This is a genomic window from Haloarcula pellucida (assembly GCF_014647235.1).
In the GTDB taxonomy this organism is placed as follows: Archaea; Halobacteriota; Halobacteria; order Halobacteriales; family Haloarculaceae; genus Haloarcula; species Haloarcula pellucida.
The window spans coordinates 1-56,357 of record NZ_BMOU01000007.1; the positions used below are offsets into that span (position 1 = coordinate 1).

Annotated in this window: 52 protein-coding genes, 1 tRNA gene, 1 rRNA gene and 1 pseudogene (1 of these 55 running past the window's edge); 33 read left to right on the plus strand and 22 right to left on the minus strand. The window is 66.5% G+C overall.

The features are described 5' to 3' along the window. Nucleotides 1–161, minus strand: a 16S ribosomal RNA gene (locus tag IEY28_RS18420); the annotation flags it as partial. 637 nt (nt 162–798) lie between these two features. Beyond that, complete coding sequence (locus tag IEY28_RS18425; RefSeq protein WP_166966927.1) at nt 799–1,107, minus strand: non-histone chromosomal MC1 family protein; 309 nt, start codon at nt 1,105–1,107, stop codon at nt 799–801. A 249-nt stretch (nt 1,108–1,356) separates the two neighbouring features. Between IEY28_RS18425 and IEY28_RS18430 the strand changes: the two genes are divergently transcribed. The 3 genes from IEY28_RS18430 to IEY28_RS18440 are packed head-to-tail and all read left to right on the plus strand — an operon-like array spanning nt 1,357 to nt 3,173. After that, a complete protein-coding gene (locus tag IEY28_RS18430) occupies nt 1,357–1,554 on the plus strand; it encodes a hypothetical protein (RefSeq protein WP_004516407.1) in 198 nt (65 codons plus the stop codon). Between the two features lie 51 nt (nt 1,555–1,605). Continuing rightward, on the plus strand, nt 1,606–2,658 hold the full coding sequence (locus IEY28_RS18435; RefSeq protein WP_189001410.1) for a quinone-dependent dihydroorotate dehydrogenase: 1,053 nt from the start codon (nt 1,606–1,608) through the stop codon (nt 2,656–2,658). A 35-nt stretch (nt 2,659–2,693) separates the two neighbouring features. Continuing rightward, on the plus strand, nt 2,694–3,173 hold the full coding sequence (locus IEY28_RS18440; protein WP_189001412.1) for an RDD family protein: 480 nt from the start codon (nt 2,694–2,696) through the stop codon (nt 3,171–3,173). 24 nt (nt 3,174–3,197) lie between these two features. Here IEY28_RS18440 and pheT read toward each other — a convergent pair. The 7 genes and pseudogenes from pheT to IEY28_RS18475 form a co-directional block, all read right to left on the minus strand. Continuing rightward, a pseudogene (gene pheT / locus IEY28_RS18445) lies at nt 3,198–4,927 on the minus strand (phenylalanine--tRNA ligase subunit beta). Beyond that, nucleotides 4,927–6,438 (minus strand): phenylalanine--tRNA ligase subunit alpha, encoded by a 1,512-nt coding sequence (gene pheS, locus IEY28_RS18450; RefSeq protein ID WP_189001414.1) that lies wholly within the window; start codon nt 6,436–6,438, stop codon nt 4,927–4,929. Before pheS ends, pheT begins: the two are co-directional and overlap by 1 nt. A 253-nt stretch (nt 6,439–6,691) precedes the next feature. Continuing rightward, nucleotides 6,692–7,924: a hypothetical protein gene (locus IEY28_RS18455; protein ID WP_189001416.1), complete on the minus strand. Its 1,233-nt coding sequence runs from the start codon at nt 7,922–7,924 to the stop codon at nt 6,692–6,694. A gap of 159 nt (nt 7,925–8,083) precedes the next feature. Next, nucleotides 8,084–9,715: a tryptophan--tRNA ligase gene (locus IEY28_RS18460; protein WP_420842334.1), complete on the minus strand. Its 1,632-nt coding sequence runs from the start codon at nt 9,713–9,715 to the stop codon at nt 8,084–8,086. 221 nt (nt 9,716–9,936) lie between these two features. Further along, entirely contained in the window at nt 9,937–10,935 is a 999-nt protein-coding gene (gene endA / locus IEY28_RS18465) for a tRNA-intron lyase (protein ID WP_189001419.1), read from the minus strand. Nucleotides 10,936–11,005: 70 nt separating this feature from the next. Beyond that, nucleotides 11,006–11,740, minus strand: a complete 735-nt coding sequence (locus tag IEY28_RS18470) for a PDDEXK family nuclease (RefSeq protein ID WP_189001421.1) — start codon at nt 11,738–11,740, stop codon at nt 11,006–11,008. An 82-nt stretch (nt 11,741–11,822) separates the two neighbouring features. Continuing rightward, entirely contained in the window at nt 11,823–12,200 is a 378-nt protein-coding gene (locus IEY28_RS18475) for a hypothetical protein (protein ID WP_189001423.1), read from the minus strand. Nucleotides 12,201–12,654: 454 nt separating this feature from the next. Between IEY28_RS18475 and IEY28_RS18480 the strand changes: the two genes are divergently transcribed. Then, nucleotides 12,655–13,308: an HAD family hydrolase gene (locus IEY28_RS18480; protein ID WP_189001425.1), complete on the plus strand. Its 654-nt coding sequence runs from the start codon at nt 12,655–12,657 to the stop codon at nt 13,306–13,308. A gap of 136 nt (nt 13,309–13,444) precedes the next feature. Here the strand turns inward: IEY28_RS18480 and IEY28_RS18485 are convergent, their stop codons facing one another. Both IEY28_RS18485 and IEY28_RS18490 read right to left on the minus strand, forming a co-directional pair. After that, nucleotides 13,445–13,693, minus strand: a complete 249-nt coding sequence (locus tag IEY28_RS18485; RefSeq protein WP_189001426.1) for a DUF8028 family protein — start codon at nt 13,691–13,693, stop codon at nt 13,445–13,447. 198 nt (nt 13,694–13,891) lie between these two features. Continuing rightward, entirely contained in the window at nt 13,892–16,261 is a 2,370-nt protein-coding gene (locus IEY28_RS18490) for a DEAD/DEAH box helicase (RefSeq protein ID WP_189001974.1), read from the minus strand. A 153-nt stretch (nt 16,262–16,414) separates the two neighbouring features. Here IEY28_RS18490 and IEY28_RS18495 point away from each other — a divergent pair, with 153 nt between their 5' ends. Then, complete coding sequence (locus tag IEY28_RS18495) at nt 16,415–16,561, plus strand: hypothetical protein (RefSeq protein ID WP_189001428.1); 147 nt, start codon at nt 16,415–16,417, stop codon at nt 16,559–16,561. 53 nt (nt 16,562–16,614) lie between these two features. Next, nucleotides 16,615–17,565: a lipoyl synthase gene (gene lipA, locus IEY28_RS18500; protein ID WP_268239457.1), complete on the plus strand. Its 951-nt coding sequence runs from the start codon at nt 16,615–16,617 to the stop codon at nt 17,563–17,565. A 23-nt stretch (nt 17,566–17,588) separates the two neighbouring features. On the opposite strand, the gene IEY28_RS18505 is transcribed toward lipA, so the two are convergent. The 3 genes from IEY28_RS18505 to IEY28_RS18515 form a co-directional block, all read right to left on the minus strand. After that, nucleotides 17,589–19,490: an archaea-specific SMC-related protein gene (locus IEY28_RS18505; protein WP_189001433.1), complete on the minus strand. Its 1,902-nt coding sequence runs from the start codon at nt 19,488–19,490 to the stop codon at nt 17,589–17,591. Nucleotides 19,491–19,697: 207 nt separating this feature from the next. After that, on the minus strand, nt 19,698–20,330 hold the full coding sequence (gene rdfA, locus IEY28_RS18510; RefSeq protein WP_189001435.1) for a rod-determining factor RdfA: 633 nt from the start codon (nt 20,328–20,330) through the stop codon (nt 19,698–19,700). Between the two features lie 33 nt (nt 20,331–20,363). Continuing rightward, the gene (locus IEY28_RS18515; RefSeq protein ID WP_189001437.1) at nt 20,364–21,485 is read right to left on the minus strand and encodes a sensor histidine kinase; all 1,122 of its coding nucleotides are present in this window, start codon (nt 21,483–21,485) and stop codon (nt 20,364–20,366) included. A gap of 244 nt (nt 21,486–21,729) precedes the next feature. Here IEY28_RS18515 and IEY28_RS18520 point away from each other — a divergent pair, with 244 nt between their 5' ends. From IEY28_RS18520 to IEY28_RS18555, 8 genes are all read left to right on the plus strand, one after another. Further along, nucleotides 21,730–22,587 (plus strand): DUF8171 family membrane protein, encoded by an 858-nt coding sequence (locus IEY28_RS18520; RefSeq protein ID WP_189001439.1) that lies wholly within the window; start codon nt 21,730–21,732, stop codon nt 22,585–22,587. 6 nt (nt 22,588–22,593) lie between these two features. Further along, nucleotides 22,594–24,327, plus strand: coding sequence for an ABC transporter ATP-binding protein (locus tag IEY28_RS18525; RefSeq protein ID WP_189001441.1), 1,734 nt, complete (start codon nt 22,594–22,596; stop codon nt 24,325–24,327). After that, nucleotides 24,324–25,133 (plus strand): energy-coupling factor transporter transmembrane component T family protein, encoded by an 810-nt coding sequence (locus IEY28_RS18530; protein ID WP_189001443.1) that lies wholly within the window; start codon nt 24,324–24,326, stop codon nt 25,131–25,133. The genes IEY28_RS18525 and IEY28_RS18530 overlap by 4 nt, the downstream gene beginning before the upstream one ends. Nucleotides 25,134–25,269: 136 nt before the next feature. After that, on the plus strand, nt 25,270–26,019 hold the full coding sequence (locus tag IEY28_RS18535) for a 2-phosphosulfolactate phosphatase (protein ID WP_189001452.1): 750 nt from the start codon (nt 25,270–25,272) through the stop codon (nt 26,017–26,019). A 3-nt stretch (nt 26,020–26,022) separates the two neighbouring features. Further along, nucleotides 26,023–26,793, plus strand: a complete 771-nt coding sequence (locus IEY28_RS18540) for a PHP domain-containing protein (protein ID WP_189001454.1) — start codon at nt 26,023–26,025, stop codon at nt 26,791–26,793. Nucleotides 26,794–26,924: 131 nt separating this feature from the next. After that, entirely contained in the window at nt 26,925–28,031 is a 1,107-nt protein-coding gene (gene pdhA / locus IEY28_RS18545; protein WP_189001976.1) for a pyruvate dehydrogenase (acetyl-transferring) E1 component subunit alpha, read from the plus strand. Further along, nucleotides 28,028–29,011: an alpha-ketoacid dehydrogenase subunit beta gene (locus IEY28_RS18550; protein ID WP_189001456.1), complete on the plus strand. Its 984-nt coding sequence runs from the start codon at nt 28,028–28,030 to the stop codon at nt 29,009–29,011. The genes pdhA and IEY28_RS18550 overlap by 4 nt, the downstream gene beginning before the upstream one ends. 3 nt (nt 29,012–29,014) lie before the next feature. Beyond that, nucleotides 29,015–30,616, plus strand: coding sequence for a 2-oxo acid dehydrogenase subunit E2 (locus IEY28_RS18555; protein WP_189001457.1), 1,602 nt, complete (start codon nt 29,015–29,017; stop codon nt 30,614–30,616). Here the strand turns inward: IEY28_RS18555 and IEY28_RS18560 are convergent, their stop codons facing one another. Further along, on the minus strand, nt 30,617–30,946 hold the full coding sequence (locus IEY28_RS18560) for a carboxymuconolactone decarboxylase family protein (RefSeq protein ID WP_189001459.1): 330 nt from the start codon (nt 30,944–30,946) through the stop codon (nt 30,617–30,619). A gap of 146 nt (nt 30,947–31,092) precedes the next feature. Here IEY28_RS18560 and IEY28_RS18565 point away from each other — a divergent pair, with 146 nt between their 5' ends. The 8 genes from IEY28_RS18565 to IEY28_RS18600 all read left to right on the plus strand — a co-directional run bounded on the left by IEY28_RS18565 (nt 31,093) and on the right by IEY28_RS18600 (nt 36,875). After that, nucleotides 31,093–31,488, plus strand: a complete 396-nt coding sequence (locus tag IEY28_RS18565; RefSeq protein WP_189001460.1) for a hypothetical protein — start codon at nt 31,093–31,095, stop codon at nt 31,486–31,488. A gap of 59 nt (nt 31,489–31,547) precedes the next feature. Further along, nucleotides 31,548–32,966: a dihydrolipoyl dehydrogenase gene (gene lpdA, locus IEY28_RS18570; RefSeq protein ID WP_189001462.1), complete on the plus strand. Its 1,419-nt coding sequence runs from the start codon at nt 31,548–31,550 to the stop codon at nt 32,964–32,966. Nucleotides 32,967–33,054: 88 nt separating this feature from the next. After that, nucleotides 33,055–33,696, plus strand: coding sequence for a hypothetical protein (locus IEY28_RS18575; RefSeq protein WP_189001464.1), 642 nt, complete (start codon nt 33,055–33,057; stop codon nt 33,694–33,696). A 42-nt stretch (nt 33,697–33,738) separates the two neighbouring features. Then, nucleotides 33,739–34,578: an aldo/keto reductase gene (locus IEY28_RS18580; RefSeq protein ID WP_189001466.1), complete on the plus strand. Its 840-nt coding sequence runs from the start codon at nt 33,739–33,741 to the stop codon at nt 34,576–34,578. Nucleotides 34,579–34,633: 55 nt separating this feature from the next. Further along, the gene (locus tag IEY28_RS18585; protein WP_189001468.1) at nt 34,634–35,125 is read left to right on the plus strand and encodes a hypothetical protein; all 492 of its coding nucleotides are present in this window, start codon (nt 34,634–34,636) and stop codon (nt 35,123–35,125) included. A gap of 20 nt (nt 35,126–35,145) precedes the next feature. Next, nucleotides 35,146–35,961, plus strand: coding sequence for a prephenate dehydratase (gene pheA / locus IEY28_RS18590; RefSeq protein WP_189001978.1), 816 nt, complete (start codon nt 35,146–35,148; stop codon nt 35,959–35,961). A 49-nt stretch (nt 35,962–36,010) separates the two neighbouring features. Then, nucleotides 36,011–36,415, plus strand: a complete 405-nt coding sequence (locus tag IEY28_RS18595) for an Hsp20/alpha crystallin family protein (RefSeq protein ID WP_189001470.1) — start codon at nt 36,011–36,013, stop codon at nt 36,413–36,415. 1 nt (nt 36,416) lies between these two features. Then, nucleotides 36,417–36,875, plus strand: a complete 459-nt coding sequence (locus IEY28_RS18600) for a peroxiredoxin (protein ID WP_189001472.1) — start codon at nt 36,417–36,419, stop codon at nt 36,873–36,875. A 22-nt stretch (nt 36,876–36,897) separates the two neighbouring features. On the opposite strand, the gene leuS is transcribed toward IEY28_RS18600, so the two are convergent. Next, nucleotides 36,898–39,603: a leucine--tRNA ligase gene (gene leuS / locus IEY28_RS18605; RefSeq protein ID WP_189001473.1), complete on the minus strand. Its 2,706-nt coding sequence runs from the start codon at nt 39,601–39,603 to the stop codon at nt 36,898–36,900. A gap of 112 nt (nt 39,604–39,715) precedes the next feature. Between leuS and IEY28_RS18610 the strand changes: the two genes are divergently transcribed. Next, entirely contained in the window at nt 39,716–39,931 is a 216-nt protein-coding gene (locus tag IEY28_RS18610; RefSeq protein WP_189001475.1) for a DUF7535 family protein, read from the plus strand. On the opposite strand, the gene IEY28_RS18615 is transcribed toward IEY28_RS18610, so the two are convergent. Next, nucleotides 39,928–40,923: an ornithine cyclodeaminase family protein gene (locus IEY28_RS18615; RefSeq protein WP_189001477.1), complete on the minus strand. Its 996-nt coding sequence runs from the start codon at nt 40,921–40,923 to the stop codon at nt 39,928–39,930. The genes IEY28_RS18610 and IEY28_RS18615 overlap by 4 nt on opposite strands. Before the next feature lie 105 nt (nt 40,924–41,028). Here IEY28_RS18615 and IEY28_RS18620 point away from each other — a divergent pair, with 105 nt between their 5' ends. Further along, on the plus strand, nt 41,029–41,853 hold the full coding sequence (locus tag IEY28_RS18620; protein WP_189001479.1) for a hypothetical protein: 825 nt from the start codon (nt 41,029–41,031) through the stop codon (nt 41,851–41,853). Nucleotide 41,854: 1 nt separating this feature from the next. Here IEY28_RS18620 and IEY28_RS18625 read toward each other — a convergent pair whose 3' ends face one another. Next, nucleotides 41,855–42,172: a 2Fe-2S iron-sulfur cluster-binding protein gene (locus tag IEY28_RS18625; protein WP_166966997.1), complete on the minus strand. Its 318-nt coding sequence runs from the start codon at nt 42,170–42,172 to the stop codon at nt 41,855–41,857. Next, the gene (locus tag IEY28_RS18630; RefSeq protein ID WP_189001481.1) at nt 42,169–43,557 is read right to left on the minus strand and encodes a selenium-binding protein SBP56-related protein; all 1,389 of its coding nucleotides are present in this window, start codon (nt 43,555–43,557) and stop codon (nt 42,169–42,171) included. Before IEY28_RS18630 ends, IEY28_RS18625 begins: the two co-directional genes overlap by 4 nt. A 396-nt stretch (nt 43,558–43,953) precedes the next feature. On the opposite strand from IEY28_RS18630, the gene IEY28_RS18635 reads away from it, so the two are divergent. Both IEY28_RS18635 and chrA read left to right on the plus strand, forming a co-directional pair. Beyond that, on the plus strand, nt 43,954–44,526 hold the full coding sequence (locus IEY28_RS18635; protein WP_189001482.1) for a hypothetical protein: 573 nt from the start codon (nt 43,954–43,956) through the stop codon (nt 44,524–44,526). Nucleotides 44,527–44,601: 75 nt separating this feature from the next. Then, nucleotides 44,602–45,981: a chromate efflux transporter gene (gene chrA, locus IEY28_RS18640; RefSeq protein WP_189001484.1), complete on the plus strand. Its 1,380-nt coding sequence runs from the start codon at nt 44,602–44,604 to the stop codon at nt 45,979–45,981. Between the two features lie 329 nt (nt 45,982–46,310). Here chrA and thsB read toward each other — a convergent pair whose 3' ends face one another. From thsB to IEY28_RS18655, 3 genes are all read right to left on the minus strand, one after another. Beyond that, a complete protein-coding gene (thsB, locus tag IEY28_RS18645; protein ID WP_189001486.1) occupies nt 46,311–47,990 on the minus strand; it encodes a thermosome subunit beta in 1,680 nt (559 codons plus the stop codon). Between the two features lie 174 nt (nt 47,991–48,164). After that, a complete protein-coding gene (locus IEY28_RS18650; RefSeq protein WP_189001488.1) occupies nt 48,165–48,554 on the minus strand; it encodes a DUF7383 domain-containing protein in 390 nt (129 codons plus the stop codon). 73 nt (nt 48,555–48,627) lie between these two features. Continuing rightward, the gene (locus tag IEY28_RS18655) at nt 48,628–49,461 is read right to left on the minus strand and encodes an NAD+ synthase (protein WP_189001490.1); all 834 of its coding nucleotides are present in this window, start codon (nt 49,459–49,461) and stop codon (nt 48,628–48,630) included. A 274-nt stretch (nt 49,462–49,735) separates the two neighbouring features. Between IEY28_RS18655 and IEY28_RS18660 the strand changes: the two genes are divergently transcribed. The 7 genes from IEY28_RS18660 to IEY28_RS18690 all read left to right on the plus strand — a co-directional run. Beyond that, nucleotides 49,736–49,806: transfer RNA gene (locus tag IEY28_RS18660), tRNA-Gly, on the plus strand. A gap of 223 nt (nt 49,807–50,029) precedes the next feature. Continuing rightward, complete coding sequence (locus tag IEY28_RS18665) at nt 50,030–52,444, plus strand: bacterio-opsin activator domain-containing protein (RefSeq protein WP_189001491.1); 2,415 nt, start codon at nt 50,030–50,032, stop codon at nt 52,442–52,444. 425 nt (nt 52,445–52,869) lie between these two features. After that, the gene (locus IEY28_RS18670) at nt 52,870–53,874 is read left to right on the plus strand and encodes an AAA family ATPase (RefSeq protein WP_189001493.1); all 1,005 of its coding nucleotides are present in this window, start codon (nt 52,870–52,872) and stop codon (nt 53,872–53,874) included. A gap of 96 nt (nt 53,875–53,970) precedes the next feature. Further along, complete coding sequence (locus IEY28_RS18675; RefSeq protein WP_166967012.1) at nt 53,971–54,279, plus strand: 30S ribosomal protein S24e; 309 nt, start codon at nt 53,971–53,973, stop codon at nt 54,277–54,279. Then, complete coding sequence (locus IEY28_RS18680; protein WP_135303338.1) at nt 54,280–54,411, plus strand: 30S ribosomal protein S27ae; 132 nt, start codon at nt 54,280–54,282, stop codon at nt 54,409–54,411. Nucleotides 54,412–54,420: 9 nt separating this feature from the next. Then, nucleotides 54,421–56,055 (plus strand): bifunctional N(6)-L-threonylcarbamoyladenine synthase/serine/threonine protein kinase, encoded by a 1,635-nt coding sequence (locus IEY28_RS18685; protein WP_189001495.1) that lies wholly within the window; start codon nt 54,421–54,423, stop codon nt 56,053–56,055. 38 nt (nt 56,056–56,093) lie between these two features. Next, nucleotides 56,094–56,357, plus strand: partial view of an EamA family transporter gene (locus IEY28_RS18690; protein ID WP_189001497.1) — the 5' portion only. The gene runs 153 nt beyond the window's last position; 264 of the gene's 417 nt are visible here — the first part of the coding sequence; its start codon is at nt 56,094–56,096; its stop codon lies off the right edge, out of view.

Below are 56,357 nucleotides of genomic sequence, written 5' to 3' on the forward strand. Positions count from 1 at the left end.
AGTGATATCCGCTATTGGCCTCAGTTTCCCGAGGTTATCGCGGTCTGTAGGGTAGTTTGGCCACGTGTTACTGAGCTATACGCCACGAATCTAAGTTCGTGCGACTAGCATGGCTAAATCGGACTCCAATAGCAATGGCCTCCGGCAGGATCAACCGGAATGTATCCCGGCACAATGCCGGGGGGTTAGGCGGGATCACACCCGTAAGGGTGTGGTCGCTATCGAAGGGTGTTCGAGGACACCCGTCGACCGGGTGTCACCGAACTATCAGGGCTAACATCAGATCCCATCTGTACGGCGGACCGCAGGTGTGGAATCCTCATTTCTCCGGACCTGTATGTTATCTCGAAGCCACCTTAAAGGCTTCGAGTTACGATGGCGAGTGACCTCGCCGCAGTCCAGTTCGGCCGGGTTTCGTCGGCCCCGGCCAGGCCTCATTCGCGTTCGATCCGAGTGCCCTGTATCACTTAAGGGCATCGGTGTTCGGTCGCATCCAATCGCACGACATGAGCGACCTTCGAACCCCATTCGACTCCACTGTTACGCTTAAGTGGAACGATCGGGAGCTGGCCTGACCGGGGCGCGTCGCCCCGTACCGCGTTCACATCAACTCCGATGGGAGTACCACACTTAACCCCGTCGGACCGAATCGAGTGCGTCAGGCGGTTACACGGGTGAGAGAGCCTCATACGGGCCGGCCACACGGGAACAAAAACGCGGTTGAATCCGATGGCTCTCGCTCGCGCGCTCACGCGAGTGTAACGTAACTCGTCGAAAAATCCCGGACTGGTCAGGGACTCAGATGTCGTCGAGGTGTTCGACACCCTGTTTCGAGACGTTCCCTTTGGTAATGTCGCCGGGCATCCAGTCTGGTTTGTCGTCGGGGGCCTCCTCGACCCACGCCCACGCCTCGTAGATGTGGACTTTGTGAGTCCCTTTCTCCCGGAGTCGTATCTCCTGTCGGTCGGCATCGTCTTCGCTGTCGGCCGGATCGAGCCGGCGGGCTGCCTTCAGTGCAGCCTGTCGGGGAGTCCCGCCTGAGAAGACGCTCGATTCATCGCCATCCTCACGGAGCGCAAAGTTGCGCTTGTCACTGTCGCGTGCCATGGTTTTCACCGCTCCATGTCAATTCAGCACATGGCACATTATAAATATACCCCCCAATCCGGCTTCCGTCCCGGGGTATATTTATATACTAAGAGCTATTTCGGAGGATATCGATCGGAATCCGCGCCGAAATCGAGCGAAAAAGCGGCCGTAACTACGCGCGCGCACCCGGGCCGCGCGCCGTCTGCCGACCTGCGGCACGGTAGACTTAAGTGTATCCTACGGCGATGCACGGAATAGGATAGCGCGATGGTGCGAAAAAAGAAGCTCAGCCCGAGTGGCGCCAAGGATGAGGACGGCGAGTACCACAACGTACATATCAACATTCACGAAGACGAACTCGCCGTCGCCGGGATGGAGATCGGCGACGAGGTGTTCGTACGGGTGCGGGACAACAAGATTATCATCCAGAAGGCCGACCCCGAAGAGGTCGAACACGACTTCTAATCGACCGTCACCGGTGTCACGGCGCCACCGAGACGGCGTTCGAGAACGCTCATGAGACTCTACGATATCGCGAAACCGGCGTTGTTCTCACTACCAGCAGAGACAGCTAACAACGGCGTCCACACGCTGCTCGAAGCGGTGCAGGGGACGCCAATCGCCAGCGCCATGGCTCGACGGTACACCGTCTCCGACGATCGTCTGTCGGTCGATGCCTTCGGCCAATCGTTCGACAACCCAGTCGGTGTCGCCGCGGGGTTCGACAAGAACGCGACAATCCCGTCGGTGCTCGCGGCCCTGGGCTTCGGGTTCGCCGAGGTCGGCGGCGTCACTGCCGAACCGCAGACGGGGAACGCACGACCTCGGATGTTCCGCCTGCGCGAGGACGAGGGGATCATCAACCGGATGGGACTGAACAACGACGGTGCGGACGTCGTCGGCGACCGACTGGCCGCGACCGACGCCCCGATTCCCGTGGGAGTCAACATCGCCAAGAGCGAGCACGTCGGAACCGCCGACGCGCCCGAAGACTACCGGTACACGTACGAACGGGTGGCCGAAGGCGGGGACTTCTTCGTCGTCAACGTCTCCTGTCCGAACTCACAGGGGTTCGAAGAACTCCAGAACCGCGACGCTATGGAAGCCATCTTCTCGGAACTGCAGGAGGCCGGCGCGGCACCGCTGCTCGTGAAGCTCTCGCCCGACCTGCCCGAACCCGCCGTCGAGGACACGCTGGACCTCGTGACGGAACTGGAACTGGACGGCGTCGTCGCGACTAACACCTCGACGGAGCGACCGGCCAGCCTCCGCTCGCCCAACGCCAGCGAGCAGGGCGGCCTCTCTGGGAAACCCATCGAGGGACAGTCGACCCGGATGGTCCGATTCGTCGCCGAGCGAGTCGACGTGCCGGTGGTCGGCGTCGGCGGCGTCTCCAGCGCCGAAGGGGCCTACCGGAAGATTCGTGCCGGCGCCTCCCTCGTCCAGTTGTACACCGGCCTCGTCTACAACGGCCCGTCGACCGCCCGAGACATCAACGAAGGCCTGCTCGAACTGTTAGAGGCGGACGGCTTCGACAGCGTCGAAGACGCCGTCGGTGCCGATTTGTAGCGAACCCTGAAGTAGCGGGTGGGAGAAATCGGGGTATGGCCGACACCCCTCGCACGCTCCACATCGCCTCGTGGGACGACCGATTTCTGGCGTGGCTCGTCGACGTACTACTGGTCGGTGCCGTCCTCACCGGCCTCGGTGAAATCGCGGGTGTCTTCGCAGTCCTGACCGGCAGTCTCTCGCTGACGACCCCCTTCGCTGGCCTGAACGGACTCGCCCTCTTCGTCTACTGGACGGCACTCGAAGGGTACCAGGGACAGTCCGCCGGCAAGATGGTGCTGAACGTCGCGGTCACCGACGAACGCGGCGACCCGATCGACTACGGGACCGCGGCCATCGAGAGCTTCGGAAAGGCGTTCTTGCTCCCGCTCGACCTCGTCATCGGGTGGCTCGCCTACGAGAAAGAGGGGGTCCGACTGTTCAACAAGCTCTCCTCGACCATCGTCGTCGAAACAGACGAAGACGCCGACGAGCGGCCGAGCGGCGTCGAATACGTCTACCCGAGCGACCGGTAGGCAGAGAGACAGACAGTGAGCGGCCTACTCTAGGGCGTCCAGTCGGAACTCGAACGCCGCCACGGGCAGTTCTAAGTCGTGGTCGACGAGCACCTTCGGGTGTATCTCGCCGACGACGCCGACCGAGTCGCCGTCGAGGACGATTTCGGCCGCCCGCCCGTCGATGAACGAGGGATGGGTCGTCGGCGGCGTCCGGAGATCCGTACCGAACGCTTCGGCGATGGCTTGCAGGCGGGCCTTCGCGTCCTCGTAGGAAGCGTCCGTGCGCGCGAGGGCGCCCGCAACGGTGCGGTGTTCGGCGACGCCCGTGTTCTGGGAATCGTCGAGTCCGGCGGCGAGACCTATCTCCGCGAGGTCCTGTGGGTAGCGACGGTGGGTGTTGTTCTCAAGCACCATCAGCAGGGAGGGCAGCGCCCACGTCCGGAGAATCGTGTAGTCCTCGCTGTACGGTTCCTGGATGGTCACCGGGTCGGCCGCCCCGAGACAGTCGTCGTCCGGGGAGACGTTCATGCGGCCGAAATTCTCGGCCTCGTTGGTCATGTGGAAGTTGAGCAGGTCCTCGAAGCCCAGACCAACGAGCGTGTCGCGGGCGGCGTCCTCCAACCGGGAGCGCTCGTGGCGACCGCCGACCGTCGAGACGTCGGGGTAGGTCGGTTCGAGGCTGTTGAACCCGAGCGCGCGCCCGATGTCGTCGATGATGTCCAGCGGGTGAATGACGTCGACGCGGTAGGGCGGGACCTCCACCTCGAACGAGACGCCGTCCTCGCTTCGTATCTCGGTGGCGTCCAGTCCGGCACGCTCGGCGTAGTCGANTCGCGCGGTTCGAGGTCGACGCCGAGGATGCTCTCGATGCGGTCCAGCGTGACCGTCTTGGTGCGGACCTCGAAGTCCGGGCGCGAGAGCGTCCGGCCGGCGTACTCGCCGGGCGCGTCGTCGGCGTACGCTACCTCGACGCGTTCGACTTTGCCGCCGCGCGCTTCCAGCGCGTAGCAGACGATGTTACACATCCGGTCGATGGTCCACTGGTCGGTCCCGGTCATCTCGATGAACAGGTCCCGCGAGTCCTCGGAGACCTCGGTCCGGCGGCCGTTGATGACCGGCGGGAACGAGAACAGGCCGATGGCGTCGTAGATGGCCGGCACGCGGTCGAACTCTGCCACGAGGTCGCCGTAGGTCTGGCCGGTCTCGTGGTCGGCGACGACCTCGTTGGGGGTCATCTCGCGGTCGGCGTCCAGCGGCACGAACGTCGCCTCGTCGGGGTCGGCGCTCGTGTAGGTGATGGACTTGCCGGTGCCGTCGGTGGCGGCCTCGCCTTTCAGCATCGTCAGGTCGTGGACGCCGATAGCGCCCTTCGCTCGCTTGCGGCCCATCGTCGCGTGGAGTTTCTCCTGTAACTGGATCAGCGACTCCAGTGCGTCCTCGCTCATGTCGAGGCCGCGGACGACGGCCCCAGTGACGTAGGGGCGTCCCTCGGGTTGGTCCGTGACTTCGATGGTCCACTCGGCGCTGTTCGTGGTCGGGACGTAGACGCCGCGGTCGTCGCCGTAGTGGTAGCGTAGCGACCGGGCGACGCCCTCTACTGAGAGCCGATCGAGGCGGTCCGGGGCGAACTCCAGTTGGAACTCGTCGTCCTCGGTGCGGCCCTCGAACTCCAGTCCGAGGTCGAACAGGTCCGACTTGAGTTCCTCGTCGTCTTTCTCCTCGTGACCGGTGAGGTGGCGAAGTTCGTCGGGGTCGACGTCGACGACGGGCATCAGTGCATCACCTCCGTCTCGCGAAGCAGTTCCAAGTCACAGAGCGTCCCGTGTACGTCGCGGATGTCCTCGAAGCCGTACATGAGCATGAGTAGTCGTTCGAGCGAGAGGCCCCAGGCCATCACGTCGCAGTCGACGCCCAACGGGGAAAGCACCTCGTCGCGGAAGATGCCCGAGTTGCCCACCTCGACGACCTCGCCGGTCTCGGGGTGGGTGCCGAACAGTTCGAAGCTCGGTTCGGTGTAAGGGTTGTAGTGCGGTTTGAACTCCAGGTCGGTGATGCCGAACTGCTCGTAGAACTCCGTGAAGGTCCCCATCAGGTCCCGCACCGAGAGGTCCTCGGCCATCACCCAGCCCTCTATCTGGAAGAACTCCAGTAGGTGGGTCGGGTCCAGCGTGTCGTTGCGGTACACCTTCTCGACGCTGAAGAACCGCTGCGGTGGCTCCAACTCGCCGATCTCGTGGCCCGAGAGGTACCGCATCGACAGCGACGTGGTGTGGCCACGGAGGTCCAGTCCTCGGGCGACCGACTCCTCCCACGGCGAGTGGTACCCCTCGCCGTCGGGGCCGACGCCGTTCTTGTGGGCCGAGCGAACGCGCTCGACGAGGTCCTCGGGGAGGTCGTGAATCTCGTCCGGTCGCTCCAGTGCGAACTGGTCCCAGTGGGTTCTGGCGGGGTGGTCCTGTGGCATGAACAGGCAGTCGTTGATCCAGAACTGGGCGTCGACGTGGGGGCCTTCCATCTCCTGAAACCCCATGCCGACGAGCGTGTCCTTCACGCGGTTGGCCGTCTGGCGGAGGATGTGCTCCCTGCCGTGGGGCACGTCCTCGGCGTCGGCCTCGACGTTGTACTCGGTGAACTCCACGTCCTCCCACTCGCCGCTGGTGAGCAGTTCGGGAGTGAGCTGGTCGACCGTCTCGGCGACCTCGACGCCCTCCATCAGCGCCGTGACGCCGTCGTCGGTGAGTCGGACCGAGCGGACGGTCTCCTCGTTGATGTCCAGCAGACCGCGGCGTTCGAGTTGGTCGAGAGCGTCGGCATCGGCGTCCTCGGCCCGGCCGTCGGCGACGGCTTCCAGCGCGTGCATCTCCGGGTCCCGGCCGGGCGCCGCGTCGGGGTCGGCGGTTATCTCGCCGCTGTCTATCTGGCCGTACCCCTTCCGGGCGAAGTTCGAGAGCGCGATGTCGACGGCCCCACCTTCGAGGCCGGAGGCACCGATGACCTCGCCCATCCCGACCGGGGACTCGTCGGCCCCGGCGTCGAGCGCGGCCTCGTAGAGGTCCTGCTCCGGGAGACTCTCGCGGACGTACCGCTCGCCCTCCTCGGTCAGGTCGTAGTGTTCGAGCGTCTCCTCGGAGACGGTCACCAGACCGTCGGCTTCCAGTTCGAAGGCGGCCCGCGTCGCCGCTTCGGGTACGAGGCCAGCCTCCTCGGCCACCTCGTCGATTCGTCTGTCCTCCTGTGCGTCGGCGGCCTGTAAGATGGCCACCTGTGCCTGTGGTCGTTTCATACGGGTGTCTCGGTCGTTGTCGGGAAGTAGCGCGGGTCGCTCAGTTAACGGTTCTCACTTCCTGCCAGCGGTTTCGTCGGGCCGCTACCTCTCGGTGCGGCCCGAGTCCACTACCGGCCGGAAGCGAAGAAGAAACCGAATCCCGGAGCGCGGACTGGCTGACGAGCGGCGCCGGCACGGTGGGATTCGGGTGCCATATCCGTCCGGTGGCAATGGGCGATAAAAAGCGTTGTGCCACCGACGGCCGGCTCGGTCACACCGGGAACAGGACGAACCCGCGGAACTCGAAGTCGGCCGCTTCGTCTTCGCGGAGGATGGCACGTGGCCCCTGTCCGGTGCGGGCAACGGCGAGTTCGGCGAAGTCGTCACCGTCCATATCGCCGAAAGCGGCGTCGATGGCGTAGCCGTCGTCGTCCCAGTCGTCGCCGTCGGTAAACAGCACCTCGAAGTCGGCGTCCTCGTCCTCGTGGACGAAGTAGCGGGCGTTCGACTCGGCCCGCCGAGTGACGACGAGTTCCTCGTAGCCGTCGTCGTCGACGTCGCCGAAGTCGATACTGGTGGCGTAGGCGTCCCGGCCCCAGTTTCGGCCGGCGGCCAGCGTCCGTTCGAAGTCGGCGTCGGCGTCCTCGAAGACGAAAAAACGGGCGTTCGAGCGGGCGCGTCTGGCGACGCCCAGTTCCTCGTAGCCGTCGTCGTCCACGTCCCCGAAGGCGAGGTCGGTCGGATAGCTGTCCGACCCCCACTCGCGGCCGCCGCGGAACAGCACCTCGAAGTCCTCGTCGGCGTCGTCGTGGACGAAAAAGCGGGCGTTCCCGCCGGCCCGGCGACCCACCGCTAGTTCGTCGACTCCGTCGTCGTCGACGTCACCGGCCGCCAGCGCCGAGGTGGCGATACCACGTCCCCAGTCCCGGCCGCCGCGGAGCAGTACGTCCTCGTCCTCGTAGTCGACGACGAAAAAGCGGGCGTTCCGCCGGGCGGACCGCCCGACTGCGAGTTCGTCCACGCCATCGTCGTCGAAGTCTCCCGCCGCCAGCGCCGTCGTGTTTGCGTCGTCGCCCCAGTCTCGGCCCGCGGCGAGGAGGCGATCGAAGTCCTCGTCGGCGTCGTCGTAGACGAAAAAGCGGGCGTTCCCGCCGGCCCGACGACCCACCGCCAGTTCGTCGGCCCCGTCGTCGTCGAAGTCACCGAAAGCGAGCGCCGTCGCGAAGGCGCTGTCACCCCACTCCTCACCACCGGAGAACAGCACCTCGAACTCCGCATCCTCGTCGTCGAGGACCCAGAACCGCGGCCCGTCGTCAGTCCGAAGCGCAACGGCAACTTCTGCACGGCCGTCGTCGTCGGCGTCACCCCACGCGACGGCCGTCGGCCCGTCGGGCAGGTCCTCGAGGGGGAGGGGGATGGCCGCGGCCTCGGACGCCGCGCCGCCGGCGATGGCGGTGCCACCGAGCGTTGCACCGGTGTACTGGAGGTAGTCCCGTCGCTGCATGGCACCCAATAGGTAGACCGTCGACAGTAAAACGACAGCGTATCGTTTACGCACCCGTGAGGGCGGAAGAGCGCCTTACCTCGGGTGTAAGCCGACCGAAAGTCGCCGTCGAACGGACGACTCCACCTCGAAGGGACGGTGTGTCGGCTTACCAACCGTTCACGACCGTTTGCGGTCCGTATCGAGGTCGATGTCCAGTTCGTCCAGTTTCTCCTCCCACTCGGCGCGTTTCTCTTGGTGGTCTTCGAGGAACTGCGCCATCAACTCGGCAGCCTGTTCCTTACAGCCGCCACAGAGGCGCTCGCCGCCGACACACTCCTCGTACACCTCGGTCGCGAACTCGTCGTCGTCGCCAGACAGCAGGTAGGCGTACAGTTCGTAGACGGGGCACTCGTCGGCTTTCCCGCCCTTCTCTCGCTGCTCCTCGGCCGTCGCGCGGCCGCCGGTCGTGGCCGACTTCACCTTGCCGTAGCCGTCCGCCGGGTCGTCGAGCAGGGAGATATGCGAGGCCGGAATCGAGGAGGACATCTTCCCGCCGGTGAGGCCAGTCATGAAGCGGTGGTAGATAGACGACGGCGGGAGGAAGCCGTAACCGCCGTTGTCTAGTTCCACCTGCCGGGCGATTTCCTCGGCCTCGGACTGCGAGAGGTCGAAGGCGTCGACGTGTTCGTCGTACACCCGTTTCTCGCCGTCGACGGCCTCGATGAGCGCCTCGAACGCCGCGTCGGTCGCCCGCCGGTCGAAGATTCTTGTCCGGGGCCGGAGCGGTTCCTTCCCGGCGTTTGTGAGTTTCTCGACGGCCGATTCGCGGGCGTCGGCCGAGGCTGGCTCGTGGTCCCGAAGCCAGTCGGCGGCCTCGCCACAGCGGGGCATCTCGGGGTCCTCGGCGTACTCTTCGCGGGCGTCGTAGGCCTGCCGGAGCAGTGGCCGCTCTTCCGGTTGGGCCTCGAAACTGGCGAACGCCTCTGTCACGCCGAAGTAGCGCATCCGCGCCGCGAGGTCACGGGCCAGTCGCATGTGCGGGTCCTGATCCGGACCGACGGGGATGACCGTCGGTTTCGGCTCGTCCAGTTGTGGGTAGAGGATGTCGGCCATCTGCGTGACGACCGACTGCATGTAGGAGATGTTCGTCTCGCCGTCGAAGTCGTAGATGGCCTGCAACTCGGAGGCGTTGGCCTCGGCGCCGAGTTCGAAGGCGAGGTCCTGCAGTTCGCGGTTCTCGGACTGGCGATACAGTTCGCCCTCCTCGGGGTCGAACCCGAGCGCCAGTAGCGAGAGGACGTAGCTCCGGGCGTGTTCGTCTATCTCCGCCCACGTCAGGCCGCGGGCGGCGTGGGCTTCGAGGTCGGCGATGAGGCCGTAGGCGTCGGCGCCCTGCTGTTGGTGCCAGATTATCTCGTCGAACACCATCTTGTGGCCGATGTGGGGGTCGCCAGTGGGCATGAACCCCGAAAGCGCGGCGAAGTCGTCGCCCTCGCGCATCGCCTCGGCGACGGGGTCGTAGTCGCGGTGCCCGAAGATGACGCCCCGGCGCATCAGGTAATGGGGGTTCGGCACGTCGGGTAACACCGCGTCGAACTCCTCGATGCCGAACTGCTCGAACAGTTTGCGGTAGTCCGCGATGGTCGAGGAGCCCCACGGGTCGAGTTTGACCTCGTCGGCGCCGGCGGCGTCGGTGCCGCCGTCGGTCCGGCGGTCCGACGAGGCTCGCCTCGCCTCGCTCGGCTCGCCGCCGTCGGTCCGCGTCTGCCCGTCTCTCGATTCGTCGTCAGTGTGTGAGTCGCGCATCATGTGTCGTGTATCGTGTCGGTATGCGGTCGAAACCACGGCCGAGAAAGCGGAGGGAGCATCGCCGGACCCGTCGGCGGGTTACGCCCGTCGGACGGGAACCGCGAGACTGTCCACTTCCCGGACGCGCCAGCGCCAGCAGTCGACGGGAGTGGACACCATGTGGGGGACATGCGCGAACACGGTCTTATGCCTTCCGGGTCCGTACGAACGATCAGGGCCGGTTACGGCGTCAGCCGCTGTACTTCGACCCACTCGACAGCGTCGCCGCCGACCAGCGCGAACACCATCGTCTTCCGAACGCCGTGGGCCAGTCGCACGTCCAGCGCGAGGTCCCGCGGTTCGAAACTGTGGGCGGCCGGCAACGCCCGCACGAGCAGTTCCGAGTGCCCGAGGTTCTCGACGCTCTCGACGTCGGCGTAGGTCCGGAAGTCCGCGCCGAACTTGAACCCGGTCTTGGGGACGACCCCTGCTTCGCGGAGCGCGGCGTAGACGGCCAGTCGGCGGTCGAACCGTTCACCTTCGACCGCACGGCCGCGTTCGACGACGGCGTCGGCCCCGCCCTCGACTCGCAGGTCACCCGCCCGAGCGAGGTACGCGGCCTCGACCAGCGACAACTGCACCGCGTCCTCGTCGAGTCGCTGGCCGTAGAACGCCTGCTCGTACACTTCGCTCGGCGGGTCCCAGCACACGACGCGCTCCGTGAGCAGTTCGCCGTCGACCGCCGGGACGCTCGCGTCGCTGGTCCCGCTGACCTCGCGGTCAGTCGTGTCGAGGTACGTTATCTCGCTCTCCTCGTCGACGACGGCCAGCACGCAGTCGCCGAGCGACGACGCCGGCACGTCGTCCCGTTCGCCGACGACGCGTACCCGGTAGGCGATCTCGTCGTCCCACGGCCCCTTCCCGCGGGGGTACACCACGAAGTCCACGCCGTCGGGGTTCTCGACCCAGTCCCCACGAGCGGGCGTGAGGTAGAACCCGCGGTCGCGCAGGTCCTTATAGACGAGGAAGTCGACCATCGGGACGGCCGACGACCCCAGCAGTTCACGGAAGTCCATCCCGTCGACGGCCTCGATGTCCCCCCGATAGAGGAGGTGAGCCGCCTCCACCGGCGCGAGGTCGAGGTCGCCGTTCTGTGCGTGGCCGTAGCCGCGCGAGTCGTAGAACCGCTCCCGGGCGCGTTGCCCCGCCCGGACGACGTCGCCGTCGAGTGTGAGGTCCATGCCTCTGGGTGGTTCGTGCGTGGACAAATCCTCTGTGGGTTGGGGCTCGCAGTCGTTTGGAAGACCGTCGTCACAGCGTGCCGACGAGTCCCGCCTCGCAGGTGCTGTCCAGACACCGACGGCCGCCGGCCGTCTCGAACACCGGGAGACCACACGGGCACTCGTCGACGACGACGCCGGCGGGGAACGAGAACCCGGTGTCGCAGTCGGGGTAGTGCTCACAGCCAGCCAGCAGGCCGCCGCGGCGGATGATTCGCAGGTCGCCGTCGCAGTCCGGACACGACCACGCGCGGTCGAAGGCGTCGGTCACCCGGTCGTCCAGTGACTCGCAGCCCCGGTCCAGACAGAGTTCGAACACCTCGCCGCGTTCGACGCGCATCGTCGGGAGGCCGCAGTCGGCACAGCGCCCGCCCGTGACGGTGGCGTTCGAGGGCAGGCCGTACTCGCCCTCGCAGTCGGTACAGGTGACGCTCCCCCGCGCCCGGACGAGCGTGCCGGGACAGTCCGGGCAGTCGGCCACCGGGACGCCGGCGTGGGAGGCCGGGAACCGGGCGCTGCCGTGTTCCTCGTGGGCGACGACGCGGAGCAGTTCCTCGCCGTCGCTGGCGGTGACGACGCCGTCCTCGACGGTGACGCTCTCCGCACGGGTGAGCCACGCCACCGGTTGGTAGCCGGCGGCGTCGTGGACGAGGACGGTGTTGTCGGGTTTGACCACCACCAGCACGTCACCGCGCTGTTCGCGTTCCCGGGACCCTTCGAAGACAGTCGTACACTCGCCGGCCATCACGCGCGTTCCGTCGTGCATGGACGGGGGTGGTCCCGTCTTCGTATATGAAAGCTCGGCCGAAACGGCGGTTTGTTTTGTGAGGTCGGTATTTTATCCACTTTCACTTGACTTTCTTGGCGATGGTCCCTACGGCTACCACGGCGATAATCGAATAGGCCACATCAAGCCCGAAAGGTATCAGACCGTATCCCAACCCGATGAATGCGAGAGCAACGATACCAATAGCGATGCTGATTGAACCGAATCCCCACATGTAGGCAGGGAACCGAACGCCGTCGTCGTGGGCGCTCTCAAATTGCTCTCCAAAAAACCCGACAGCAAAGAACACACCGTACAGGAGGGCCATGGTTACTTGCGGAATCCATTTAGCGGACGGGCCACCAGCGAACAGACTGTTCCAAGCCGAGGAACTCCGAAAGAGCGGGATGAACACGGCCGCGAGTATGAATCCCCATTTCCTGCTGGTGTGCTGGTTCATATCTATTGCGGAGAGATCGTATGAAACGGGATATTCGCTTCGTTTACTGGTCCAGTACCCGTTACATAAAAATTGAGGACTACGCCACATCCGTTGTTTTGAATCTTGATTGCTGCCCACTCTACTGTGCAGATAATCGCAATAGCAGAAGCGGCAGCGGCTCCAAATGGATCGAGTAGACCAGCAGCACCAAGGATTCCAGCAACGGCCAAGCCGCTTGTTTTCAGAACGCTACGTCTATCCAGCTGCCGATAATCAGCGAGTGTTTAATTATAATATCGGGTTCGTATTTTCAAAATGTTTTATGAGAGTGTCATCTCATTTAGAGTGGGTTGAGTATATATCAATTGTCCTCGTCCGCGCGTTCCGTCGTGCATGGACGGGGATGGCCCCCTCCCGGTATCTAAACCCTCGCCCACAACACGCAAAACCCTCGGGCGATTGAGGACGGACAATGAGCGACGCACCGACCGCCATCTGCTTCGACATGGACGGCGTCCTCGTCCAGTCCGAAGACCACTGGGTGAGCGTCCAGCGCGACCACATCCTCCCGACCGTCGCGCCCGACGACGACATCCCGCTGTCGGCCATCACCGGCCGCGACTACACCGAGGTGTACCCGGACATCGCCGCCGAGTACGACGTCGACGTCTCCCGCGAGGAGTACGAGCGCCTGTTCGAGGAAGCCGGCGAGCGCATCTACCGTGACCACGCGACGCTGCTGTCGGGCGCGCACGACCTGCTGGCCGACCTCAGTGCGGCCGGGGTACCGCTCGCGCTCACCACCTCGGCCCCGTGGGACTGGATAGATGTCATCGACGAGCGGTTCGACCTACTCGCCCACTTCGACGCGGCGGTCAGCGCACAGGACGTCGACGGCCCGGGCAAACCCGAACCCGACATCTACGAGCGCGGCGCGTCCGAGTTGGGCGTCGACCCGGCGGCGTGCTGGGCCGTCGAGGACTCCACCGCCGGCGCACGGGCGGCCGTGCGCGCGGGCATGACCACCGTCGGCTTCCGCGGCGACGGCGACGAGACGGACCTCTCGATGGTCAACCATCTGGCCGACGACGCCGACGACCTGCGGGCGCTGTGGCTCGGCGAGTGATACTGGTGGCTGTAAGTTCGTACAGATATTCGCCACCCCGGGGTGGCGAAGTACTGCAGTTTGTTACAGCCACCAGTATGAGTCGGTGAGAGGAAAACGGGGACCGGTGGCCACAGCGGTGCGTGTGGGGAGTGTCTCAGGCGTCCGCACGATAGTCCCGACCGAGGACGAGGCCGAGGACGTTCGCGAGGAACACGCCTGCGAGGAGGAACAGGAGCGACTGTCCGTCGAGGCCGCTCAACAGAACTGTCGGGTACGCAAGCGGTGCCAGAACCGCGGTCCAGAACCCGAGGAACTGGATGGGTCGGAAAGCGAGCGTTCGAAAGTCGACACTCCTGTCTGGGAGCGCTTCGGACGGGGACCGGAAGGGCGAGACACTGGACATCTGATTCCTCCTCGTCCTATGGAACGACCCGTACCCCCATATAAACGCCAGACGCTTACGGACAGTTCGCGAGGTTACACGGAACCTGTCCGATTTTATCCGGTTTTACCGTCGTTTTTGCGGGCAGATACGACGATTTGAGAGAGCTTTAGAAGTTTTATTATCGGTTATGCAGTCGTTTCTTCGTGCCGCCGGTAGTCAGCGGACGTCGACCGTTCGCGAGGACGTCACCGGCGGGAGTGGCAGGTTGGGATACGACACTTCGACGGTGTACGCCAGTTCGTCGGCGTCGGCCCCGAAGACGGCGACGGGCAGGTTCGTCTGGCCGAGGTACGCCGGTTTCGCGGTCATCTCGCGACCGTTGACCGTCACGCGCAGGCCCGCGCGAGTGCCGCCGGCGTTGTTCGCCACGGTCACCTCGCACATCTCGTGGTCACCGGGCGCGACGGATTCGGGGAACTCGCCCCAGTCGACGACGACCACCGGCAGGTCCCGTGCGTTCGAGACCACCTGTTCGGCGACGCCCTCCGAGAGACCGGCCGAGACGAGTGCCGAGACGCCCTCTCGGACCACGTCGGCGGGCGTCGAGAGGCCGGCGGCGGCGAGTTTCTTCGCCCGCCCGGACCCGACGCCGTCGATGGCGGTCAGGCCTACCGCGTCGGCGCTGATGCCGTGTTCGACGCGGGCTTCGACGCGGCAGGCGAGATTGGCGTAGCGGCCCGGCGCGAGATTGTCGAGAAACTCCCGCAGGGCGGCGAGCAGTCGGAGCGCGTTCTGTCGGATGACCCACGCGTCGCTCTTGAGTTCCGTCGGCGTCGTCCCGGTCATCCCCGACCGGAGGATGGCGAGCACCTTCCGCTGGCCCGCATCGAGGTGGTCGGGGACGCCGTCGCCGATGACAGCGTGGACCGCGTCCTGTTCGTCCGACCGGGCGCTGACGCTGTCGAACTCCGTCGCACCGGCCAGCGTCGTCAGCAGGTCGTCGGCGTCGATAGCGTCCACGTCACCGCTCTCGGCGGCCGCCGCACAACGTTCTGCGAGGTCGGCAAAGCGGCGGGCGGTGTCCAGTCGAAGGTAGAACTTCGAGGCGAGTTGGCCGAGTCGAGTGGACTCGACGCGGAGGCCGTCCTGTTCGACGAAGCCGTCGGCGACCAGTTCCGAGAGGGTGTTGCTCACCCGTTCGCGGAGGTCGCTGCCCGCGTCGTACGCGTCGGGGGCCGACTGTGCGCGGGCATAATAGAATGTGGTCCCTAGCCAGTCCATCACGTCGTCGACGTCCCGGATCGTCCCCAGCGCGATTTCGGCGTTGAGGTGGGCGTCCAGTTCCGCGGCGAGTCGCGACTCTATCTCCTTGCCGTCCCGGAGGAGACGGCGGTACTTGTCGGCGTCCGAGCGGTCACAGACGACCCACGCGTACCCCATGTCGTCGTAGCCCGGCCGTCCGGCCCGGCCGAGCATCTGGAGGACGTCCAGCGGACTCATGTCCACCTCGCCCTCCAGCGGGTCGTGCAGTTTCGTATCGCGGATGACGACACACCGGGCGGGGAGGTTCACGCCCCACGCCAGCGTCGACGTCGAGAAGAGGAGCTGAATCTTCCCCTCCTTGAACCACTGTTCGACGCGGTTCTTGTCCTCGCGGGCGAGGCCGGCGTGGTGGAAGCCGACGCCGTCCAGCACGGACTGGCGGAGCGTGTCGTTCTGCAGATCGGCGGCGTCGGTGTGGAAGTCGTAGTCCCCGCGGGCGCCCATCGGGATGTCTCGCTCGGTGAGTTCGTCGCGGGCCTTCTTCGCGGCCTGCACGGTGTCCTGTCGCGAGGAGACGAAGACGAGCGCCTGCCCCTCGTCGCGGATGTGCGGTTCCGCGAGGTCCAGCGCCCGGTAGAGCCGCCGGTACTTATCGGCGAAGGCGTTCTCGCCGTGGGAGTAGGTCTTGACGTCGGCGTTCAACGGCACCGGCCGGTAGTCGTCGCCGAAGGCGAAGGTGGTCTCCTCGGGGGCGTCCAGCCAGTCGGCCACGTCCTCGATGTTGGGCATCGTCGCCGACAGCGCGACCACGCGCGGGCCACAGAGGCGTCGAAGCCGCGAGACGGTGACTTCTAGCACCGCGCCGCGCCGCTCGGAGTCCAGCAGGTGGACCTCGTCGATGACGCAACAGTCCACGTCCGTGATAAAGGAGTAGCGGGCCGTATCGTGCTTTCGAGTGGCGGAGTCGGCCTTCTCGGGGGTCATCACGAGGACGTCGGCGCGTTCGGCCCGGCGGGGGGAGAGGTCCCGTTCGCCGGTGACGACGTACACCGAGTAACCCATCTCCTCGAAGCGCTCCCACTCGCTTTCTTTCTCGTTTGTGAGCGCGCGGAGCGGGGCCAGAAAGAGGGCCGTCCCGCCCTCGGCCAGCGTCTTGCAGATGGCCAGCTCCGCGAGCGCCGTCTTCCCGCTGGCGGTCGGCGCGCTGACGACGACGTTGTCCTCGCGGTTCAGCAGGGCGGGCAACGCCGCCGACTGCATCTCGTTGAACCGCTCGAAGGGGAACGCGTCGGCGAAGTCGGGCACCACCTCCTCGACCGCCACCGTCGGCTCACTCTCGGCTCGGCGTGACACGTCAGACAGGCGGGTCCGGGACCTCAAAGGCGTTTCTATGGCGGCCCCGCTGTGGCTCACTCCCGGTGGTTGTCGGCCGACGGCGACCGCGAATGTATGTAGCTGGCATCGATGAACGTGGCTGTGAGCAGGGACTGGGAGCCGGAGACGATTTTCGAAGTGCTGGGGAGCGAGGCGGTCCGCCGCATCCTCGCCGTCGACCCCGTCTCGGTGCCAGTCCGACGCCGACCCCGGGTCGTACTGGTTCCAGTGCCCGGAGTGCAGCAGTGAAGACCTGACGAGTCTGGAGCAGTGACGACGGACGTCCCGGAACCCAATCTCTTTTGCGCGCACGCACCAAGCGTCGGGCAATGAGTCGTGCGCGCAAGCCCGACTGGCTGAAGATGCGGCCACCGTCGGGCGAGCGGTTCACCGACATCAAACAGAGCCTCCGCGACCGGAACCTCAACACGGTCTGTGAGGAGGCCAACTGTCCGAACCTCGGGGAGTGCTGGAGCGGCCGGAACGGACCGGGGACGGCGACGTTCATGCTGATGGGCGACCGCTGTTCGCGGGGCTGTAACTTCTGTGACGTCGAGACCGGCGGGATGGACCCGCTCGACCCCGACGAACCCGAGCGGGTGGCCGAGGCCGTCGCCGACATCGGACTGGACTACGTCGTCCTGACGAGCGTCGACCGCGACGACCTGTCCGATCAGGGCGCGGGCCACTTCGCCGAGACGATCCGGGAGATAAAGCGGCGGGACTCGGACATCCTCGTCGAGTGCCTGATTCCGGACTTCCGCGGCGAGGAGCGACTCGTCCGGCAGATTATCGACGCCGAACCGGACGTGCTGGCGCACAACGTCGAGACGGTCGACCGCCTCCAGTGGCCGGTCCGGGACCGTCGGGCGGGCTACGAGCAGTCGCTCTCGGTCTTGCGACAGGCCGACCGCGAGAGCGATCTCTACACCAAGACGAGTCTGATGCTCGGCGTCGGCGAGTACGCACACGAGGTGTACCAGACGCTCTCGGACCTCCGGCAGATCGGTGTCGACGTAGTGACACTCGGCCAGTACCTCCAGCCCTCCCGCTCGCATCTCGAAGTTTCGGAGTACGTCCACCCCGACGCCTTCGAGACGTGGCGGCAGGTCGCCGAGGAGGAACTCGGCTTTCTCTACTGCGCCTCGGGGCCGATGGTTCGGTCGTCGTACCGCGCCGGTGAACTGTTCGTCGAGGCGGTTCGGCGCGGCGAGGACGTGGCCGACGCCCGCGAGCGAGCGCGGAGCGCGTAAAGCGCGGGTCCTCGCCCGTCCGTTCAGACGTTCCGGATTCGGTGATACGAGTCCGGGAGCGCCCGCGCGTCCTCGGGGAGGAGCGCGACGACGAGGAAGTCGGTGTAGGGCCTGACGTAACCGACCAGTTTGCTGATCCGTTCCGAGTCGATGGCTTCCAGCGAGTCGAGTAACATGAACGGGACCGTCTCGTAGACCTCGTGGACGAGGTAGCCCGCGAGCGCGAACACGAGGCCCGTGACCTCACGCTCGGACTCGCTCAGGTGGTCGATGACGTCCTCGTAGGTCGTCCCGTCGTCGGTCCGGCGAACGATGTGGAGGACGAATCGGCTCTCGGAGAGCGCCGTTCCCGTCGAGTCGGCCGACTCGGGTTGACGCTCTATCCAGATTCGGGCGAGTCGGGTGTAATCGAGGATGTCGAGCACCTGACTCATGTGGTCGTTGAACTCTGCGACCGCGGTCCGTTCGAGGCGTTCGATACGGCCTCGGAGCGACTCTATCTCCGCGTCGATGTCCTCCCGTCGAGCGAGGAGGTCCGCTCGCTGGTCGAGTTCGCGCTGCAGGTCGTCGATCTCCTCGACGACGGCCGACCGGTCGGCCCGGAGCTGTTCGAGTTCGAACTCGGCGCGATTGACGGCGCGGTGACGGTCGAGCGTGTCCGACTGGTCCGGGGACTCGCGGCTTCCGACCGCGTCTCGGGCGTCCTCCACGGCGGACTGGAGGTCCGCACGGCGCTGTTCGAGTGTCTCGACGCGACGGGCGCGTTCCGCACGTTCGGCCAGCAGGTCGTCGTGTCGCTGGCGGAGTTCCTCGCGCTGGCGTTTGCTCTCCTCGAGTTCGGCCTGTCGGTCGAGCAAGGCGTCGATTCGCTCCTGAACCGTGGCTCGCTCCTCGCGGCGTTCCGACTGGAGCGTTCGGAGCTGTTCGACCGTCCGTTCGACGTCGGCCGGGTCGACGGCCGACCCGCAGGTCCAGCAGACGACCCCGTCGGCCTCGGTCCGGTCCGCAGTCGACGTCTGGGCGACCGAGAGGTCACCACCGTCGAGCATCCGTTCGTTGAACTGTATCGTCTGTTGTAACTCGGTGATCTCGGAGTCGAGTCGCTGTTTCCGCTCGCGGCAGTCGGCCAGTTCCGACGCCACCTCGGCCAGTTCCTCGTCCGGGGCCTCCGGAAACGTCGACAGCGAGCGGTCGAGGTCCGCACACTCCGCTCGGACGGCGTCGAGGCTGTCACGCTCCGCTTCGAGTTCGAAGCGGACCTCGTCGAGTTCCGACGTTCGCTCCTGAAGCGCCTCCAGTCGGTCGGTCAGTTCGCCGTCTGTCGTCGCCGTCTCGGTGGCCTGTTCGAGTGCTTGGCGCGCCGCCTCCAGTTCGGACTCGACGGAGTCTATCTCCGCATCGAGTTCGTCTCGACGTGCCTGCAGGTCCGGCAGGTCCGCCTCCAGCGTCGAGAGGTCGTCGAGTCGCTGGACTATCTCCCGGCGTTCCGAGCGCAGGGACGCGATGTCGCGCTGTATGGAGTCGGTGTCGACCGGACGCATGAGGAGTTCACGGAGGTCCGCATCGTCGGCGACGGCCTGCCGCGCCTCGTTCGACTCCAGCAAGAACGCAAAGAGGTCCGCGACGGTCACGTCCTCGTCGAGATACGGCGACCCGTCGAACGTGACCGTCCCGCTCTCGCGGGTGAGCGTGCGCGTGTAGGTCTCGCCGTCGAGAGCCAGTTCGACCGACCCCGTGGCCGTGTCGCTCTTCAGCGACGGCGCTTCGCTCCCCAGTGCGGCCATCAACCCCTGGAGGAGCGACGTCCGATTGGTCGCGTTCCGTCCCGTGAGAACCGAGACGCCGGGGGCCAGCGAGACGTCGGTCGACTCGATGCCGCCGACGTTCTCGACGTGCAGTGCTGCCATCTCAGTGGACGGGGCCATGTGTCGGTCCAAGCGTGAACCGATGAAAGCCGTTGCCATCCGGTATCGAAACTCGTTACAGCCGTACTCGCGTTACGGGTTTTCGAGAGCCGCGGCGAACCGGCGAGTGAGACGGCGTTCGACGGCCGGTTCACGCTCCGACAAACCCGTTACAGCCGTACAGCTGTTACGGGTTGTACTCCGACCGACGAGTCGTCGGTCCACGGTTTACTGACAGTCACACCCGCCGCGCGAGAGGAGGTCGTGGAGTCCGTACTGGGCGCCACACGTCGGACAGTGTACCTGCACGTCGACGTACACGTCGACGTCGTCGACGGTCAGTTCGCCGGCCGCCGAGAGGTCGCTGAGGGTTCCCGCAGTGACCCGTTCGACCCGACTCGTGAGGCGGTCGAGCGTTCGCTTTCGGCGGGCGGTCGGGTCCGCGTCGTCGTCGCGGTCCGACGGCGGCGTCACCTCCCGACAGGTCGTGAGATAGGTGTGAACCGCGCGGTGGGAGACGAAGTCCGCGCGGAGGCCCTCGACGTCGAGCCCGCTCCGGCGAAGCCGGTGGCGGGCTTTGGTGCGCGCTCCGGTAGAGGTGTCCTCGTCGGTGAGCAGACGGTACAGGTTCGCCGCTTCGCCGTCCAACAGGCTCTCGTTCTCTGCGGCGAGTGCGGCCTCGACGAGTCGGTGGTTGAACTCGGTCGCCAGTTCCCGGAGACTCGCCCTCGCGTCACCCTCGGCAGTCCAGCGGCGTTCGAGTTCCGCCCCTATCCCGGTCAGGTCGTACTGGTCGATGAGTCTACTGACCTTGTTCTCCGGCCCCCGTTTCGACCCGGTCGTCCCGTCGGTGTCGGTCACGGCTGGCCGTAGGGAGAGCGCACACAAAACCGTTTAGCGAGGGGAGCGGACGTCCATCTGGTCGATGTCGGGAAGCCGGCCGCTGCTGGCGACCCGCAACACGACGGTGAACACGGCACCGCCGGTGTCGGCGTCGGCGACTCGAACGTCGCCACCGAACTCCGCGACGAGGGTCTTGACGAGGTAGAGACCGAACCCGGACCCGCCGTGTGCGGGTTCGGCTCTGGTGAAGATGGCATCTTTCCGCTCGTCCGGAATCCCGGGGCCGTTGTCCGCGACGTGGACCCGAACGGTGTCGTCGACGCGTTCCGCACTGATTCGAACCGTCGGCGTCGGAGCGTCGTTGTGTTCGACGGCGTTGGTGAGCAGGTTCCTGAAGACGGCGGGAAGCATACTGTGTGCGACGACGTCGACCTGCGGGAGGGTCCCGTCGACGTCTACGCGTGCATCCTCGTAGCGGGCCCGCAGTTTCTCTACTTCGCCCTCGATAGTCGGTGCCAGCGAGCGCCGTTCGAGGTCGACCGTCTCGGCCGTCGTCAGCACGTCGGTGAACTCCTCGGTGGTTTCGGTCAGATCGATGATGCCGTTCGCCACGGAGACGATTCGACCGAGACGCTCGTCGGCGTCCGGTCCCGTCTCGCGTTGTAGCACCGACGCCCAGCCCCGGATGACCATCGTGTCGTTCCGGATGTCGTTCCTGAGGAGACGGTTCAGCACCTCTAGCTGGTCACTTCGGGACTGGAGTTCGTGTTCTCGTTCCTGTCGGGCGGCCGTCCAGCGATAGATGCCGACGACCAGCAGGACGGTTCCGACCGCCTCCGCGCCGTTCTCGAACAAGAGCGCGAAGACGGCGGGGAGTTGGACGAACTCGTCTAAGAAGTCCGTCAGCGCGAACAGATAGAAGACGGTGAGACCACCCATCAGCGGACGGTACAGTCGGCGCACTGGCACGCGCTGGACGACGAAGACGGCCGCGAGGAGCGCGAGGACGACCGTGCCTTCGCCGACGATGTCCGGGATGGCGTAGGTCGTATCCCCGGGCCAGACGAGCAGTTGGACGAGCACGTACAGCAACGAGCCCCCGAGAACTGCGCCAGCGGGCCAGTACGTGAAAGCGAGTGTCCGCCAGTCACTCCGGAACCTGAGCGGGCGCATCGTCGTATCGTCGTCGAAGGGCCCATCTAAGGGTGACTATGAACACTCTATCGAAGAAATTGTGTTATATAGGTCGGCCCGTACCGACCGTTCAGGCGGTTCCGAGGGGCGAACGTCGGATACGGAGAGGAATTGTTCGTACATACACGCATATAGTTGTACCAAGCACTCGTCTCGTAGTATTGGCCGTCATAGAACTATTATAAGCGCTCAAATAGGGGCTCGGTATCGGTTCGGCTGTAGCATGAGCACAACGTCGACTACATCAGAGGGGTGGTTCGCGTTCGACAAACAGGACATGATGGTGTTCATCCTCGTCATGTCCCTCACGGGGTTGCAAAACGCCGTGACGGAGATACTCCCGGAGTTCACGCTGGGACCGCTGGAACTAGGCGTGGGTGAGTTCGTCTTCATCCCCATCGTGCTGGTCCTTCTCTTCCGGACCTACTGGGCGGCGCTGGCCGTTCCGGTGGGCGAAATCGTGTTCGGCGAAATCCTGCTGGGTGAGTTCGACGGACTGGGCGCGATGGAGGGACTCCTCCTGATTCCGGTCTGTTACTACTTCGCTGCGAAACTCCTGCAGGACCCGGAGAACACCACTCAACTCGCGCTCGTCGTGTTCATCGCGGAAGGGCTGGAAGAGTTCTTCGCGATGTTCATCGACATCGGGAAAGTGTACGTCGGCGTCGAGGAACTGGAGGCCGTCCCGGGTCTCCCCGAGAGCATCTTCGTCTTAGAGGCCGTCGACCTCGTCACCCAGATGGTCATCACCGGTATCGTCTTCGGCGTGATTCCCGCGCTGTACCTCTATCCGAAGCTCCACGGCAAGGTCGAACCGCTGCTGGGCATGGAGCCCTATCAGGGCGAGCGCGGCGCCTCCATGTGGGGCGGCTTCTCGCTCAAGGCGTTCCTCGCGATTCTGCTCGCCTTCCCGCTGGCGTTCGTCGCCGAAGCGGCAAGCGAGGTCGGGGGCGCCATCAACGTCGTCTGGGAACCCGAGTTCCTCGAGATGTACGGCCAGAGCTTCATCGCGGTGCCCATCGTGGTCGCCGCCATCGTCGCCGTCGTCGTCTGGTACCGAGCGACCCGACAGACCTCCTGAACACCGATGGATTCGACTCACGACGCCGATATCGTCGTCGACGACCTCTCGTTTCGATACCCCGGGACAGACACGAACGTCCTCGACGGGGCCGACGTGTCGATAGCGCCGGGCGAGTTCGTGGCCGTCGTCGGCGGGAACGGCTCCGGGAAGACGACGCTCTGTAAGTCGTTCAACGGCATCATCCCCCACTTCTACGAGGGGACCTTCGAGGGATCAGTCACCGTCGCCGGACTGGACACCGCGACGAGTTCGGTCGCCGAACTCTCACAGCACGTCGGCTACGTGTTCCAGGAGTTCGACAACCAACTGGTCAACCCCACCGTGTTCGAGGAAGTCGCGTTCGCGCCGCTGAACTACGGTCACGAGGACTACCGCGAGCGCGTCCATCAGACGCTCGACTTGCTGGACCTCGACGGCCTCGAAGACCGGTTCATCTGGGAACTGTCAGGTGGGCAGAAACACCTCGTCGCTCTCGCAGCGGCGCTGTCGCTCGACCCCGAAATCCTCGTCGTCGACGAGCCGGCGGCCCAGTTAGACCCCGTCAACGCCCGGGCGACGTACGAGCACCTCACCGAACTCAACGCCGACCACGGGAAGACGGTGGTCACTATCGAACACCACACCGAGTTCATCGCGGAGTACTGCGAGAGCGTCGTGCTGGTGGAAGACGGGGCGGTCAGTTGGAAGCGCCCCGTCGAAGAGGCACTGAACAGGCTCGACGACCTCCGGGCACAGGACGTCCATCCGCCGCAAGTGACCCGCGTCGCAGAGCAGGTGTACGACGACGGGCGGCGACTGCCGGTGACCGTCGCCGACGGCGTGACACAGTTCACAGACCGAGCGGCCGCGGGCGGCGTGCGTACCGACGGCGCTATCGAGGCGTCTCCGGCAACCGCCGACGGGCAGTCCCCGGTCATCGAGATAGACGACGTCTCTCATAGCTACGAGACGCTCCGAGACGGGAGCCGACAAGCGCTCGACGGCCTCTCGCTCGACCTCTACCCGGACGAACGTGTCGTGCTGGTCGGGAGCAACGGTGCCGGGAAGTCGACGCTGCTGCGACTCGTCACCGGGATCGAGAGCGCCGACGAGGGGCACGTGACGGTCGACGGCGTCGACGCCGGGTCCACACTCCCTGAGACGCTCGCCGACGACGTGGTGTACGTCCACCAGAACCCCGAGGAGATGTTCATCGAAGACGAGGTGCGCGCCGACGTCGCCCACTACCTCCGGGACCGCGGGTACCCAGACGTCGAAGAGCGGGTCGACGACGTCATCGAGTACCTGAACCTCGGCGACCTACAGCACCGAGACGGTCGCCTGCTGAGTGTCGGCCAGCAGCGACGCGCCTCGCTCGCCATCGGACTGGCGACCGACCCATCGATCGTCCTGCTCGACGAACCGACGGGGAGCCTCGACTTGGCGAGTCGGGAGGAGGTCGGGCGGACCATCGACCGCGCCGGACAGCGCGTCGAGACGGTCGTCATCGCGACCCACGATCTCGAACTGGCGGCGGCGTGGGCGACGCGCATCGTCGTCCTCGACGGCGGTCGTGTCATCGCCGACGGTCCGCCGGACGCCGTCTTCTCGGACACCGAGACCCTAGAGCGGGCGAATCTGCGACCACCACAGGTCGTCCGACTGAGCGAGCGACTCGGACTGTCGTCCGCACCGCTGACCGTCGATGGGTTGGCGAGTCGCCTCGCTAGCGACGCCCCCGTGGAGGCCGAGCGATGACGTACCTCGATGGACTCCGGGACGCGGCGTCCGTCGACGCCATCAAGAACGACCTGCTGAAGACGGCCTACGAGAACGAGGGGTCGTTCCTGCACCGCCTCGACCCTCGGGTACTGTTGCTGTGGTACTTCGTCTTCCTGTTCGTCCCGTGGCTGTTCTACGACACGGGCGTCCTGTTAGGGTTGCTGGCGTTCGTCTCGCTGCTCGCGTACGTGTCCCGGGTGAGCCTCTTTCTGGTCGCGCTGATGGCGTTTACGGTAGCCTCGACGCTAGCGTCGTACGCCGTCGTGACCGCCTTCACGGGCGATCCGATGGCCGCGATTCGGGCGTTGATACCGTTTACGCTGAAGTTGACCATCATCTCGGTGTCGAGTCTGGCCGTGTTCTCCAGCATGGGTCCGAAGACGCTCGCACAGGGGCTTCGGAGCCTCGGTATCCCCCGACAGTTCACGTTTCTCATCACCTACGGTTACCGGATGTTGCCGGTGCTCTTCGAGGAGTATCACGACCTCGTCAACGCCTATCGGTTGCGAAGCGCCGCGCCGGACTCGCCCGGTCGCTTCCGGTGGCGGCACTACGCGTACATCCTACGGATCTCGATGCGGGCGTTCTACCCGATGATATTCAACGTCGCAAAGCGCAGTCGCGTCACCGTCGAAGCCATGGAGACGCGGGGGTTCTCTCACTCCCTGCACGACGAGGCGAGCAAGGACTTACAGTTAGCGGACTTGCGAGTCCGCCCCCTCGACGTCGGGTTCTTCGGTGGGTCGCTGGCCGTCGTCGCAGTCATCGCCGTCACGCTGTGAGGGCCACGGCCCGGACCGGCGACCCCGATTCGACGCCGACGCCCGGTCGGCTGGACCGGAACCGACTATATAGAGGTACGCACTGTATTATATCAATCTTAGTCTGCCTTATATATAAGGCGGAAAACTGGCACATATGCGCTTGGTTACCGACGACGAAGACGACCTCACAGCGGAACTGCTAGAGACGATGATTCCGGCGCGGGCACAGATTCCCGACGACCCCGACCCCGGGAACTACGTGGTCGTCGACGTCGCGCAGTTCTCGACGACGGTCCCGGAACTGTTCGCCAACGGAGCGGAGTACATCTACATCACGGAGGAGCGGGGCAACGAGCCAGATTTCAAGGCCGAACATCCCCGTGCGAAGATCGGCGGCAGTTCCGGGCCGAACTACGAGGGCGAGGAGGGCTATGACTTCTTTAACTCCCCGAGTTTCGTCCAGGACGTGGACGTAGCGGGCCGACCGACGGCGATGACCTCGACTAACGGCGGCAACGCGGTCACCGACCTCCGATTGGCGGGCGGCGACGACGTCGACGTCTACGTCGGTGGTCTGACCAACGGCAAAGCCGTGGCCGAACACCTCAAGCAGAGCGACCAGCGGACGTACTTCGTCGGGGCAGGGTCGAACGGCAAGCCCTCGCCCGAGGACCTCGCGGGGGCGCTGTACATCGCACGGCACCTCCACGGGCGACCGCCGACGGCGGAACAGCAGGCCGTCTTCCGCGAGATGGTCACGTTCGGGAAAGGGCCGAAGTACGAACGCAAGCCACAGGTCAAGCGGACCGACCTCTACGAGTACACTCTTGAATTCGACAGCCGTGACGTCGTCCCGAAACTGGTCGACCAGCGGTTGGTCGACGTCGGCGACGGGGCCGAGTGAGCGATGGACACAGACGGGCACGCCCACACGACGTTCTCGGACGGGTCTGCACTCGATGCGATGGTCGCCGCCGCCGAGACCGTCGGTCTCGACGGTCTCGGACTCACAGACCACTGCATCGTGACCGAGGACGAGTTCGGTCGCCGCGACCAGTACGACCTCGTCGAGACCTACGAGGAGCGACGAGCGGTCATCGACGAGGCGCGTGCAGAGACCGACCTGCGACTGTACGACGCCGCGGAAGTGAGCTACGTCGAGGGCGACGAGGACCGTCTGGCGGCGTTTCTCGACGACGCCGAGTTCGACTACACCATCGGGAGCGTCCACTTCGCGGGGCCGTACGACTACACCAGCGCCAGCCAGTACGCCGAGACCGGCGGCGCCGTCCGCCGGGCGGCCGTCGAGCGCTACTACGACGCCGTCGTCTCGCTCGTGGAGTCGGACCTGTTCGACGTGCTGGGCCACCTCGACTTGCCGGAGCGGATGGACGCGCTCCGTCGGTACACGACCCGACGGGACTACGAACGCGTCGCGTCGGCGCTGGCCGACTCGCGGACCGTCCCCGAACTCAACGCCGGCCGCGTCCATCGCTCGCTGGGCCGGGTCCACCCCGACCCCGCCATCGTCGACGTGTTCCGCGAGAAGGACGTCGGGTTCGTCCTCGGCACGGACAGTCACACCCCCACCGAACTCAGAGAGCGAGTGCCGACCTTGCGTGCGGTCGTCGACGAGGCGGGACTGGAACCGGTCGAACTAGCGACGCTCGTAGACTGAGAGCGGTCGTTTCAGACCCACGTGGGAAATACCCTGTGGTAATGTTTTTCGCCCGGATATAACACCACACAAACGCTAAGCCCGTCGCGAGTCAAGATGTACCACATGTCACACCAGGGTAGGTGGTCTCTCTGAGTGTCCTCCAGCGCGACCCCACGGACAGAGTACAGGTACTCGACGAGGACGGGCAGGTCGTCGACGGTGCGACGGTGCCGGACCTGTCCGACGACACGCTCGTCGAGATGTACCGCAACGTCAAACTGGGGCGGCACTTCGACCAGCGAGCGGTGAGTCTCCAGCGGCAGGGTCGGATGGGGACCTACCCGCCGATGTCCGGACAGGAGGCCTCGCAGGTCGGGAGCGCGATGGCGCTCGGCAGGGACGACTGGACGTTCCCCAGTTACCGCGAACACCTCGCGCTGTACGTCCGGGGCTGGGCCCTCGCCGAGGACCTGCTGTACTGGATGGGCAGCGAGCGTGGGAACGCACCCCCCGAAGACGTGCAGGTGTTTTCGCTTGCCGTCCCCATCGCCACCCAGATACCTCACGCGACGGGGGCGGCGTGGGCCTCGAAGCTCAAGGACGAGAAGAAGGTGTTCCTCACCTACTTCGGTGACGGTGCCACCTCCGAGGGGGACTTCCACGAGGGGCTGAACTTCGCCGGCGTCTTCGACGTGCCCGCGGTGTTTTTCTGTAACAACAACCAGTGGGCCATCTCGGTCCCGCGAGAGCGACAGACGGCCAGCGAGACGTTGGCTCAGAAGGCAAACGCCTACGGCTTCGACGGCGTGCAGGTCGACGGGATGGACCCGCTGGCGGTGTATCAGGCGACCAGCGAGGCCGTCGCGAAGGCCCGTGACCCCGGCGAGGGCGAACGCCGCCCCACGATGATAGAGGCCGTCCAGTACCGTTTCGGTGCCCACACCACCGCCGACGACCCCTCGGTGTACCGCGACGACGAGGAGGTCGAACGCTGGAAACAGAAAGACCCCATCCCGCGGATGGAGGCGTTCCTCCGCGACCGGGGCCTGCTGGACGACGAACGGGTCGCGGCCATCGACGAGTCCATCAAGGAGGAGGTGGCCGACGCCATCGACGCCGCCGAGTCGACGGAACGACCCGACCCCGAGGAGATGTTCGCGAACGTGTACGCGGAGATACCGAAGCGACTCGAACAGCAACTCGACTATCTGCAGGCGTTGCGGGAGCGACACGGCGACGAGGTGCTACTGGAATGAGCGCACAGAGTCTCACGCTGGTACAGGCGGTCAGAGACGGTCTCTACGGCGAGATGGAACGGGACGAAGACGTCCTCGTCATGGGCGAGGACGTCGGCAAGAACGGCGGCGTCTTCCGGGCGACGCAGGGCCTCTACGAGGAGTTCGGCGAGGACCGGGTCGTCGACACCCCACTGGCGGAGTCGGGCATCATCGGCACCGCCGTCGGGATGGCGGCCTACGGGATGCGCCCAGTCCCCGAGATGCAGTTCTCCGGGTTCATGTACCCCGCATTCGACCAGATAGTGAGTCACGCCGCCCGCCTGCGCACCCGAAGCAGGGGCCGCTACACCTGCCCGATGACGATACGAGCGCCCTACGGCGGTGGCATCCGCGCGCCAGAACACCACTCCGAGTCCAAGGAGGCGTTCTACACCCACGAACCGGGTCTGAAGGTGGTCGTCCCGTCGACGCCGCGAGACACGAAGGGCCTGCTCGCCGCCTCGATTCGTGACCCGGACCCCGTCGTCTTCCTCGAACCGAAACTCATCTATCGCTCGTTCCGCGAGGAGGTGCCCGACGAGGCCTACACCGTCGAGTTGGGCGAGGCGAACGTCCGCCGCGAGGGCGAGGACGTCTCCGTGTTCACGTGGGGCGCGATGACCCGCCCGACGATGGAGGCCGCCGAGGCCCTCGCCGAGGAGGGCATCGACGTCGAAGTGGTCGATTTACGGACGCTGAAACCGATGGACACCGACGCGATCGTCGAGTCGTTCACGAAGACCGGCCGAGCGGCCGTCGTCCACGAGGCCCCGAAGACCGGCGGCCTCGCGGGAGAGATAATCGCCACGATTCAGGAGGAGGCCCTCCTGTATCAGGAGGCCCCCATCACGCGAATCACGGGCTTCGACGTGCCCTTCCCGCTCTATGCGCTGGAGGACTACTACCTCCCCGAACCTGCCCGCATCAAAGACGGTATCAGAGAGGCCGCGGAGTTTTAGCGCATGTTCGAGTTCGAACTCCCGGACCTCGGCGAGGGCGTCGCCGAGGGGGAAGTGCTGGAGTGGCACGTCGCCGTCGGCGACACCGTCACCGAGGACCAAGTGCTGGCCGAGGTGGAGACGGACAAGGCCGCCGTCGACGTCCCCTCACCCGTCGACGGCGTCGTCCGCGAACTGCACGCCGAGGCGGGCGACGTGGTCCAGACCGGTGAACTCCTCGTCACTATCGAGGAAGACGGCGAGAGGGAGGCCGCCGAGAGCGGGGCCACAGAGACGGCGAGCGAAGAAGCGAGTGCCGACGAGACGACCACCGACGCCGCTCCGACGGTCACGACCGGCGACGGCCGGGTGTTCGCCGCGCCGAGCGTCCGCCGCCTCGCCCGCGAAGAAGGGGTCGACATCACCGCCGTCGAAGGGTCCGGTCCCGGCGGCCGGGTCACGGAGGCCGACGTCGAGGCCGCGGCCGAAGCGGCCGAGAACGACGACGGCCCCACCAGCGTCGTCTCGAAGATCAGTGACGACGAGGACGACGGCCCCACCAGCGTCGTCTCGCGGGTCGGCGACGACGGCGAATCGCCCACAGACGACGAGGCCCAAGCGGTCAAATCGGCCGTCAGGAAGGTGTCGGCCGCGGAACCGATGGCCGAACGGCGCGAGCGGACGCTGGCGACGCCGGCGACCCGGCGACTGGCCCGCGAACTGGACGTCGACATCGACGCGGTGCCGACCGACGAGACCCGCGACGGTGAACCGTACGTCGACGAGGCCGCCGTCCGCTCCTTCGCCGAGGCCGAAGCCGCCGAAGTCACCGACGAAGACGTTCGCGAGGTGACCGAGGCGGTCGTCTCGGAGATGCAGTCGATCGCCGACGAGGCGGCCGAGTCGACCACGGCGGTCGAAGCGGCCGAGGGCGACCGCCGGGAACCGTACCGCGGCGTCCGTCGGGCCATCGGCGAGCAGATGACCCGCTCCCGTCGGGAGGTCCCCCACGCGACGCACCACGACAAAGTGGCCGTCCCCGGCCTCGTCGAGGCCCGCGACCGACTCCAGCCACTCGCCGAGGAACGCGGCGTCCACCTCACCTACACGCCGTTCCTGCTGAAGTGCGTCGCCGCCGCGCTGGACGACCATCCCATCCTCGCAAGCCAACTCGACGCGGAGAACGAGGAGATCGTCTACAAGGCCGACCGGAACGTCGGCGTGGCGGCCGCGACCGACCACGGCCTCGTGGTCCCCGTCGTCGAGGACGTCGACGAGAAAGGCCTGCTGGAACTCGCGACGGAAGTCAACGACCTCGTCGACCGGGCGCGAAGCCGCGACATCGCCCGCGAGGAGATGCAGGGCGGGACCTTCACCGTGACGAACTTCGGGACCATCGGCGGCGAGTACGCCGACCCGGTGATCAACGTCCCGGAGACGGCGATTCTCGGCGTCGGGGCGCTGAAGGAACGACCCGTGGCCGAGGATGGTGAGGTCGTCGCGAAGCCGACGCTCACGCTCTCGCTGGCCATCGACCACCGGGTCATCGACGGCGCCGACGCCGCCCGGTTCGTCAACACGCTGAAAGAGTACCTCGCGGACCCGACGCGCCTATTGCTGGAGTAGCTACTCCGTCAGGTCGTCGATCCAGCTTCTGGCGGCCATCGCCTTCGGGAACCCGATTGTCGGAATCGACAGCGCGGCGACGTGCTGGAGTTCCGCGGCGGTCAATCCCTCGTCCAGTCCGCGCCGGACGTGTGAGTGGACCGCGCCTTCGGACTGTGCGCCGACCGCGAGCGCGAGTTTCACGAGGCGCTTCGTCTCGTCGTCCAGCGGCCCCGCGTCCGAACAGGCCTCGCCGAGGTCGCTGTACGCCTCCCAGACCGCCGGGTTCTCCTTGGCGAACTGGCCCGGCGTCGCGGGTAGGTCCTCCGTCTCGCTGATCTGGTCTGCCATACTGGGGTGTTGGGTCGCCGGTGTAACATAGCTTGGCCCTCTATAACACCGGACACGTCGTCGGCGAACGTTCGGCGTCGCCGAGGGCCCGACGTGCGCCCGCGGGAGCGAAAGATCTACCCCCTGTTTCGCCGATTGTCGGGACGATGCCCTCCAACACAGACAGATGGACGTGGTACGGACTGCTCGTGTTGTTCGCGCTACCGCCGATGTGTCTCGTCCTGTCGCGGCTCTCACTTCGCGGGTTCGCGATGAGCATGGGTGGGGATCCAGTCACCCCGCTCACCGCGATCGCCTTCTTCCTGCTGACGACGCTCGCCGGGTGGGCCGGCGTTCTCTTCGGTCTCGCACTGGCCGTCGCACTCTGGTTCGATAGCCGCCGTCTCGTCGGGACCGACTGCGACTGGCGGCCGACACCGCTGTACGCGCTGGCCGGTGTCGTCCACGCCGCCGGGACGATGCTGTTTGTCCCGTTTGTCGTCTCCGTCCCAGCCGTCGGGTACTATCTCGTCCGTCGTCGTCGGGTGCTGTCGGCCGGGTAGCGGGTTCGTCGCGATAGCGATGGCACGTAGTTTTTCACCCGGCCGGTCGAGTGGTCGCTATGGTCGTAGGAGACGTCACCACGGGCACGGAACTGTTGGTCATCGGCGGCGGGCCGGGCGGCTACGTCGCCGCAATCCGGGGCGCACAACTGGGACTGGATACGACGCTTGTCGAGAAGGACGCCTACGGCGGGACCTGTCTCAACCACGGCTGTATCCCCTCGAAGGCGCTCATCTCTGCGGCCGACGTGGCCCACGACGCCAAGCACGCCGAGGACATGGGCGTCTTCGCCGACCCCGCCGTCGACATGGCGGGGATGACCGAGTGGAAAGACGGCGTCGTCACGCGCCTGACGAAGGGCGTCGAGTCGCTGTGTAAGAACGCGGGCGTCAACCTCGTCTCCGGCACCGCCGAGTTCGTCGACGAGGAGACGGTCCGGGTCGCCCACGGCGGCGAGGGACAGGGTTCGGAGTCCATCGCCTTCGAACACGCCGTCGTCGCCACCGGAAGCCGACCCATCCAGGTGCCGGGCTTCGAGTTCGACAGCGACCGCATCCTCTCCTCGCGGGACGCCCTCGCACTGGAGTCGGTGCCCGAGGACTTGCTCGTGGTCGGCGCGGGCTACATCGGCATGGAACTGTCGACGGTGTTCGCGAAACTGGGCGCGGACGTCACCGTCGTCGAGATGCTGGACGACGTGCTCCCGGGCTACGAGTCGGACGTGGCCGATGTCGTCCGGGAACGTGCCGAATCGCTGGGCATCGACTTCGCGTTCGGCGAGGCCGCCCGCGACTGGGAGGAACTCGACGACGGCATCCGGGTGCGCACGACCGACGCCGACGACGACGTCGAGGAGTACAACACGGACCGCTGTCTCGTCGCCGTCGGCCGGACGCCGGTCACCGACACGCTGGGACTCGACGCCATCGACCTCGAACCGAACGACGACGGCTTCCTCGCGACGGACGATCAGGCCCGCACCGACGTCGAGCACATCTTCGCCGTCGGCGACGTGGCCGGCGAACCGATGCTGGCCCACAAGGGGATGGCCGAGGGCGAGGTGGCCGCCGAAGTCGCCGCCGGCGAACCCGCGGCGCTGGACCAGCAGGCGATTCCCGCCGCCGTCTTCACCGACCCCGAGATCGGCACCGTCGGCATGACCGAGGCCGAGGCCGACGACGCCGGGTTCGACCCCGTCGTCGGCGAGATGCCCCTGCGAGCGAACGGGCGGGCGCTCACACTCGACGAGAAAGCGGGGTTCGTCCGTGTCGTCGCCGACGCCGACACGGAGTTCCTGCTCGGCGCCCAAATCGTCGGGCCGGAGGCCTCCGAACTGATAGCCGAAGTCGGTCTCGGCATCGAGATGGGGGCCCGTCTGGAAGACGTCGCCGGCACCGTCCACACCCACCCGACGCTCTCGGAGGCGGTCCACGAGGCCGCGAAAGCCGCCCGCGGCGAGGCCATCCACACGCGCTGAGGGGCGTCTCGGATCGGGGCCGGCACCGTCCAAAAGGATTATATTGCCGTTTCGGAAAATATCTCCAGACGCAGAACCGGCAAAAATCATGGCTTCCGACCCACTTCGAGACGACCACATCACCGACACGATGCTCTCCGGAACGACGTACGAACGCGTCCGGTACGAGCGTCACTCCTACTTCAGACAGACCGTCCCCCGAACGCTCGCACTCCAGAGTGCCTTCCTCGGACTGCTCGCGATACTGCTCCCGATGTACGGCCTCTTTCCGGAGAGCGTCGGTCAGTTCCTCCCGGCGGCCGACCCGGAAATCGCCTCTCCGAAGGTGGTGCTGCTGGGCGTGTTCGGCGGGCTACTGGAGGCCCTCGGTGCCACCTTGCTCGTCGGCGCGGCGGCCTACCGGGTCCGCCTCGCACCGCTCACCGAAGCACAGGCCCACGCCGTCCTCGACGTGGAGGACTTCGCGCGATACGTCGGTCTCGGGACCGGCGGCCTCGCCATCCTACTCACCGTCTGTCTGTTCGCGATAGGGCTGGGTGGCGAGGGCACCGTCGCGTCCTACATCGCGACGGCCGGCGCTAACCCGTACGCCCCCTCCGGCTACGGCCTCTCGGTGGGCACCGTCTCGCTGGCCGGGTTCGTCGCCAGCGTTCTCGTCTTCTATGCCGGGAGCTACTTCGCCGTCCGCATCGCCCTAGAGCGTATCCGGCAACGCGGCACCGACGTCTGACCCATCCGACTCCCTTTCAGGGTGGGGCACGAACCTCTGGCGATGGTTCACAACGAGAGTGATACGTTCGACATCGGCGGCGACCTCACGGTACGTCGACTCGGCTTCGGCGCGATGCGCATCACCGGCGAGGGTATCATCGGCGAACCCGACGACGTGGCGAACGCCCGCGCCGTGTTAGAGCGGGCCGTGGAACTCGGCGTCGACTTCATCGACACCGCCGATTCGTACGGCCCCGGCGTCTCCGAACGGCTCATCGGTGAGACGCTCGACACCGAGCGCGAGGACCTGATCATCGGGACGAAGGGTGGCCTCCTGCGCAACACCGACGCCGACTGGCTCCCCCACGGCGACCCGGACTACCTCCACAACGCCCTGCTGTGCTCGCGTGACCGACTGCGGATGGACCCCATCGACCTCTACCAGTACCACCGCCCGGACCCCGACACGCCGTTCGAGGACGCGGTCCACGCGCTCGCCGAGATGAAAGACGAGGGACTCGTCCGGCACGTCGGTCTCTCGAACGTCAGCGTCGAGCAACTAGAGCAGGCCCAGGACATCGTCGAGATAGCGACGGTCCAGAACCAGTACAACGTCGCCAACCGCGACGACGAGGACGTGCTGGCGGCCTGCGAGAACTACGACGTCGGCTTCATCCCGTGGTTCCCGCTGGCCGCGGGCGGACTGGACGACGTCGACGGCATCGACGAGATAGCCGAGCGCCACGACGCCACGCGCTACCAGATCGCGCTCGCGTGGTTGCTCCAGCACTCGGACGTGACCCTGCCGATTCCGGGCACGTCGAGCGTCGACCATCTGGAGCAGAACGTCGCCGCGAGCGCCATCGACCTCTCCGACGAGGAACTGGCGCGGCTGTCCTGAGCCCCGCTGGCACCACAAGAGGTTTGCCGGGCGGTGTGGTGGGTGTCGTGAGCCCATGCTCCGTCAGTTCCATCGTGCAAAGCCCCTCCAAGCCGCCAAGCTCACCGCCATCGTCCTGACGCTCCTGTACTCGACTGGCGTCTACCTCCGAATCGTCCCCAGCGAGCGCATCACGACCCTGTTCCTCGTCCCGCTGATGGCGCTCGCGCTCGCGCTGACCGTCGTCGGCGAGGCCCTGTACGCCGGCTACCGAGCCGCGCGGACCGACGGCCACTTGACGGCGACGCTCACCGCCGACCTGGGCTACACAATCGTCCGCGCCGTCGAACTCGGCACGGCCGTCGCCGCAGTCGCGGGGGTGGCCGCCGTCGTCGCCAGCATCCCCGCCGGGCCGATGTCGGGACCGGGCGCCATCGGGCTGTTCCTGGTGCTGGTCGGCCTCGGCGTGCTCGTCCTGCTGGCCGGTCTGCTCCGGTCGCTGGCCGAACTCTACCGCCACCGGCAGGGCGCCCGCTCGGACGAGCGACGACCGGGGTCCTTTTCATGACGAGCGAACTACCGGACGGTATGACGACCATCACGCTGGGGCCCGCCGGGACCTACTCCCACCGGGCCGCGAAGGCGGTCGAGGACGGCGACATCGAGTTCGCGGAGTCGATGACCGCCATCGTCGAGGCCGTCGCCGAGGGCGCGGCCGACCGCGGCGTCGTCCCCGTCGAGAACAGCATCGAAGGGTCGGTGACGGAGTCGCTGGACGCCTTCTCCGAGTACGACGTCGCCGTCGTCGAGGAGATAATCACGCCCATCCGCCACGCGCTGCTGGCACAGGGTGAGTCGTTCGACCTCGTCTGTAGCCACGCACAGGCGCTGGCGCAGTGTCGCGGCTGGCTGGACGAACACTACCCCGACGTCGAGGTGGAGGCCGTCGCATCGACCGCTCGCGGCGTCGAACGCGCCCGCGAGGACCCGAGCGTCGCCGCCATCGGTCACCCGGAAAACGCAACCAACGGCGCCGAACTGGAGTTGCTGGCCGAGGACATCCAGGACCAGTCCTCGAACGCCACCCGCTTTGTCGCCGTCGCCCCGGCGAGCGAACGGACCGACGCCGGCAGCAAGACCTCCTTCATCGTCTACCCGAACGCCGACTACCCCGGACTGCTGCTGGAGCTGCTGGAGGCCTTCGCCGACCGCGACATCAACCTCACCCGCATCGAGTCCCGCCCCAGCGGCGAGCGCCTGGGCGACTACGTCTTCCACATCGACGCGGCCGCCGGCCTCTACGAGGAGCGCACGCAGGACGCTCTCGAAGACATCGAAGACCTGGCCGAGAACGGCTGGGTCCGACACCTCGGCTCGTACGACAGCGTGACGGTGCTGAACTGAGCGGTGGTCGCGTACAGCGCTTAAGTCCCGGGGCCGCGTACCCCCACCTATGAGCGACCGTGACCCGCTTGCGGAGTTGGAGCGAGCGTTCGACACCCTGAGCGAACAGTTCGGGGTGGACGTAGACACCGTCCCGACGGACATTCTCGACGAGGGCGACGCCTTCGTCGTCTACGCCGACCTCCCCGGGTTCGACAACGCGGACCTGGACGTTCAGTTGGTCGAAGAACGGAAACTCACCATCACCGCCGACCACAGCGAGGAAAGCGAGACGACCGACGGTCGCTACGTCCAGCGCGAACGCCGCCGGCAGTCGGCCAGTCGGACCGTCCGACTCCCCGAGGCCGTCGACGAGGAGGGGACAAGCGCGAGTTACGAGGAGGGCGTACTCACCGTCCGCCTCCCGAAGGTCAGCGGCGACGCGGACGACGGGACGGACATCCCGGTGAACTGAGATGGTCCTCGAACCGGGGACGACGGTGCCCGACATCGTCGCCGAGAACCAGGACGGCGACCGGGTACGACCGGACTTTGCGACTCCGACGGTCGTCTACTTCTACCCGGAAGACGACACGTCGGGATGTACGACCGAGGCCAAAGAGTTCGAGGAACGCTACGAGCAGTACGAAAGCGTCGGCGTCGACGTCTACGGCGTCTCCACCGACGACGTCGACAGCCACGCCGAGTTCGCCGAGGCCCACGACCTCTCGTTTGACCTGCTCGCCGACCCGAACGGGAACGTCGCCGAGGCGTTCGACGTGGACCTCGTCGACGGGCGAAGCCGTCGGACGACGTTCGTCGTCGCACGGAATCAGGTCGTCGGCGTCTACGAGGGCGTCCGCCCGGAGGGCCACGCGACCGACGTGTTGCGTGACCTCGGCGAGGCGGGGCTACTCGACGCCACAGAACAGTAGTCGCGAAAGAGAGCGCGCCGGCCTACGACTCGATGTCGATAGCCGGACGACCGGGTTCGGCCTTCTTCGCCAGACTCTCGTCGGCCTCCTCGGCCGAGAGGACGATCACCTCGGCGTCGAACTCGCGTTCGACGAGCCACGCGGCCCGTTCCAGCGCCGCGCGTTCGCCCGCGGGCGAGAGCGTCTCGTCGTACTGGGCACGGCCCGCGAGGTCCTTCGCGAAGTCGGCGGCGGCCTCGCCGTACTGCTGTAGCTCCTCGTTCTGCATCACCGCGGGGACGACGTTGTCGGCCTCACGGGCGATGTCCACGACCCGGTGCTTCCACTCGGGCGCGACGGCGAGCGTGATCGTCTCCGGATTCTCGATACCCACGGTGTCGACGATGTCACGGACGTCCTCGCGGGTGTTCTCGACGAGGCGGCGGGCGACGGCGTAGTCCGCGGGCGCCTCGGCGCGTGGCCACTCGGCCTCGGCCATCAGGCCGTCGTGGCCCAGTCGCTCCCAGATCTCCTCGCCGACGTGCGGGGCGACCGGGGCGAGCAGTTTCGCGGCGGTGGTGATGCCCCGTTCGAGTACGTCGGCGTCCGGCGTGGTCGCGTCCTCGTAGCGACGGAGCAAGGAGACGAGTTCGCGCACGGCCTGCAGGGCGTGGTTGAAGCGGAACCCCTCGTACTCCTCGGTGGCGCGAGCGGCCGTCGCGTCGATCTCGCGGGCGACGTAGTCGGCGATGTCGTCGGCCTCGTCCGTGGCGACCGCACCTGCAGCATAGTCGTCGGCCAGCCGATAGACGTTCTGGAGGAAACTGTGGGCCGACTGGACCTCCTCGGCGCTCCAGGCCAGTTCCTTCTCCGGCTGGGCGGCCTCCATGATGAACAGGCGGGCGGTGTCGGCGCCGTACTCCTCGATGATGCGCTGTGGCGAGACGCCGTTACCGCGGCTCTTGGACATCTTGTGGCCGTCCTCGCCCAGCACCATCCCCTGATTCGTCAGGTTCGTAAAGGGCTCGCGGACGCCCTCGAGCAGGTCGCCGTCGTCTAGCACCTTCGTGAAAAAGCGGGCGTACAGCAGGTGCATCACGGCGTGTTCGATGCCGCCGACGTACTGGTCGACCGGCATCCAGTCGCTCGCCCGGTCTGTGTCGAACGGCGCGTCTTCGAAGTCCGGGGAGGTGTAGCGCAGGAAGTACCACGAGGAGTCGACGAACGTGTCCATCGTGTCCGTCTCTCGCACCGCGTCGCCCCCGCAGTCGGGACAGTCGACGTGTTTCCACTCCTCGGCGGCGTCCAGCGGATTGCCCGTCGTGTGGACGAACTCCGGCAGTTCGACCGGCAGGTCCTCGTCGGGCACCTCGACGTAACCACAGTCGTCACAGTGAATCATCGGGATGGGCGTGCCCCAGTAGCGCTGGCGGGAGATGCCCCAGTCCCGGAGGTTGTACTCCGTGCGGTGCTCGCCGTCGAACACCTCGACGAACGTCTCGCGGGCGTCCTCGCTGTGGAGGCCGTCGTACTCGCCGCTGTTGACGAGGACGCCGTCCTCGGTGTAGGCCGCTTCCTGTACGTCGATATCGTCGGGGTCTGCGTCGGCGTCCTCGGTGGGTTCGACGACCTGTACGATGTCGATGTCGTGGGCCTCGGCGAACTCGTGGTCCCGGTCGTCGTGGGCCGGCACCGCGTAGAGCGCGCCGGTCCCAACGTCGGTCAGGACGTAGTCGGCGACGTAGACGGGAATCTCCTCGCCGGTGGCGGGGTTGACCGCGTACTCGCCGGTGAAGACGCCGGAGGTCACGTCGAGGTCGTCCTCGTCGGCCTGTTCGGCCATCTCGATGTACTCGGCGACCTCGTCGTTGTCCTCGGCGATCGCCTGTGCGACGGGGTGGCCGGGGGCCAGCGAGAAGTAGGTCGCCCCGTAGATAGTGTCCAGTCGCGTCGTGAAGATGTCCACCTCGTCGTAGCCGGGAATCTCGAAGGCGACGCTCGCGCCCTCCTGTTTCCCGATCCAGTTGCGCTGCATCTCCCGGACGTTGTTGGGCCACCCGTCGAGGTCGTCGAGTGCCCCCAGCAGTTCCTCGGCGTAGTCGGTGATGGTGAAGAACCACTGGTCCATCTCGCGGTGCTCGATGGGGGTGTCACAGCGCCAGCAGACTTCGACGGCGCCGCCGTCTCCGTGAGGCACCTCCGGAGCCTCCCCCTCCTCGACCTGTTCGTCGGCCAGTACCGTCTCGCAGGACGGACACCAGTTCAGTTCGGCGCCCTGTCGCTCCACGAGACCCTCCTCGCGGAAGCGCTTGAACAGCCACTGGTTCCACTGGTAGTACTCCGGTTCGCAGGTCGCTATCTCGCGCTCCCAGTCGTAACCGAAGCCCATCTCGGTCAACTGCTCGCGCATCGAGTCGATGCACTGCATCGTCCAGTCCCGCGGATTGGTGTCGCGCTCCTCGGCGGCGTTCTCGGCGGGCAGGCCAAAGGAGTCCCACCCCATCGGGTGCAGCACGTTCTCCCCGCGCATCCGCTCGAAGCGGGCGAAGGCGTCCGTGATGGTGTAGTTCCGGACGTGGCCCATATGGAGACTGCCCGACGTGTACGGGAACATCGCCAGCACGTACTCGGGGTCCTCGGCGCCGTCGTCGATGCGGAACACGTCGGCGTCCTCCCACGCCGCCTGCCAGTGGGGTTCGATGGCGGTGTGGTCGAACCCACGCTCGCGTTCCTCGCCAGTCGTGGTCATGATACCGTGATTTCGGACACGGACGGTGCTATACCTTTCCCTTCACGGGACCCGAGCGGCGGTACGGAGTGCCAGCCGTAGCCTTATGCTCACGCCGAACCTATCAGTCAGTATGGCAGACGACGCCGACGAGTCGACCGACTCCATCTTGCCGGAACCGTTGCGAACCGTCACGCCGCTGACTGGCCCGCACCGCGACGAGAGCATGGACGTCATCGGGTGGGGGATGTTCCTCGGCCTGTTGGTCCTGTTGATGCCGCTGTTGCCGTTCATCCTCATCGTCTGGCTCATCTCGAAGGTGACCGAGGCCGTGGCGCCGTCGAACTAGGGCGACTCGGTGCCGACCAGTCCGAACGACAGGCCGTCACCCGCAATCTGTGCGCCCTGATAGGCGACGTGGGCGGCGGCTACGTCCTGAATCGCCAACCCCGTCGAGTCGAAGACGGTGAGGGCGTCCCCAGGTTCGCGGCCCGGTATCTCCCCGGCGACGACGCTGCCGAGTTCGCCGTAGATGTCCCCGTCCGAGAGGACCCCCTCGCTCCACGGGACGTTGATTTCGCCCGAATGGGTACACTGCTCGTAGTCGTCGATGACGAGTTTCGCGTCCAGTAGGGTCTGGTCGGCGTGTTCGTGCTTGCCGGCGGCGTCGGCCCCGATAGCGTTGACGTGGGTGCGCTCGCCTAGCCACTCGCGGTCCACGATGGGCGACTCGACGGGCGTTATCGTCGAGAGTACGTCACATCGGGCGGCCTCCTCGATGGACCCGGCGCGCACCGCAAAGCGGTCCGAGAAGTGGTCGACGAACGCCTGCTGTTTCTTCGCGTCGCGGTCGGCGATGACCACCGTCTCGACGTCTCGGACGCTCGCGATGGCCTCCAGTTGCGTATACGACTGGGTGCCGGCACCGACGAGGCCCAGCGAGTCCGCCTCGGGGACGGCGAGGTGGTCGGTGGCGACGGCCGCCGCCGCGCCGGTCCGCAGGCGCGTGAGGACGGTGCCGTCCATCACCGCCAGCGGGAACGCCGTCTCCGGGTCCGAGTAGATGAGCGTCCCCAGCACCGTCGGGAGGCCGTGGTCGGCGGGGTTGTCCGGGTGGACGTTGACCCACTTGACCGCGGCGGCGTCCCACTCGCCGGCGTGGACGTACGCCGGCATCGAGCGGAAGTCGCCGTTGTACTTCGGGAGGTCGATGTAGGACTTCGCGGGCATGATGGTGTCCCCACGAGCGTCGGCCGCGAACGCCGCCGAGACGGCGTCGATGACCGCGGGCAGGTCGGCGTGTTCCGCCACGTCGTCGGGACCGAGCAGCAGCGTCTGCATGCGAAAACGTCGCACGTCGCGGCACTTATACTGCCCGCGTCTCTGCCCACGAAAGAAATTTCGTCACCCCGAGTCGTTATCCGTCCACAGTCCGTCGCTCGGGGTATGCACCGGGGGGCCACCGTCGCGGCGCTGGCGCTGTGTCTCGTCACCGCGGGGTGTACCGGCCTCGTCGGGTCGGGGTCCCCGTCGGCCGGCGAAACGGTGACGCCGGCACCGGTCCCCGCACAACCGCCGGCCCCTGTCGCTCCGGGACTCACCGAGACGGGGGTCACCGACACGCGGGCGCTCGCACGGGCCCACGTGACGACGCTCGGAAACGTCTCCTACACCCTCCGGCACACCCGTACCGTCGAGACGGCGAACGGCACCGTCCGTCTGCGGCAGGTCACCACCGGCGAGTTCGGCGCGAACTACCGCGAGTACGTCGCTACCCGGACGATTACCGGCACCAGCGTCCCGGACACGGAGATTCGGACTCGCTGGGCCGAGGGGCGTGCAGTCCAGTGGACGACGGTGAACGGGACGACCCGGCGGGCCATCGTCGCCGACGGCCGGGGTATCGGCGCACCACCACTGTCGCCCCGAGCGGCGCTGTTCTTCGACCCGACGTACAACGGTCGCATCGCTTCGCTGTTTTCGGGTGCGAACGTCACCGCCGTCACCCGGACCGGCGAGGAGGTCATGCAGACCTACCGGGCGCCGGTCTCCCGCGTCGTCGCCGACGGGGCGACCGACCGCTCACAGTTCCCCGTCGTCCCCGCCGAGCGAGTCGGGGACGTGCGCTTCACCGCCGTCGTCGGTCCCAGCGGCGTCGTCTACGGCTACGGCACGCAGTACACCGTCGTCCGGAACGGGACGAGACTGCGGGTGACCGAGTCCATGCGGTACAGCGACCTCGGGACGACGACGCCGGACCTCGGCGAGTGAGCTACTTCCACGGGTTCGGGACGAGGTCGGCCTGCACCGCCGCCCCCACCTCCAGTCGGGCGTCTGTCTCGGGCACGGCGATACAGGGCAGGACGTAGCCGTCGTCGAGGTGGCGCTCCTTGAGCGCACGCGGCGGTCGCCGGTGAGACACCTCGCCGTCGAGTAGCCGAGCGGTACAGGTGCCACACGCGCCGGTCCGACAGCCAAAGGGGAGCGCGACGTCGGCGGACTCGGCCGCATCGAGGACGGTCTGTCCGGCGAGGACGTCGACCGTCGCCACGCGGTCGGCGTCGCGCCAGACCAGACGGACGCGGGTCACTGCCAGACGTCGCTGGTACAGTCGCCGTCGGGCCAGCGGATCTCGTGGGCGCGGGCCGGCCCTTCGGGCAGGTCGCCGAAGTCGACGAGGAACTCCTCGTCCAGCGAGAGCGTCCCACGTCTCGGGTTCACGTCGGCTTTGAGCATCACCGACCCCTTCTCGCCTTCCTCGGGGAAGAACTGGTTGTCCCACGAGGAAAACAGCGAGGTCGTCCAGTAGAGGCGCTCGCCGTCCAGCGATAGCTGGATCATCTGCGGCCCGGCGACGAGGTCGCGCCCCTGTACTTCCTGTACGTCGCCGAAGTAGCCGCCGATGGAGATGGAGTCCGCCTTGCGCGGGTTCGACGGGTCCGAGATGTCGTACATCCACACCTCGCCGTGGAGCCAGTTCGACCCGAAGAGGTAGCGGTCGTCCATCGAGACGAGGATGTCCGTCGGCAGTGCGGGGACTGGCATGTCCCAGTCCTCGTGCTCCCGGTCGTCGAACTCGATGACCGGTTCGGCGTGGTACTCGCCCCCGTCCGCCCAGAAGTGGACGATGTTCGAGGACAGCGCAGCCCCGACGTAGCCGTGCGTGCTCTCGGGCGTGTGGAGGAATCGTGCCTCCAGTGGAATCAGCCCGTCCTCGCCGAGATCGATGGTCTGCTCGACGGTGCCGGCCTCCCAGTCCCAGAAGTTGAGCCGCTGGCCGTACTTGCCGTTCTCGACGTCTTCTAAGTCGAAGCCCGGGTAGTAGGTCTTCGGCGCGGCCCACTCCGTCGAGAGCATCACGTTGTGGCGTGGCTGGTACCAGAAGTCGTAGTTCATCTCTATCTCGCCCGGCGGGTCCCAGCGGCCCTCGACCTCGAAGTCGTCGTTCAGTTCGAGGAAGCCACCGGGGAGGTCGCCGTCGGCGTCCCCGAGCATGCTGATGAGTATCTCCCCGTCGGGGATGCAGTGGACGGTGTGGGGTGCCGAGAGGTCGTGTTCGTACACCGCGTCAGGTTCGATGACCGTCGTTATCTCCGGGTCCCGCCGGTCTTTCGTGTCGACGACGTGGATGCGCGAGGAGCGCTGGCCCGGGACGATCAGATGGCGGCGCTCCAGCCCCTCGACGTGACAGGACGACGAACAGGCGTTCCACCCGAAGTGGTGGAGTTCGTCGCCGCGGTTTGGCATCTGGACGCGCTCTACGATGTCGCCGTAGGTGTCCGAGTCCGGGTCGACGTCGACGACGGCCAGAAAGTCCGGCGCGTCGACGTCCTGCCCGACGTGCAGGCCCATCACGTAGGCCGTCTCCTCCGGTTCGGACTCCTCGATGGCCGCCTGTGGCGTCAGATAGCCCGGCCCCTCGTGGTCGTGGTGGTCGTGTACGTCCGCCTCGGTCGGCTGTTCGGCATCACTCATACGTAGTGCCAACGAGTGACACGATCCTTGGTCGTCGGTTCTCGGCCGATGCCGCCGGTACGTGTGAGATTCGACGTCCGATAGTTTGTGACAACGAAATATAGTATCTTCTAGGTCGGCAAGCGAATTGCTGCGTGTAGAAATGTAAATCGTCATGTGTGTATAGCGCCGAATCCGGACCGTCGAGAGGCCCTCTCCCGGCGACTTCGCGCTCCTGACCGCTCACAGACGGCGGCAATTGTTGCTCGTTACCGTGGCACATGCAAGGTCGGTCAGACAGTCACCGCACTGACGCCCGTAGCGTGACCGGTCCCAACGCACCTCGACACGTCTCAGTTGCTCAGCGAGCGTTTGAGCGACCACCAAGTACTTTCCGTTCGGCTGACATCGCAGGGTATGAAGCGCCGCTCGTATCTCGCCCTCCTGAGTACCGCTCTCGGTGCTGGCTGTGTCTCGCCGCTCGACAGCACCGGGCCGGACGGGCGACAGCCAGACGGAACCGGGACCGAAGCGACGCCAGCGTCACCGTCGAGCGCCGAGCGGTCCACCGACGCCGACGACGCGTCCGGCCCCACGCGAGTCGTCGAGACGATAGCGGTCGGGACACGAGAGGGCGTCGAGAACCCGGGCGACAACGGGCCACACGGCGTGATGGTGTGGAACGCCGGGTCGAACGCCCGCGAGATAGCGGTCAGTGTGCGAGCGGCCGACGACGGCCCGTCGCTGGAGCGCCGCAACGAGTACGCCGCCGACACGACCCGCCGGTTCGAACTGCTGACGCCCGCATCCTACACCGTCGAGATTCGCGTCCCCGTCGACGGCCGGCAGACGACGGTCGGCGTCGACCGGAACTGGTTCGACTGCAACAGCTCCAGTCACCGAGTCAGAGTGCCCGGCGTCGGACCGATTACGTCGACAGCGTCCTCGACGCTGCTCGCGTGTCCCCGGGGGACCGTCACCGAGTCGTAGTCTCCGGACGGATACGGAGTGCTCCGGACCGCTCCGTGGACGAGATTTTTGGTTCAATGCCCCGTCACATCGCGTATGGCCGGCGACCCCGCCACCGACGCCACGGTAGAGGGCGCGAGCGAGTACAAGGGGTCGGCCACCCGGTCACGCCTCGCCGGCATCGCCCGCTTCTTCCTGAAACTGGGGCTGGTCGGATTCGGCGGGCCGCTGGTCCACATCGCGATGATGGAGGACGAACTCGTCGGCGAGTGGACCGACGAGTCGACGTTCATGGAGGGGCTGGCCATCTGCAACATGCTCCCGGGGCCGGCCTCGACCCAACTGGGCATCTTCATGGGGTGGGTCCGGGGCGGGAATCTGGGGGCGCTCGTCGCCGGCGCGACGTTCATGGCGCCCACGTTCGTCGTCGTCGTCGCGCTCACGTACGTCTACTTCGCGTTCGGCCAACTCCCGTCGGTGCAGGCGTTCTTCTACGGCGTGAACCCCGTCGTCATCGGCCTCATCGGCGGTGCGGCGTACTCGATGGGGCGGAGTTCGCTGCGGGAGGGGCGACCCGACCTCACGGTCACGCTGGGCGGCGACGAGTGGACGATAGACCTCCGTCTGTTCGGGTTGCTCACGGGTGCGCTGGTCGCCACCGTCCTCGTGAACCCGAACCCGGTCGTCGAGTTCGCCGTCGCCGGGGCCGTCGCCGTCTTCCTGTTTCGCCCCGAGTGGGTCCGAGCCAACTGGCGGCGCGTCTCGCTAGGAACGCTCGTCGCCCTCGCAGTCGGAACCCTCTACGCGTTTCGCGCCCGCGCCGCGACCGTTCTCGGTGACACACTCCCGCTCCCGGCGGCGCTCACCGGCCTGTTCGCCGCCGTCTGGGGCAACCTCTGGATCAAACTGTTCCTGTTCATGCTGTACACGGGGTCCTTTATCTTCGGCGGCGGCCTCGTCCTCATCCCCTTCATCGAGAAGTACGTCGTCGGCGTCTTCGGGTGGCTCACCGCCACGCAGTTCGTCGACGGCATCGCTATCGGCCAGTTGACGCCCGGCCCGGTCGTGATGACCACGGCGTTCGTCGGCTACAAACTGATGCTCGACGCCTACGGGTCGGTCGGGTGGGCCGTGCTGGGCGCGTTCGTCGCCATGCTCGGCGCGTTCGCCCCCTCGTTCCTCTTCATCACCGGCGCGTTCCCCTACGTCGCGCGCGTCCGGGACGACGAGACGGTACGGGCCGCGCTGTACGGCATCAACGCCGCCGTCGTCGGCGCCATCGTCGGCGCGACGGTGACACTCGCCGTCGACGCCTTCGCCGTCGTCGGTGGGTCACCGTTCGGCGTGACCGGCGTCGACCCGTTCCGGGTGGCCCTCGCAGTGACGACGTTCGCCCTCTTCACCCGGGACGTGGACGCGATGTACCTGATTCTGGGCGGTGGGCTGGTCGGTGCGAGCGTGTTCTTCGTGGTGTGAGGGCAAGGCCAGTCAAAAGATTAGCAGCAGAAGAGTTGCAGTGAGCATCCGGCGCGCGGACTACCGCTCCGAAGGCGCGACAGGAGCACGCCGCGATTTTCCCCACGTTTTTGCACGACCGAGGGCGGCTTTGCCGCCCGAGGGAGTTGCAAAAAGTGGTCTTACCTCACGGGCTTCGCCCGTTCGCTATCGAGGTTCCTACGGAACCTCGCTTGCCTCGCGGCTTCCGCCGCTCGACTGTGAGGTAGGCCCTCGCTTCGCTCGGCCCTCCCTGCTCACGGCTTCGCCGCTCGCGATTTCGAGGTTCGTCGCGTTGCTCAGAACCTCGCTTACATCATGCCGCCCATACCGCCACCCATGCCGCCCATGCCGCCGGGGGCGCCACCGGGGCCGCCGGGGCCGCCTTCGTCACCGTCGCCGGACGTCGAGAGGTCGCCGGCGGCGATGATGTCGTCGATCTTGAGCACGAGGTTCGCGGCCTCTGCAGCCGAGGAGACGGCCTGGGTCTTCGCGTGGGACGGCTCGACGACGCCGGTGTCGAGCGTGTTCTCGACGTCGCCGGTGAAGACGTTCAGGCCGGCGCTGACGTCGCCGTCCTCGTGGGCGGCGCGCAGGTCGACCAGCGTGTCGATGGAGTCGAGGCCGGCGTTCTCCGCGAGCGTACGCGGGATGATTTCGAGTGCGTCGGCGAAGGCCTCGACGGCGAGCTGTTCGCGACCCTCGACGGAGTCGGCGAAGTCGCGCAGCCGAGCGGCGACCTCGATTTCGGGAGCTCCGCCGCCGCCCAGCACCGCGCCGTTGGCGACGGTGGCGGCGACGACGTCTAACGCGTCAGTGACGCCGCGTTCCAGTTCGTCGACGACGTGGTCGGTCGAGCCACGCAGGAGGAGCGTGACGCCGTGGGCGTTCTCGCCGCCCTCGACGTAGAACAGCCCCTCGTTCTCGTCACGGGAGACGGTGCCGTGGCCGAGGTCGTCCTCGCTGGCCGAGTCGAGGTCCGAGACGATGCTCGCGCCGAGGACCTCCTTCAGGAACTCGATGTCGGACTTCTTCGCGCGCTTGACGGCGAGGATGCCCTTCTCGGCGAGGTAGTGCTGGGCCATGTCGTCGATGTTCTTCTGGCAGAACAGGACGTTGGCACCGGTGGCCTCGACCTTGTCGACGAGGTCCTTGAGCTGCTGTTCCTCCTTATCGAGGAAGTTCTGGAGCTGGCTCGGGTCGTCGACCGAAAGCTGGGCGTCGACTTCCGTCTCGTCCAGTTCGATGGCGGTGTCCATCAGGAGCACCTTCGCGTCGTCGACCGAGGTGGGCATCTCCTCGTGGACCGGGTCCTTGTCCACGACGGCGCCTTCGAGCAGTTCGGAGTCGCCGGCGGAGCTGCCGGTCTGGGTCTCGATGTTGAGGTACTCGAGGTCGGCGACGACGGAGCCGTCGTCGGCTTCGACGGTGACCGCGTTGACGGCATCGACGATGATCTGGGCGAGCAGTTCCTTGTTGAGTTCCGCGCCCTTGCCGGTCATCGACGTCTCGGCGACCTTCTTTAAGAGTTCCTCGTCGTCGGGGTCGACGTCGGTCGCGATGTCGTTGATCTCGGCTTTGGCTTCCTTTGCGGCCATGTCGAAGCCCTTGATGATGGCCGTCGGGTGGATATCCTGTTCGAGGAGGTCCTCGGCGTTCTTCAGGAGTTCCCCGGCGATGGCGACGGCGGAGGTGGTGCCGTCACCGGCCTCGTCCTCCTGGGTCTCGGCGACCTCGACGATCATCGAGGCCGTCGGGTTGTCGATGTCCATCTCCGTGAGGATGGTGACGCCGTCGTTCGTGACGGTGACGTCACCCATCGAGGAGACGAGCATCTTGTCCATCCCCTTCGGTCCGAGTGTCGAGCGTACGGACTCGGCGACCGCGCGAGCGGCCGAGATGTTGTGCTCCTGTGCGGACTTATCCTTCATCCGCTGGGCGTCTTCACCGAGAATGATCATCGGCTGGCCCTGCATTTGGCGCTGGCTCATAGTCAGCGAAAGATTGCATGTGGTTCTATATAAAAGTGCGGGATAGGAGCGAATCACGGGGGTGATATGAATCCACAGACGACCGGTGAAACCGCCACACTGCGACCGAAACCGCAGATTATCGTGTTACTGTTTGGCACATCGTCTGCCCACCCGTGCCGCCGGTTTATATATCTACTCGGCAGGCTCTTTCCAGTGGACGATAGCCGTCCCGACGACGAAGGCGTCGTCGCTGTCCCGATCACGTTCGAACTGGAGCGTGTTCGCCCCGGCGTGGAGTTGGTCGGCGCCGACGGTGTCCATCCAGTACTGCCACCCGGACCCCGGCGCGATGTCGAACCCCGACAGTGGCTCGTCGTTGAGGCAGATCTCGTGCGTGAACGCGTCGACGTCGTACACCTGCATCTCGACGTACGGTTCGGCCGGCACGTCGGTCGGCACCTCGAAGGTGACTGGGTCGGTACTGTCGCCGGAGAACTCGGCCCACGGTACGTCGAGGGAATCCTCGTCCGGGCCGAGATGCTGCTGGAACGTACACCGTGCGTAGTTCGCGCGTCGCGTCATACCGGACCGACGGCCGGCACCCAAATAAAGCAGGGTGCGAGTCGGCACGGCGACGTCCGGAGCGCAGACGTGGTCAGTAAAGCGGCTCCGGGCCCGGCGGCATCGCGCGCTTGTGCGCGCTGGACTCGTACATCTCGCGGACCCGTTCGACGACGGATTCGGGGACGCCGATGTGGTCGGCGGTGGCGGTCTTCGGGACGCCGCCGTCGACGTGGAGCGCGAGTATCGAGTCGAGCGTGTCGTAGTCCATCCCCATCTCCGTGGCGTCGGTCTGGCCGCTCCACATCTCGGCGCTCGCCGTCTTCTCGGCGAGGTCGTCGGGGACGCCGACGTGTTTCGCGAGTTGGCGGACCTGCTGTTTGTACAGCGGCGCGATGGGGTGGCAGTCGACGGCACCGTCGCCGTACTTCGTGTAGTAGCCCACCAGCGCCTCGCTCCGGTTGCCGGTGCCCAGCACGAGGGCCGTCTCGTGGTTGCCGACGAGGTAGTTCAGCACGGCGCGACAGCGCACACGGAGGTTCCCCACCGCCAACTGGTCGCCCTCGGCGTCGGGGTAGGCGTCGAGGAACGCGTCGACCAGCGGGTTGATTTCGACGACGTCGTACTCGATGCCCAGCAACTCGTCGGCGACCCGTTCGGCGTCGCTCATGTTGTCCGCGCGGTTGACCTCGCTGGGCATGACGAGGCCGTGGACGGCGTCGGGTCCGAGTGCCTCGACCGCGAGGTGGCTGGTCAGCGTACTGTCGATGCCACCCGAGAGGCCGATTACTGCCCGGTCGACGCCCGCGGCGTCGAGTTGGCCCTCGACGAAGTCGGTGATGTGCTCGCGGTGCGCCTCGAGTTCGGCCTCCGAGAATGTGAGGTCGAGCGGGTCGTCCGCCCGCACGACGGTGTCGGCTTCGGCCATACCTATCGGTAGGCCTAACCGAACAAATAGCCATCCATCGACGCGGTATTTTCGGACGTGCGTCCAGCGATCGGACCACATCCGGAGACAGTGTCCACCCTGTGGACGTCCCGCCGGAAGCGCTACGTTCAAGTGCGACGGTCGTAGAAACTGTTAGTGAACGCGTCGGTGACGAGCGGTTCCGCAGGAATCGCGACACGCCGCGCGAGTGCAGTGCGCCGGTGGTGAGCAAACCCGTCGGGTTTGCGAGCCACGGAGCGCGAACGAAGTGAGCGCGCCGGTGGTCCAGTGGTAGGACAGAGCCTTCCCAAGGCTCTAGCCCGGGTTCAATTCCCGGTCGGCGCATTCTGTTACGACGGGCCCGTGAGCGGCGCCGCTGGCGGAGTGCTCCAACGGCAAAGAAGACGCGGTACACGTCCGGAAACCGGCGACCGGCGGAGACACACCGGACGGGTGAGCGGCCCGGTGCGCGGTGTCATCCGGTGATGAGCGACACACGCCGTAACGAGAGCGCGTCGGCGTTTCGGGACCTACACATTCTTGTGTGGGAGGGGCTAACCAGTTAGGTATGCATAGCGGGGTTACCGTCCTCGTCTGCGGGAGCGACGAGGCCGCCGTCGCGGAGACGGCACGCGCACTGGCTCGGGTGGGGGACGACTTCGAACTGGTGACGGCCGACGGCGAGGCGACGGCGAGTTCCGTCGGCGCAGTCGACTGTATCGTGAGCGACGGCGTCGACGTGCCACCGCTGGTGGCGGGGCTACGGGAGACCCGTCCCGACGTCCCGGTCGTCGTCTTCGGGACTGGGTCAGCCGACGCCGTCGACGGCGTCCTCGAAGATAGCACGACCGACTACGTCCAGCGAGGGACCGACGGGCAGTACGTCGTCCTCGCCCACCGCATCGAGCAAGCGGTCGCGGCCGCCGACCGCGGGTCCGGGGCCGTCGGTGCCGGGGAGTTCGACCGCCACGGCGAGGTCATCGAAGCGCTGGACGACGGGGTGTACGCGCTCGACGACGAGGGGCGATTCGTCTTCGTCAACGGCGGGATGGCGGATCTGACCGGCTACGACGCCGACGAACTGCTCGGCGAGCACACGGGCGTCATCAAGGACCGCGAGACGGTCGAACTGGCCGAGTCGAAACTCGCCGCGTTGCTCTCCTCGGACGACCCCGACGACGTGGGGACGACGTTCGAACTGGAGCTCCGGCGGGCCAACGGCGAGACGCTCCCCTGCGAAGACCACATGACGGTACTGTACGGGCCGGACGGGGAGTTTCGCGGCACCGCGGGCGTCATCCGTGACATCACCGAACGAAAGCGCCGCGAGGAGATGCTCTCTGCGCTACAGGAGACCTCCCGGGCGCTGATGCAAGCCCCCAGTAGAGAGGCGGTAGCGACCATCGTCGCGGGCGCGGCCGAACGCGTCCTCGGACTCGATATGGCCGTCGTCCGACTGTACGACGCCGACGAACGAGTGTTGCGACCGACGGCGACAACGGACGCAGTGGTCGAGCGACTCGGCGAGCGCCCGGTCTACGCACTCGACGAGGGACGACCGGGAGAAGTGTTCGCGTCCGGGGAAGCCACGACACAGAGCGAGGCCCACGAACTCGACGACGCCGACCCGGCGGTCCAGTCCGGACTGTACTTCCCGATCGGCGTTCACGGCACGCTGAGTGTCGTGTCGATGAAACCCGACGCCTTCGACGACATCGACCGGCAGGTCGTCGCACTGCTCGCGACCAACGCCGCGGCGGCGTGCAACCGCGCCAAGCGCGAACAGGAAGTCCGAGAGACCCGAGAGCGCATCGCGACCATCCTCGACCGCATCAACGGCCTCATCGAGAACACCGTCGAGGTGCTGGTCGAGGCGACCACCCGCGAAGCCATCGAGGTCGGCGTCTGCGAGCAACTGGCCGCGACCGACCCCTACACCTTCGCGTGGGTCGGTCGTCCCGACGTCCGCGGGAACGCGCTGCTGCCCAGCGAGTGGGCCGGCGACGCCGCGATAGCGATGGACGACCTCTCGATCCCGCTGGGCGACGGCGTGCCCGGCAGCGTCGCCTTCACCGACCACACCACCGAGATACTCGACGACCTCGCGGCCGCCGACAGTGAGTGGGTCGACCGCGTCCGCGAGGCCGGCGTCGCCTCGGTGATGGCCATCCCGCTGTCGTACACCGATTCGACCTACGGCGTCCTGTACGTCTGTGCCGACGAACCCGACGCCTTCGACGACCGCGAGCAGGTCGTCCTCGAAGCGTTGGGCCGGGCCGTCGCAAACGCCATCAACGCCATCGAGAGCGGGAAGATTCTCTCGGCGGACAAGGTCGTCGAACTGGAGTTCACCGTCGACGACCGCGATCTCCTCCTGAGCAGACTGTCGGCGTCGACGGGCGCGACGTTCACGTCGGCCGGCGCGGTCACGCAGGACGACGGGGCCATCCGCCTGTACCTCACGGTCGAGGGCGGAGACAGCGAGGCGATTCTCGCCGAACTGACCGAGGACGACACCGTCGTCAGCGCCACCTGCGTCGCCGAACACGAGGGGAGTTCGCTGTTCGACGTCACCGTCGGCGAGTCGCTGCTGGCGACGCTTGTCGACCACGGCGCGGTGCCGAAGGCCATCTCCGGCGAGAGCGGCATCGTCCGGTACACAATCGAACTCCCCTACGAGACCGAGGCCCGGGAGGTGTTCTCGCTGGTCGAGGACAACTACGGCAACACCGACCTCGTCGGCTACCACGAACACGAACGGCCGGTCCAGACCCAACAGGAGTTCCGCGCGTCGCTCGCCGAGCGGTTCACCGACCGGCAGGAGACGGCGCTCCGAACCGCGTTCCTCGGCGGGTTCTTCGAGTGGCCCCGCGAGGTGGACGGCGACGAACTCGCCACGGCGATGGACATCTCCCGGCCGACCTACCACCAGCACCTCCGGGCGGCCCAGCAGAAGGTGTTCGAGGAGTTGTTCGAGGGCTAGCGAGGGGCGCGAACGAAGTGAGCGGCCCTCGAAGCGAACGGGGAGCGAAGTGACCCGTGAGCAGTAGCGTGGCCCCTCGCTTCGCTTGGGCTCTCGAAAGTACCGAGCGGCGCGAACGAAGTGAGCGGCCCTCGAAGCGAACGGGGAACGAAGTGACCCGTGAGCAGTAGCGTGACCCCTCGCTTCGCTCGGGCTCTCGAAAGTACCGAGCGGCGCGAACGAAGTGAGCGGCCCTCGAAGCGAACGGGGAACGAAGTGACCCGTGAGCAGTAGCGTGACCCCTCGCTTCGCGCGCCCCTCGCTACTGCTCGCGGCTCGCAGGGCTCGCCGCCGCGCTGTGTCGAGGGACCGCACTGTGTTCGGCCCCTCGCTATCCTCGCAACCGCGGGATACTTGTCGGGGCCTCGCCTACCCACGGCCGACAGATGGACGCCCCGTTGTGGACCGAGACCCACGCGCCGGCACTCGAAGAGATCCCCCAGCAGAAGGCCCGCGAGCACCTGCAGGGCGCCGTCGAGGAGCCGATGAACCTGCTGGTCCACGGGCCGAAGGGGGCCGGCAAGACGGCCGGCGTCCGTGCCTTCGCCGAGACGGTCCACGACAACCCCGACGCCGACTTCACCGAACTCAACGTCGCCGACGTCTTCGACATGACGAAAAAGGAGGTGGCCAACGACCCGCGCTTCGCGTCCTTTATCGACAGCAAGCGCCGGCGCGAGTCCTCGAAGGCCGACCTCATCAACCACGTTCTGAAAGAATCGGCCAGCTACACGCCGATGTCGGGCACCTACAAGACCATCCTGCTCGACAACGCCGAGGGGATGCGCGAGGACTTCCAGCAGGCCCTGCGCCGGGTGATGGAGCAGTACTACGAGGCCACGCAGTTCGTCATCGCCACGCGACAGCCCTCGGCGCTGATCCCGCCGATTCGCTCGCGATGTTTCCCCGTCGTGATGCGGGCGCCGACCCACGAGGAGACGGTGTCGGTGCTTCGAGACGTCGTCACGGCCGAGGACGCCGACCACGACGACGACGGACTGGAGTACGTCGCCGGGTACGCCGAGGGCGACCTCCGGCAGGCCATCCTCGCCACACAGACCACCTACGAGGAGGCCGGCGAGGTGACGATGGAGACGGCCTACGAGGTGCTTGCCGACGTCGAGGCCGACGACGCCGTCGCGGACATGGTCGAGGCCGCCGAGGAGGGGCGCTTCTCGGACGCGCGCTCGACGCTGGACGACCTGCTCGTCGACGAGGGGTACGGCGCCGACGACGTACTGGAGGAACTGCTCGGCGTCGCCCGGTCGCGGTACTCCGGCCAGCGGCTGGCCGAAGTCCACCGACTGGCCGGCGAGACGGACATGGCGCTGACCGACGCGGCCAACGAGCGGATTCACCTCTCGCGGCTGCTGGCGCAGCTACAGACGTAGCGTGTGAACTGCACACCAGCGACATCCCCGAGAACCGGGAGTTGCGGCTTCGAAATCCTTTTAGGCGCTTCGGCGGGAATCTATGGACAACGAACCATGGATATCGACATCATCGAGGAAGAAACGAACCCCATGTTGCACCGAACGGACGTCCGATTCGAGGTCGTCCACGACGAAGCGACGCCGTCCCGTCTCTCTGTGCGCGACTCTCTGGCGGCGACGCTGAACAAGGACGCCGAGGAAGTCGTCATCCACGAACTCGACACGAAGTTCGGCATGCGCAAGACGGTCGGCTACGCGAAGGTCTACGACAGCCCCGAGTACGCCCGTGACGTCGAGCAGGACCACATGCTCGAACGCAACAAGATCGTCGCCGACGGCGAGGAAGAGGCGGAGGAAGCATAGATGGCCCGCAACGAGTACTACGAGGACGGCGAACTGGTCAAGGAGAACTGCCCGCGCTGCGGCGACACGGTGCTGGCCGACCACGACGACCGCAAGCACTGCGGCAAGTGCGGCTACACCGAGTGGAAGTAAGGCCGCTTCATGCGCGTTCTCGGTATCGAGGGTACCGCGTGGGCAGCCAGTGCTGCGCTGTTCGAGACTGACGACCCGACCCGGGCAACCGACGACGAACACGTCTTCATCGAGAGCGACGCCTACCAACCCGAGAGCGGCGGCATCCACCCGCGCGAAGCCGCCGAACACATGGGCGAGGCGATTCCCGAGGTCGTCCAGACGGCCATCTCCCACGCCCGCGAACGGGCAGGTGGCGACGACCCACCGATCGACGCCGTGGCCTTCTCACGCGGGCCCGGTCTCGGTCCCTGTCTCCGCATCGTCGGCACCGCCGCCCGCGCCGTCGCCCAGCGGTTCGACGTCCCTCTCGTGGGTGTGAACCACATGGTCGCCCACCTCGAAGTCGGGCGCCACCGCTCCGGGTTCGAGTCGCCGGTCTGTCTGAACGCCTCCGGCGCGAACGCCCACTTGCTGGGCTACCGGAACGGCCGCTACCGCGTGCTGGGCGAGACGATGGACACCGGCGTCGGCAACGCCATCGACAAGTTCACCCGGCACGTCGGCTGGCAACATCCCGGCGGTCCGAAGGTCGAACGACACGCCCGCGACGGCGACTTTCACCCGCTTCCCTACGTCGTCAAGGGGATGGACTTCTCCTTTTCGGGCATCATGAGCGCCGCGAAGCAGGCCTCCGACGACGACGTGCCGGTCGAGGACGTCTGTCGCGGACTGGAGGAGACCATCTTCGCCATGCTGACCGAGGTCTCGGAGCGAGCGCTGTCGCTGACCGGCGCCGACGAACTGGTGCTGGGCGGCGGCGTCGGCCAGAACGACCGCCTCCAGCGGATGCTCCGGGAGATGTGCGACCAGCGCGGCGCCGACTTCTTCGCGCCCGAGAACCGCTTCCTGCGGGACAACGCCGGCATGATAGCCATCCTCGGCGCGAAGATGTACGCCGCCGGCGACACCCTCGCTATCGAGGAATCGGGTATCGACTCGAACTTCCGGCCCGACGACGTCGCGGTGTCGTGGCGCGGTCCCGAGGAGTCCGTCGACCGCGTGGTCGAGACGGAGACCGAGGTACAGGGCGCCGAGGCGACGGTCACCATCGAGGCCGACCGCGTCGTCAAGGACCGGGTCCCTCGAAGCTACCGCCATCCGGCGCTCGACGAACGGTTGCGAATCGAACGGACCCGACAGGAGGCCCGTCTCACCAGCGAGGCCCGGCGACACGGCGTCCCGACGCCGCTGGTTCTGGACACCGACCCCGACGAGGCCCGACTCGTGTTCCAGCGCGTCGGTGACGCGGACCTGCGGGAGGCGCTGACCGCCGACACCGTGGCCGCCGTCGGCCGCTCCCTCGCACGAATTCACGACGCCGGGTTCGTCCACGGGGACCCGACCACTCGCAACGTACGAGTCGACACCGGCCGCGAGGACGGCCACGTCTTCCTCATCGACTTCGGACTGGGCTACTACACCGACGAACCCGAGGACCACGCGATGGACCTCCACGTCCTCGCCCAGTCGCTCTCGGGTACCGCCGACGACCCTGAGACATTGCTCGCCGCGGCCGAGGACGCCTACCGGGAAGAGAGCGACCACGCCGAGTCGGTCTTCGCCAGCCTCGACGACATCGAGGGCCGCGGTCGATACCAGTAACCGGAACGCACACGGGCCCGCCAGTCCTCACCCAGCGTATGAACTACATCGCGTGGGCGGTACTCGCGCTCGTCGGCTACACGCTCGTCCCGCCGCTGGCGAAACTGGCGACGGCCGAGATCCCCAGCGACGTGGTGCTTCTCATCTCCAACGGGATACTCGTCGTCGCCGCCATCGGCCTCGTGGTCGCCACCGACCTCTCGGTGGCGAAGTACCTCAGCCACGAGGACGCTATCTACGCCTACGGCGCCGGCATCGCGCTGACCGTCGGCATCATCGCGTACTACCGGGCGCTGGCGGCC

Bases quoted from the DNA above. Each gene is read 5' to 3' on its own strand.
- IEY28_RS18435 (WP_189001410.1), top strand. From the start codon at position 1,606: ATGAGACTCTACGATATCGCGAAACCGGCGTTGTTCTCACTACCAGCA.
- IEY28_RS18520 (WP_189001439.1), top strand. From the start codon at position 21,730: ATGAGCACAACGTCGACTACATCAGAGGGGTGGTTCGCGTTCGACAAA.
- IEY28_RS18565 (WP_189001460.1), top strand. From the start codon at position 31,093: ATGCCCTCCAACACAGACAGATGGACGTGGTACGGACTGCTCGTGTTG.
- IEY28_RS18460 (WP_420842334.1), bottom strand. From the start codon at position 9,715: ATGATGCGCGACTCACACACTGACGACGAATCGAGAGACGGGCAGACG.
- IEY28_RS18480 (WP_189001425.1), top strand. From the start codon at position 12,655: ATGAGCGACGCACCGACCGCCATCTGCTTCGACATGGACGGCGTCCTC.
- IEY28_RS18655 (WP_189001490.1), bottom strand. From the start codon at position 49,461: ATGGCCGAAGCCGACACCGTCGTGCGGGCGGACGACCCGCTCGACCTC.
- endA (WP_189001419.1), bottom strand. From the start codon at position 10,935: ATGGACCTCACACTCGACGGCGACGTCGTCCGGGCGGGGCAACGCGCC.
- IEY28_RS18530 (WP_189001443.1), top strand. From the start codon at position 24,324: ATGACGTACCTCGATGGACTCCGGGACGCGGCGTCCGTCGACGCCATC.
- IEY28_RS18525 (WP_189001441.1), top strand. From the start codon at position 22,594: ATGGATTCGACTCACGACGCCGATATCGTCGTCGACGACCTCTCGTTT.
- lpdA (WP_189001462.1), top strand. From the start codon at position 31,548: ATGGTCGTAGGAGACGTCACCACGGGCACGGAACTGTTGGTCATCGGC.
- pheA (WP_189001978.1), top strand. From the start codon at position 35,146: ATGACGACCATCACGCTGGGGCCCGCCGGGACCTACTCCCACCGGGCC.
- IEY28_RS18475 (WP_189001423.1), bottom strand. From the start codon at position 12,200: ATGAACCAGCACACCAGCAGGAAATGGGGATTCATACTCGCGGCCGTG.
- IEY28_RS18615 (WP_189001477.1), bottom strand. From the start codon at position 40,923: ATGCAGACGCTGCTGCTCGGTCCCGACGACGTGGCGGAACACGCCGAC.
- IEY28_RS18505 (WP_189001433.1), bottom strand. From the start codon at position 19,490: ATGGCCCCGTCCACTGAGATGGCAGCACTGCACGTCGAGAACGTCGGC.
- IEY28_RS18635 (WP_189001482.1), top strand. From the start codon at position 43,954: ATGAAGCGCCGCTCGTATCTCGCCCTCCTGAGTACCGCTCTCGGTGCT.
- IEY28_RS18670 (WP_189001493.1), top strand. From the start codon at position 52,870: ATGGACGCCCCGTTGTGGACCGAGACCCACGCGCCGGCACTCGAAGAG.
- IEY28_RS18485 (WP_189001426.1), bottom strand. From the start codon at position 13,693: ATGTCCAGTGTCTCGCCCTTCCGGTCCCCGTCCGAAGCGCTCCCAGAC.
- IEY28_RS18595 (WP_189001470.1), top strand. From the start codon at position 36,011: ATGAGCGACCGTGACCCGCTTGCGGAGTTGGAGCGAGCGTTCGACACC.
- IEY28_RS18535 (WP_189001452.1), top strand. From the start codon at position 25,270: ATGCGCTTGGTTACCGACGACGAAGACGACCTCACAGCGGAACTGCTA.
- IEY28_RS18580 (WP_189001466.1), top strand. From the start codon at position 33,739: ATGGTTCACAACGAGAGTGATACGTTCGACATCGGCGGCGACCTCACG.
- IEY28_RS18585 (WP_189001468.1), top strand. From the start codon at position 34,634: ATGCTCCGTCAGTTCCATCGTGCAAAGCCCCTCCAAGCCGCCAAGCTC.
- IEY28_RS18515 (WP_189001437.1), bottom strand. From the start codon at position 21,485: ATGCGCCCGCTCAGGTTCCGGAGTGACTGGCGGACACTCGCTTTCACG.
- IEY28_RS18600 (WP_189001472.1), top strand. From the start codon at position 36,417: ATGGTCCTCGAACCGGGGACGACGGTGCCCGACATCGTCGCCGAGAAC.
- IEY28_RS18620 (WP_189001479.1), top strand. From the start codon at position 41,029: ATGCACCGGGGGGCCACCGTCGCGGCGCTGGCGCTGTGTCTCGTCACC.
- IEY28_RS18685 (WP_189001495.1), top strand. From the start codon at position 54,421: ATGCGCGTTCTCGGTATCGAGGGTACCGCGTGGGCAGCCAGTGCTGCG.
- chrA (WP_189001484.1), top strand. From the start codon at position 44,602: ATGGCCGGCGACCCCGCCACCGACGCCACGGTAGAGGGCGCGAGCGAG.
- IEY28_RS18665 (WP_189001491.1), top strand. From the start codon at position 50,030: ATGCATAGCGGGGTTACCGTCCTCGTCTGCGGGAGCGACGAGGCCGCC.
- IEY28_RS18555 (WP_189001457.1), top strand. From the start codon at position 29,015: ATGTTCGAGTTCGAACTCCCGGACCTCGGCGAGGGCGTCGCCGAGGGG.
- IEY28_RS18680 (WP_135303338.1), top strand. From the start codon at position 54,280: ATGGCCCGCAACGAGTACTACGAGGACGGCGAACTGGTCAAGGAGAAC.
- leuS (WP_189001473.1), bottom strand. From the start codon at position 39,603: ATGACCACGACTGGCGAGGAACGCGAGCGTGGGTTCGACCACACCGCC.
- IEY28_RS18540 (WP_189001454.1), top strand. From the start codon at position 26,023: ATGGACACAGACGGGCACGCCCACACGACGTTCTCGGACGGGTCTGCA.
- IEY28_RS18675 (WP_166967012.1), top strand. From the start codon at position 53,971: ATGGATATCGACATCATCGAGGAAGAAACGAACCCCATGTTGCACCGA.
- IEY28_RS18455 (WP_189001416.1), bottom strand. From the start codon at position 7,924: ATGCAGCGACGGGACTACCTCCAGTACACCGGTGCAACGCTCGGTGGC.
- pheS (WP_189001414.1), bottom strand. From the start codon at position 6,438: ATGAAACGACCACAGGCACAGGTGGCCATCTTACAGGCCGCCGACGCA.
- IEY28_RS18630 (WP_189001481.1), bottom strand. From the start codon at position 43,557: ATGAGTGATGCCGAACAGCCGACCGAGGCGGACGTACACGACCACCAC.
- IEY28_RS18550 (WP_189001456.1), top strand. From the start codon at position 28,028: ATGAGCGCACAGAGTCTCACGCTGGTACAGGCGGTCAGAGACGGTCTC.
- IEY28_RS18560 (WP_189001459.1), bottom strand. From the start codon at position 30,946: ATGGCAGACCAGATCAGCGAGACGGAGGACCTACCCGCGACGCCGGGC.
- IEY28_RS18610 (WP_189001475.1), top strand. From the start codon at position 39,716: ATGGCAGACGACGCCGACGAGTCGACCGACTCCATCTTGCCGGAACCG.
- IEY28_RS18440 (WP_189001412.1), top strand. From the start codon at position 2,694: ATGGCCGACACCCCTCGCACGCTCCACATCGCCTCGTGGGACGACCGA.
- IEY28_RS18430 (WP_004516407.1), top strand. From the start codon at position 1,357: ATGGTGCGAAAAAAGAAGCTCAGCCCGAGTGGCGCCAAGGATGAGGAC.
- IEY28_RS18425 (WP_166966927.1), bottom strand. From the start codon at position 1,107: ATGGCACGCGACAGTGACAAGCGCAACTTTGCGCTCCGTGAGGATGGC.
- IEY28_RS18470 (WP_189001421.1), bottom strand. From the start codon at position 11,740: ATGCACGACGGAACGCGCGTGATGGCCGGCGAGTGTACGACTGTCTTC.
- IEY28_RS18650 (WP_189001488.1), bottom strand. From the start codon at position 48,554: ATGACGCGACGCGCGAACTACGCACGGTGTACGTTCCAGCAGCATCTC.
- thsB (WP_189001486.1), bottom strand. From the start codon at position 47,990: ATGAGCCAGCGCCAAATGCAGGGCCAGCCGATGATCATTCTCGGTGAA.
- IEY28_RS18575 (WP_189001464.1), top strand. From the start codon at position 33,055: ATGGCTTCCGACCCACTTCGAGACGACCACATCACCGACACGATGCTC.